This is a genomic window from Cytophagales bacterium, from assembly GCA_033344775.1.
Lineage (GTDB): Bacteria > Bacteroidota > Bacteroidia > Cytophagales > Cyclobacteriaceae > JAWPMT01.
In genome coordinates this window covers 115343-173013 of sequence record JAWPMT010000007.1, presented here as the reverse complement: position 1 = coordinate 173013, position 57671 = coordinate 115343, and the positions used below count along the sequence as shown (strand labels likewise).

General features: G+C 44.1%; 53 protein-coding genes and 1 tRNA gene (1 of these 54 cut by a window edge). 24 read left to right on the top strand and 30 right to left on the bottom strand.

Annotated features, from left to right (window positions below; genetic code table 11):
* The 4 genes in view from R8G66_32760 to R8G66_32745 are tightly spaced (at most 22 nt apart) and all read left to right on the top strand, a layout consistent with a single transcriptional unit that may run on beyond the window.
* Window positions 1-69: the 3' end of a caspase family protein gene (locus R8G66_32760; GenBank protein ID MDW3197195.1), read on the top strand. Its footprint begins 1161 nt before the window's first position; 69 of the gene's 1230 nt are visible here — the last part of the coding sequence; its start codon lies off the left edge, out of view; it ends in the stop codon at window positions 67-69.
* Window positions 70-71: 2 nt separating this feature from the next.
* On the top strand, window positions 72-941 hold the full coding sequence (locus R8G66_32755) for a hypothetical protein (GenBank protein MDW3197194.1): 870 nt from the start codon (window positions 72-74) through the stop codon (window positions 939-941).
* Window positions 942-963: 22 nt separating this feature from the next.
* Window positions 964-3759, top strand: coding sequence for a carboxypeptidase regulatory-like domain-containing protein (locus R8G66_32750; GenBank protein ID MDW3197193.1), 2796 nt, complete (start codon window positions 964-966; stop codon window positions 3757-3759).
* Window positions 3759-5606: a hypothetical protein gene (locus R8G66_32745; GenBank protein ID MDW3197192.1), complete on the top strand. Its 1848-nt coding sequence runs from the start codon at window positions 3759-3761 to the stop codon at window positions 5604-5606. Before R8G66_32750 ends, R8G66_32745 begins: the two co-directional genes overlap by 1 nt.
* A 33-nt stretch (window positions 5607-5639) precedes the next feature.
* Here the strand turns inward: R8G66_32745 and R8G66_32740 are convergent, their stop codons facing one another.
* From R8G66_32740 to R8G66_32725, 4 genes are all read right to left on the bottom strand, one after another.
* Entirely contained in the window at window positions 5640-6257 is a 618-nt protein-coding gene (locus tag R8G66_32740) for a GDSL-type esterase/lipase family protein (GenBank protein ID MDW3197191.1), read from the bottom strand.
* 7 nt (window positions 6258-6264) lie between these two features.
* Entirely contained in the window at window positions 6265-7230 is a 966-nt protein-coding gene (locus tag R8G66_32735) for a 1-acyl-sn-glycerol-3-phosphate acyltransferase (protein MDW3197190.1), read from the bottom strand.
* An 18-nt stretch (window positions 7231-7248) separates the two neighbouring features.
* Window positions 7249-8223 (bottom strand): cyclic nucleotide-binding domain-containing protein, encoded by a 975-nt coding sequence (locus tag R8G66_32730; protein MDW3197189.1) that lies wholly within the window; start codon window positions 8221-8223, stop codon window positions 7249-7251.
* A 146-nt stretch (window positions 8224-8369) separates the two neighbouring features.
* Complete coding sequence (locus R8G66_32725) at window positions 8370-10592, bottom strand: patatin-like phospholipase family protein (GenBank protein MDW3197188.1); 2223 nt, start codon at window positions 10590-10592, stop codon at window positions 8370-8372.
* Between the two features lie 120 nt (window positions 10593-10712).
* On the opposite strand from R8G66_32725, the gene R8G66_32720 reads away from it, so the two are divergent.
* Entirely contained in the window at window positions 10713-11552 is an 840-nt protein-coding gene (locus R8G66_32720) for an alpha/beta hydrolase (GenBank protein ID MDW3197187.1), read from the top strand.
* A 237-nt stretch (window positions 11553-11789) separates the two neighbouring features.
* Here the strand turns inward: R8G66_32720 and R8G66_32715 are convergent, their stop codons facing one another.
* Window positions 11790-12221 carry a hypothetical protein gene (locus tag R8G66_32715; GenBank protein MDW3197186.1) on the bottom strand — a complete coding sequence of 144 codons (432 nt, stop codon included), beginning with the start codon at window positions 12219-12221 and terminating at the stop codon, window positions 11790-11792.
* 414 nt (window positions 12222-12635) lie between these two features.
* Here R8G66_32715 and R8G66_32710 point away from each other — a divergent pair, with 414 nt between their 5' ends.
* Window positions 12636-13646 carry a helix-turn-helix domain-containing protein gene (locus R8G66_32710; protein MDW3197185.1) on the top strand — a complete coding sequence of 337 codons (1011 nt, stop codon included), beginning with the start codon at window positions 12636-12638 and terminating at the stop codon, window positions 13644-13646.
* A 35-nt stretch (window positions 13647-13681) separates the two neighbouring features.
* Here R8G66_32710 and R8G66_32705 read toward each other — a convergent pair whose 3' ends face one another.
* Entirely contained in the window at window positions 13682-14497 is an 816-nt protein-coding gene (locus R8G66_32705; protein ID MDW3197184.1) for a hypothetical protein, read from the bottom strand.
* 92 nt (window positions 14498-14589) lie between these two features.
* On the opposite strand from R8G66_32705, the gene R8G66_32700 reads away from it, so the two are divergent.
* Window positions 14590-15495, top strand: coding sequence for an aldo/keto reductase (locus tag R8G66_32700; protein MDW3197183.1), 906 nt, complete (start codon window positions 14590-14592; stop codon window positions 15493-15495).
* 498 nt (window positions 15496-15993) lie between these two features.
* On the opposite strand, the gene R8G66_32695 is transcribed toward R8G66_32700, so the two are convergent.
* Together R8G66_32695 and R8G66_32690 are read right to left on the bottom strand one after the other, a co-directional pair.
* On the bottom strand, window positions 15994-16188 hold the full coding sequence (locus tag R8G66_32695) for a hypothetical protein (GenBank protein ID MDW3197182.1): 195 nt from the start codon (window positions 16186-16188) through the stop codon (window positions 15994-15996).
* A gap of 367 nt (window positions 16189-16555) precedes the next feature.
* On the bottom strand, window positions 16556-17857 hold the full coding sequence (locus R8G66_32690) for a hypothetical protein (GenBank protein ID MDW3197181.1): 1302 nt from the start codon (window positions 17855-17857) through the stop codon (window positions 16556-16558).
* Between the two features lie 355 nt (window positions 17858-18212).
* On the opposite strand from R8G66_32690, the gene R8G66_32685 reads away from it, so the two are divergent.
* The gene (locus tag R8G66_32685) at window positions 18213-19094 is read left to right on the top strand and encodes a helix-turn-helix transcriptional regulator (protein MDW3197180.1); all 882 of its coding nucleotides are present in this window, start codon (window positions 18213-18215) and stop codon (window positions 19092-19094) included.
* A 111-nt stretch (window positions 19095-19205) separates the two neighbouring features.
* Here R8G66_32685 and R8G66_32680 read toward each other — a convergent pair.
* The 3 genes from R8G66_32680 to R8G66_32670 all read right to left on the bottom strand — a co-directional run bounded on the left by R8G66_32680 (window position 19206) and on the right by R8G66_32670 (window position 22417).
* Window positions 19206-19281: transfer RNA gene (locus R8G66_32680), tRNA-His, on the bottom strand.
* 60 nt (window positions 19282-19341) lie between these two features.
* The gene (locus R8G66_32675) at window positions 19342-20688 is read right to left on the bottom strand and encodes a dihydroorotase (GenBank protein ID MDW3197179.1); all 1347 of its coding nucleotides are present in this window, start codon (window positions 20686-20688) and stop codon (window positions 19342-19344) included.
* A gap of 265 nt (window positions 20689-20953) precedes the next feature.
* Window positions 20954-22417 (bottom strand): M28 family peptidase, encoded by a 1464-nt coding sequence (locus tag R8G66_32670; protein ID MDW3197178.1) that lies wholly within the window; start codon window positions 22415-22417, stop codon window positions 20954-20956.
* Between the two features lie 153 nt (window positions 22418-22570).
* On the opposite strand from R8G66_32670, the gene gcvP reads away from it, so the two are divergent.
* A complete protein-coding gene (gene gcvP, locus R8G66_32665; GenBank protein ID MDW3197177.1) occupies window positions 22571-25438 on the top strand; it encodes an aminomethyl-transferring glycine dehydrogenase in 2868 nt (955 codons plus the stop codon).
* Window positions 25439-25819: 381 nt separating this feature from the next.
* Here gcvP and R8G66_32660 read toward each other — a convergent pair whose 3' ends face one another.
* The gene (locus tag R8G66_32660; GenBank protein MDW3197176.1) at window positions 25820-26278 is read right to left on the bottom strand and encodes a hypothetical protein; all 459 of its coding nucleotides are present in this window, start codon (window positions 26276-26278) and stop codon (window positions 25820-25822) included.
* Window positions 26275-27042 (bottom strand): NRDE family protein, encoded by a 768-nt coding sequence (locus tag R8G66_32655; GenBank protein MDW3197175.1) that lies wholly within the window; start codon window positions 27040-27042, stop codon window positions 26275-26277. The genes R8G66_32660 and R8G66_32655 overlap by 4 nt, the downstream gene beginning before the upstream one ends.
* Before the next feature lie 150 nt (window positions 27043-27192).
* Between R8G66_32655 and rmuC the strand changes: the two genes are divergently transcribed.
* Window positions 27193-28587 carry a DNA recombination protein RmuC gene (gene rmuC, locus R8G66_32650; GenBank protein ID MDW3197174.1) on the top strand — a complete coding sequence of 465 codons (1395 nt, stop codon included), beginning with the start codon at window positions 27193-27195 and terminating at the stop codon, window positions 28585-28587.
* Between the two features lie 42 nt (window positions 28588-28629).
* Window positions 28630-29007: a co-chaperone GroES family protein gene (locus R8G66_32645; protein ID MDW3197173.1), complete on the top strand. Its 378-nt coding sequence runs from the start codon at window positions 28630-28632 to the stop codon at window positions 29005-29007.
* Window positions 29008-29083: 76 nt separating this feature from the next.
* Here the strand turns inward: R8G66_32645 and R8G66_32640 are convergent, their stop codons facing one another.
* Both R8G66_32640 and R8G66_32635 read right to left on the bottom strand, forming a co-directional pair.
* Window positions 29084-30082: a 2-hydroxyacid dehydrogenase gene (locus tag R8G66_32640; GenBank protein MDW3197172.1), complete on the bottom strand. Its 999-nt coding sequence runs from the start codon at window positions 30080-30082 to the stop codon at window positions 29084-29086.
* A gap of 122 nt (window positions 30083-30204) precedes the next feature.
* The gene (locus tag R8G66_32635; GenBank protein ID MDW3197171.1) at window positions 30205-31494 is read right to left on the bottom strand and encodes a hypothetical protein; all 1290 of its coding nucleotides are present in this window, start codon (window positions 31492-31494) and stop codon (window positions 30205-30207) included.
* Window positions 31495-31515: 21 nt separating this feature from the next.
* Here R8G66_32635 and R8G66_32630 point away from each other — a divergent pair, with 21 nt between their 5' ends.
* From R8G66_32630 to chrA, 7 genes are all read left to right on the top strand, one after another.
* Window positions 31516-31836, top strand: coding sequence for a 2Fe-2S iron-sulfur cluster-binding protein (locus R8G66_32630; protein ID MDW3197170.1), 321 nt, complete (start codon window positions 31516-31518; stop codon window positions 31834-31836).
* Entirely contained in the window at window positions 31836-32423 is a 588-nt protein-coding gene (locus tag R8G66_32625; protein ID MDW3197169.1) for a thymidine kinase, read from the top strand. The genes R8G66_32630 and R8G66_32625 overlap by 1 nt, the downstream gene beginning before the upstream one ends.
* Complete coding sequence (locus tag R8G66_32620) at window positions 32416-34548, top strand: hypothetical protein (protein ID MDW3197168.1); 2133 nt, start codon at window positions 32416-32418, stop codon at window positions 34546-34548. The genes R8G66_32625 and R8G66_32620 overlap by 8 nt, the downstream gene beginning before the upstream one ends.
* Before the next feature lie 14 nt (window positions 34549-34562).
* Entirely contained in the window at window positions 34563-35237 is a 675-nt protein-coding gene (gene recO, locus R8G66_32615) for a DNA repair protein RecO (GenBank protein MDW3197167.1), read from the top strand.
* 47 nt (window positions 35238-35284) lie between these two features.
* The gene (gene tmk / locus R8G66_32610; protein ID MDW3197166.1) at window positions 35285-35926 is read left to right on the top strand and encodes a dTMP kinase; all 642 of its coding nucleotides are present in this window, start codon (window positions 35285-35287) and stop codon (window positions 35924-35926) included.
* Between the two features lie 83 nt (window positions 35927-36009).
* Window positions 36010-36972 (top strand): 2-oxoglutarate and iron-dependent oxygenase domain-containing protein, encoded by a 963-nt coding sequence (locus R8G66_32605; protein MDW3197165.1) that lies wholly within the window; start codon window positions 36010-36012, stop codon window positions 36970-36972.
* 1 nt (window position 36973) lies between these two features.
* Window positions 36974-38155 (top strand): chromate efflux transporter, encoded by a 1182-nt coding sequence (chrA, locus tag R8G66_32600; GenBank protein MDW3197164.1) that lies wholly within the window; start codon window positions 36974-36976, stop codon window positions 38153-38155.
* Between the two features lie 56 nt (window positions 38156-38211).
* On the opposite strand, the gene R8G66_32595 is transcribed toward chrA, so the two are convergent.
* The 11 genes from R8G66_32595 to R8G66_32545 all read right to left on the bottom strand — a co-directional run bounded on the left by R8G66_32595 (window position 38212) and on the right by R8G66_32545 (window position 47985).
* Complete coding sequence (locus R8G66_32595) at window positions 38212-38748, bottom strand: OmpH family outer membrane protein (GenBank protein MDW3197163.1); 537 nt, start codon at window positions 38746-38748, stop codon at window positions 38212-38214.
* Window positions 38749-38768: 20 nt separating this feature from the next.
* Window positions 38769-39299 (bottom strand): OmpH family outer membrane protein, encoded by a 531-nt coding sequence (locus R8G66_32590; GenBank protein MDW3197162.1) that lies wholly within the window; start codon window positions 39297-39299, stop codon window positions 38769-38771.
* Window positions 39299-41932 (bottom strand): POTRA domain-containing protein, encoded by a 2634-nt coding sequence (locus R8G66_32585; protein ID MDW3197161.1) that lies wholly within the window; start codon window positions 41930-41932, stop codon window positions 39299-39301. Before R8G66_32585 ends, R8G66_32590 begins: the two co-directional genes overlap by 1 nt.
* A complete protein-coding gene (locus R8G66_32580) occupies window positions 41929-42669 on the bottom strand; it encodes an isoprenyl transferase (GenBank protein ID MDW3197160.1) in 741 nt (246 codons plus the stop codon). The genes R8G66_32585 and R8G66_32580 overlap by 4 nt, the downstream gene beginning before the upstream one ends.
* A gap of 83 nt (window positions 42670-42752) precedes the next feature.
* Window positions 42753-43457, bottom strand: coding sequence for a DUF6089 family protein (locus R8G66_32575; protein ID MDW3197159.1), 705 nt, complete (start codon window positions 43455-43457; stop codon window positions 42753-42755).
* Window positions 43458-43460: 3 nt separating this feature from the next.
* Window positions 43461-44573: a DUF6089 family protein gene (locus tag R8G66_32570; protein MDW3197158.1), complete on the bottom strand. Its 1113-nt coding sequence runs from the start codon at window positions 44571-44573 to the stop codon at window positions 43461-43463.
* A 106-nt stretch (window positions 44574-44679) separates the two neighbouring features.
* On the bottom strand, window positions 44680-45552 hold the full coding sequence (locus R8G66_32565) for an NAD kinase (protein MDW3197157.1): 873 nt from the start codon (window positions 45550-45552) through the stop codon (window positions 44680-44682).
* 7 nt (window positions 45553-45559) lie between these two features.
* Window positions 45560-46225, bottom strand: a complete 666-nt coding sequence (locus tag R8G66_32560; protein MDW3197156.1) for a CBS domain-containing protein — start codon at window positions 46223-46225, stop codon at window positions 45560-45562.
* A gap of 8 nt (window positions 46226-46233) precedes the next feature.
* Window positions 46234-46980: an alpha/beta hydrolase gene (locus tag R8G66_32555; GenBank protein ID MDW3197155.1), complete on the bottom strand. Its 747-nt coding sequence runs from the start codon at window positions 46978-46980 to the stop codon at window positions 46234-46236.
* A gap of 21 nt (window positions 46981-47001) precedes the next feature.
* Entirely contained in the window at window positions 47002-47532 is a 531-nt protein-coding gene (locus R8G66_32550; protein ID MDW3197154.1) for a CvpA family protein, read from the bottom strand.
* Window positions 47533-47985 carry a GatB/YqeY domain-containing protein gene (locus R8G66_32545; GenBank protein ID MDW3197153.1) on the bottom strand — a complete coding sequence of 151 codons (453 nt, stop codon included), beginning with the start codon at window positions 47983-47985 and terminating at the stop codon, window positions 47533-47535.
* 44 nt (window positions 47986-48029) lie between these two features.
* On the opposite strand from R8G66_32545, the gene R8G66_32540 reads away from it, so the two are divergent.
* The 6 genes from R8G66_32540 (at window position 48030) to R8G66_32515 (ending at window position 53295) form a co-directional block, all read left to right on the top strand.
* Window positions 48030-48743, top strand: a complete 714-nt coding sequence (locus R8G66_32540) for a pyridoxine 5'-phosphate synthase (protein ID MDW3197152.1) — start codon at window positions 48030-48032, stop codon at window positions 48741-48743.
* Window positions 48740-49501: an alpha/beta fold hydrolase gene (locus R8G66_32535; GenBank protein MDW3197151.1), complete on the top strand. Its 762-nt coding sequence runs from the start codon at window positions 48740-48742 to the stop codon at window positions 49499-49501. The genes R8G66_32540 and R8G66_32535 overlap by 4 nt, the downstream gene beginning before the upstream one ends.
* A gap of 6 nt (window positions 49502-49507) precedes the next feature.
* Window positions 49508-50218, top strand: a complete 711-nt coding sequence (locus R8G66_32530; protein ID MDW3197150.1) for an SAM-dependent methyltransferase — start codon at window positions 49508-49510, stop codon at window positions 50216-50218.
* Between the two features lie 110 nt (window positions 50219-50328).
* Complete coding sequence (gene metK / locus R8G66_32525; GenBank protein ID MDW3197149.1) at window positions 50329-51582, top strand: methionine adenosyltransferase; 1254 nt, start codon at window positions 50329-50331, stop codon at window positions 51580-51582.
* Window positions 51566-52306 carry a DJ-1/PfpI family protein gene (locus R8G66_32520; GenBank protein MDW3197148.1) on the top strand — a complete coding sequence of 247 codons (741 nt, stop codon included), beginning with the start codon at window positions 51566-51568 and terminating at the stop codon, window positions 52304-52306. Before metK ends, R8G66_32520 begins: the two co-directional genes overlap by 17 nt.
* A gap of 110 nt (window positions 52307-52416) precedes the next feature.
* On the top strand, window positions 52417-53295 hold the full coding sequence (locus R8G66_32515) for a hypothetical protein (protein ID MDW3197147.1): 879 nt from the start codon (window positions 52417-52419) through the stop codon (window positions 53293-53295).
* Between the two features lie 3 nt (window positions 53296-53298).
* On the opposite strand, the gene R8G66_32510 is transcribed toward R8G66_32515, so the two are convergent.
* The 4 genes from R8G66_32510 to R8G66_32495 form a co-directional block, all read right to left on the bottom strand.
* Window positions 53299-54462 carry a sodium ion-translocating decarboxylase subunit beta gene (locus tag R8G66_32510; GenBank protein MDW3197146.1) on the bottom strand — a complete coding sequence of 388 codons (1164 nt, stop codon included), beginning with the start codon at window positions 54460-54462 and terminating at the stop codon, window positions 53299-53301.
* A gap of 33 nt (window positions 54463-54495) precedes the next feature.
* Entirely contained in the window at window positions 54496-56370 is a 1875-nt protein-coding gene (locus R8G66_32505) for a biotin/lipoyl-containing protein (protein ID MDW3197145.1), read from the bottom strand.
* Window positions 56371-56386: 16 nt separating this feature from the next.
* A complete protein-coding gene (locus tag R8G66_32500) occupies window positions 56387-56632 on the bottom strand; it encodes an OadG family transporter subunit (GenBank protein MDW3197144.1) in 246 nt (81 codons plus the stop codon).
* Between the two features lie 157 nt (window positions 56633-56789).
* Window positions 56790-57407 carry an energy transducer TonB gene (locus tag R8G66_32495; GenBank protein MDW3197143.1) on the bottom strand — a complete coding sequence of 206 codons (618 nt, stop codon included), beginning with the start codon at window positions 57405-57407 and terminating at the stop codon, window positions 56790-56792.
* Between the last annotated feature and the right edge of the window lie 264 nt (window positions 57408-57671).

Below are 57671 nucleotides of genomic sequence, written 5' to 3'. Positions count from 1 at the left end.
CAGACTCCAGTCATCACTGGTCAGTACTCCCATCAGCAACCTTTGGCAATCGTCCGAAAAAGAAGTTAATCATGAAATCAAAATACCCTTTGATCATTGTTTTTGTTGGCCTACTTATTGGCTTATTTGGTCCATTTTATACCCAGGCCCAGCGCATAGATCTGGATGAAAAACCCTGGTTACGTGGACAGTTTCCCAAAGTACCTTCAGATCAGATCTATCAATATCAGATTGGTAGAGGGGAGGGAGATACCTATACAGATGCTCAGGGACAGGCGATTATGGACTTCCTTACCAGTTTGCCGAGTTTCAAGGAAATCAATTCTACCTGCAGAAATTATTTATTGGATGAATTTCAAAATGGGGAAACCACCGGTGCCTCAAAATTCGAATGTGACGATGAGGTGACTCAGAAAATCAGGAGCCTGAGCTCCCGGATTGATGAAAATTATTCCCGATCGGCAACTGGCAAACATCAGGTACAGATCCTATTTGCTTTTCAGGATCCAGACCTTAACGGCTACAAGAAATTCGATCCGATTACCCCCCACTATACCAATACATATGGTTGGTCAGCCGGGTGGCGATCATTATTAGTGCCGGGCTGGGGCCAATTCCATAAGAAGACCAACACGAAAGGCGTCATTTTCATGGGAGGAGTAATAGCGGCCGGAGGAGCTTCTATTTTTTTTGAATCCCGTCGCTCAGACAACTCCCGCAAATCCCAGGAAACAAATAACATTGACCTGATCCGGGCTTATAGAGATAATGCCGATAACGCAGCCCTGTATCGAAACATAGGCCTATCCGCAGCTGGAGGGATGTGGATCTGGGCAGTGATCGACGCCATGAACACCAAAGGAGCCAAGAAGTACGACTACAGTAAAACAGCAAGATTGTACGCCAGCAGAGATGGACTCACACTTGGATTCAGATTTTAAGGACTCTCACATCTAATTAGCCATGAACACGAAAAAGAAATACATCAAACCATTGATTGTCCTGTTGGGCCTGATAAGCCTGGCCATATTGGACGCCTGCGAGGAAACACCGCTCCTCACCGAAGGAACCATCTCGGGTATCGTGACCAATAGTCAGTTCAACAACGAACCTATCGCCGGGGCGACGGTAACTATTTCGGGCACCAACGAAGAAAAGGTTACCGGGAGTGACGGTCGTTTTGCTTTTGTCGTGGAGTCCAATACCAATGGCTACACTTTACAATACAGCCATCCTGAATTCCAAACAGACGAAAATTCCAATGTCAGGGTGGAGCCAGGTGGTGAAACGGACGCAGACGTTGCCCTCGATCCTATTGTACCTCTGGAGTTGAGTTTGATCGATCTGGACTTTGGTAGCTCTTCTTCTCAGGAGAGTTTCAATGTCACCAATCTCAGGAATGGTGAGTTGGATTTCACCGTGACTACCAGCGCCGACTTTGTCACAGCCTCTCCAAATACAGGTCGTATTGGTGCACAAAACACCTCAGTTATCAGGGTAACTATTGATCGGTCCGGCTTGACAGTTGGTGAATTGACAGAGCAGATCATCATCAATGTACCCAATCGGGGATCTGCCGTGGTGAATGTACTGATAACAGTCCTGGATGCATCTGCGGCAGTATTGTCTGTCGATCAAACAACTTTGGGTTATGGTACCGAAACCACTTCTCGAAGTTTAGAGATCAGTAACACGGGAGAAAAAACACTGGAATGGACTGCTTCGGTCAGCGATTCGTGGATCACCCTGTCTGATGTCAGTGGTAGCCTGAACCCAACAGAAGATCAATCGATTACGGTAAACGTTAACCGTACGGATCTAGAAGCAGGATCTTATACAGGAACAGTGAATTTTGCTGGAAATGGCGGCGCTGCTGCGATCAGCCTAAGCATGGAAGTAGTTGCCGGGAATGCACAGCCAGTCCTTGAGGTTTCTGAGACCAACTTCAATTTCGGACTAGAGACGAACAGCTTTGATGTATCCATTAACAATACTGGAAATGCAGACCTTGAATGGACTGCAACATCATCAGATAGTTGGTTAACGCTATCCAGAAGTTCAGGCTCAGTGAGTCCAACAGGAAGTCAAGGCCTTACATTGAATGTCAGTAGAGCAGCACTAAATGAAGGCAATTTTACGGCGACTGTTACCATTTCCAGCAATGGTGGTGAGGCTACCCTGAATGTAAGCATGGATGTACCAAGCCAATCCCCAGTGCTTACCTTGAGCACAACCTTTCTTGCCTTTGGAGAAACCGATGACCTTCGGTCTGTAACCATTGAAAATACTGGTCTTCAAGATCTTAATTGGTCTGCAGCTACCGACGAGTCCTGGCTAAGTATTTCCTCTTCTTCCGGTACTGTGAGCTCAGCAAGCAGTTCTGATATCAACGTCAATATAGATCGAACAGGATTGGCAGATGGAGACTATTCCGGAAAGGTTTCTTTTACCAGTGACGGAGGTGATGCCACCTTAGATGTGGCCATGACTGTAGTAGGGAATGGCGCTGGTAATGATGCAGATAATGATGGTATCCCCGATGCTGTAGATGCTGATGATGATGGTGATGGACTGATAGAAATTTTCACCATCAATGACCTTAATAATATTCGGAATGACCTCAGTGCAGATGGAAGTACGCTTTCCGGAGGTCCAATCACAGGTTTTACCGGATATGAATTGACACAAGACCTGGATTTTGAAAATGATGATCATTATTCCGACATCAGTCTGAAATCAGAAGTCACCACAGGATTTGGCTGGAAGCCGATCGGACTGGACGATGGAAATTTTGACGCCACTTTGGAGGGGAATGGTTTTACCATTTCCAATCTCTTGATCAATCGAACTACAAATTACACGGCCTTGATTGCAGCTACTACTGAATTTGCTGAAGTACAGAACCTGACAGTGGAAATCAAGTTCCTCTCCGGAAGTCAGTATTCGGCAGGGTTGATAGGTTGGAACAATGGAGATGTATCGAATTGCGTAGTTACCGGAGATATCACGACAAGCTCACATTATTGTGGCCTATTGATTGGTGTCCACCCGAAAGGGACTATTGAAAACTCTTATGCAACAGGAATCATTAATGCAAGTGACGCTGACAATGTCGGAGGGTTGATTGGATTATTAGGGTCCACTAATTTCACGAGTGGCGAGATTGTATTGAGACAGAGTTATGCCAATGTGACGGTCATCGGCCGACAATGGGTCGGAGGTCTGTTTGGTATATTAACTGGCCGATTTTCCGGGACTGCTACGATCTCATCTTGTTATGCACGGGGAACCGTTCAAGGGGAGCCTTACAGCAGCTTTGGCTCAGGTATCGGTGGAATAACATCCTTCCTGGGAGGTGCTGGAAAAATAGATAATTGTTATTCTCTGGCGGAAGTGACAGCCGAAGGGACCATTTCCACTTTTTACTCCGGTAGTTTTTTAGGGAATAACAGCGGAGATATATCTAATTCTTTTGCCGCTGGACCATTCACCACCAACTCAAGTGCTGGTTATTTTGGTGGATTTTCAGGGGCTAATAATGGGAGCATATCTTCTTCTAATTACTGGGATACAGAGGTGACTGGACAAAGTACCTCTACGGGCGATGCTCTGGGGCAGACCACAACGCAATTACAAGCACTCACAACCAATGCTGGAATCTATGCTACCTGGAGTACCGAGGTTTGGGATTTTGGATCGGCAAGCCAATATCCGGCTTTGAAAAATATGCCCGGAGGATTAAATGCACAACGTGATTGATGATGAGAATTCTTGTACTAACGTGCGTTTCCCTCCTGTTACTCTTTGTTATAAGTTGTACCGAAGAAGAGGAACCAAGGTTCATTGCTGTGACAATCAGTGTGGTAAACCAGGCATCCGGAACTGCTATTGAGGGAGCTTCAATGACCATTACCACAAGCAATGACTTTTCTTTTCAAGGTCGATCGGATAGCGAAGGACTTGTTGAAGTTAGCTTTGAAGCAACAGGGGACGTCTCCTTAAGCGTATCGGCTTCTCATCCAAGCTTCGGTGAAGCTTCTGCCAATGAGATTACGATTGCTGGCACACAAGTCTTGCTGCGCAGGACATTGGAACTGAGTCCAAACTTTGATGTAACTGTAACACCTGCTTTACTGGATTTTGGTATTTCTTTGGAACAAGCTGAATTAGTCATTGAAAATACCGGAACCATAGGCGTAAGCTATCGGGCCATTGCTGCTGATGAACGGATTTCACTGAATGTACCAACCGGAAGTATCGGTGCAGGAGCTAGCCAAACAATTCAAGTGAACCTGGATAGATCGAATCTTGAACCTGGGACCAGTTCTGGTAATCTCATCATTGCCATCGATGAATTGGGCCGGGACCTGAATGCTTCTTACATGTATCGTGCACTTGCTCCGGAAGAAACCAATTGGGTGGATGAGGACAAAGATGGCCTGGTGGATATAAGAACCATCGATGACTTGTATCGACTAAGTCTTGAACACCATCGGGATACTTTTTCAAATACCGACGGTTTTGAATTGGTCAATGAATTGAATTTTGATGATCCCGCAGACTACCGATCCAGTGCTCTACAAAGGTTATTGACAGAAGGTGAGGGCTGGTTGCCTATTGGACTCAATGCTACCACCGATTTTAATTTTGTATTCGAAGGAAATGGCTTATCGATCAAGAACCTCTATATCAACCGAGCGACCAATTTTTCTGCTCTCATAGCTTATACCACAACCACATCGGAAGTGCGCAATCTGAACATTGAGATCAAAGATGTTTCCGGGAACGAGTTTACCGCAGGGCTCATTGGGTGGAGCCGGGGGAAGGTTTCCGACTGTTCGGTTCAGGGCAATATCAGCGAAAGTAAGAGCTACTGCGGCTTATTGATCGGGATCTGTCCTACCGGGATCGTGGAAGATTCTTATGCCACGGGGATCATTGTCGCTCGAGATGGGAATAACGTTGGAGGATTGATCGGCATGTTAGGATCCACAAATTTTACAGGTGGAGAAATCGAGATTTCCAGGTGTTATGCAGATGCCACAGTCATTGGTAATCAGTGGGTTGGTGGATTTACTGGATTGTTGACGGGTAGATTTTCCGGTACCGCCAATATCTCTTCATGCTATTCACGTGGAAGTGTCCAGTCTCGTCCCAATAGAAGCTTCGGTTCGGGTACTGGAGGGTTCATGGCATTTCTGGCCGGTTCAGGGAACATTACGAATTGTTATACCACTTCAGAAGTCATTGCCGAAGGTACCGTTTCAACATTTTATTCCGGTGGTTTTTTAGGCAGCAATAGCGGCAATATTGTCTCGACATTCGCCGCTGCTTCCTTTGAGTCTAATTCTGCTAGTACCTATGTGGGAGGTTTCTCCGGATCCAATAATGGCAGTATTCCGGCTTCTAATTATTGGGATGGAGAACTGGCGGAGGTTTCCAGATCAGTTGGTGGAACGCGACTTGGAACGGTGCAACTACAAGGTCAAACTACTGCCAATGGCATCTACATTACCTGGGATCCCCTGGTCTGGGATTTTGGGACAGCATCACAATACCCTGCTTTGAAAGGCATGCCCAATGGATTAGAAGCTCAGCGGAAGTAAGTAGAAGATGAGGATGTCAGTAAAAGGAAATGTCTATTCCGAATCCAAGCCGAAATGCTCCCTGACGATCCGTTTCCAGACCTGATAGCCTCTGCGGTTGAGATGAAGCAGATCGGATAGATAATACGTCGTATCCGGATTGTGGCCATCGAGCATGCCATCAAAAACATTGATGTAGCGCATATTACCATCCGCCTCTATATCTTCTTTGATGGTCTTATTGACTGCTTTGATCGTAGGTATCAGGTAATCCCTAAAAGGACTGGGTTTCACGCTGATGTAGTGGATCAGCATGCCGGGATAGCGCTGCCGGACTTTCGCCTTCATGAGATGGTATCCTTCGATCACCTCGTCATAAGTAGCACCGTGCCCCAGGTCATTGTCGCCGATGTAGAGTACAATCTCTTTTGGATGGAAGTCTTCATGGAAAACACGATTGAAATGATGCAAACACCAGGGGTAGGAAGATCCGCCAAATCCCAGATTGACCAAAGGCATCGGGTCCAGATCACGCGCCATGTTCAGCCACAGTCGAATGGACGAACTTCCATAGAAAGCAACTACCGGTTTGTCTTTCGGTAGTGCTTGTATCTTCTCTTCAAGTAAATTGATCTCTTCGTCGTAAAAATGTATGTCCTCCGGAGCGTTCATTCATCCTTCAGGCCGAAACGGCCATGGCCCGGCGCGAATCTACTTCCAGAGCTGCGGCTTCCCTTACTTTTTGTGTGAATTCTTGTTGATAGTTGGTTAAAAAGGCACGCATGCCCTCCTTATCGCATTTACTTTCAACCTTATCACTCATCTTGAATGGAGGATAGATCTTGCATTTCAGGGTATTATATCGCAATCGCTTGTCGAAATTGGCCACAGCAACCGGTACAATGAGTGGTTCATTTTCCAACTCTAACGCCAACTTGAAGGCGCCGGGTCGAAATGGTCCGGGAGATTCTTCAGTCAAGAGGGAAGTCCCTTCCGGGCTGATCATGAGATTTCGCCCAGAGGCAAGTTCTTCTGTGGCCTTATGAAAAAACTCTCGTTTAGCTTGCTCCTTAAGGTAGGCTTTGTCTGCGGCTAGCTCTGATTCCGGTGTGTACACATTGATATGTGAAAGTCGGTCATAGTAGTTCTGATGTCCATACTCACTGGTACGTCCTACCCTAACAATGCGTGTTCCCGGATCTCCATACTGTTCAAACAAGACCATGGAGCTAATGAAGTGAGAGTCCAGTGTGATCTGAAACTGGTTGGGCAAGGTATTGTAAGGATGATTCTTCAAGTGATTGTAAATGAAGATATGACCACCAGTTTTGGGTAAATTTTCCCACCCTTCGATGACATAGCTCACTTCAGAAAACACTTTTTTCATCGCACAGGCACTGACCTTTCGTACTTCCAGACCCGGAATCTGTTCCGGCTGTTTGATCACCGTGTCATAGACTTTTACCAGTCCATCATAGAATTTCTGCTCTTTCCTGGTCTCACGCAGGATATCCAGACAGATGGTACTCAAGTAGCGCTCGGTCGCATCACCGTTTGTGCCAATGCGATCGAGCATCGCAAATGCATCATTCAGCGTGATCGGGTTTTTGAGCAAATAGGGAACTTTATGCAAGTCACTGGTCAAATCGATTCGATTGGCATTTTACTGTAATAGAGCCTGGATGCTCAACCACTCCTGATCATATTTCTTGGCGATCAATCGGGCCCTTAGCGTTTGAAGCTGCACGGTGATCAGCCACAATACACGTTTATAAAAAGTGATGGCCAACTTAGGTTCCTCCTGGATCAGCGTATTGAACGCTTCCTGTGGCATCATGTACAGGTGTGATGGTGTATTGACTTTTGCTGAAAGCAAATTCTGTTCTCCGGGAAGGGCCAGCCAACCAAGGAGATAACCACTACCGGTCACTTGTCGAATCGGTACCTGACTACCATCTCTAGTGGTGAAGTAGATGCTCACATCCCCTCTATCCAGTAAAAAGATGCCGGAACAAGGTTCCCCCTGCCGACAGACGAATTGCTCTTGTTCGTATTGTTTTCGGATGATGACCTTGCTGAAACGTTCCAGTTCCGCTTCTTCAAAGACTTCAAAGAAAGGAGACTTCCTCAGCATGCTAAGTGCCTTTTCCTGTGAAGGTCCGAGGGTTACTCCCCCTTCTGCAGGTAATGGCTCGCAAGGTTCGTGATTTGGTGCAGGCGTATTGTCCAGAAACCTGCTGGTATGCACCACGAGCTTTTTGGAATGCTCATGTACCACTTGCAAAAATTCAAGCTGGATCAGCGGATTGGCGTTGAGGTAATCCAGCAATTCTTTTAGTTTCCATCGCACCAACTTCGCCTGCGGTGATGCAACGATGATGGTAGTGGCATGGCGTGAAGGCGCATTTATGGCACTCCATCCAAGTGGCGCATTTTTTGTGGAACAACTACCTACTAATATCCTTTTCCCAATTTCCTCTAAAGTGATATACAGATTCACTTTACCCTCCTGCAGTAGATAAAAATAGTCTGCCTTGGCAAACTGATCTGATAGTACGGTACCCCGAACTGTGGTCAACTCTTCACGTTGATCCCAGAATCGCCCGGAAAGCACCGAATCAAGTCCTCTTTTTATCATTGAGAAATTTTTTACAAAATCAATGAATTATTATAATAATATCAACAGTAGAGATGAATAAATACAATAGTCGAATAAAATGAGTGATAAATTGTAAAAACGTCAAATTCCCATGAGATATGGTAGCGTTTTTTACGATGTGCTAATTATCGAGCAGAATCAGTGAACAATTCTCCCAGTTTTTGGAGGGCTCGCTGGTTATTTTCGTTGTAGATCGCTTGTTGGATGGACTCCTTTTCTTTGGAGGTCAGGTGCCAGCTCAACGAGGCTCTTCCAATTTTTTCAGTATCACCGTATTCCAGCTCCACCATGTCGAAAGGAGCATCCAGCCAGTCGTCCACATGTTGAAGATGTCGGTCGTTGTTCAAATCCTGTATGCCCGCAAGGTTATTGTAGACGCTGGAGATAGGTGCGGTGAACCGGCCGATGATCCCTGGGTTGGGCCGGGGCTTAGGGTCCCGAATCTTAGGTGTATCACGGATCACTAATAGCACGACACCACTGGTATTGGCTGATATCCAATCCTGAAAGGTTTGAAGGAAGATCAACGCATCAGAGATGCCAAAATTGTCAGAAATACCCGCGTCCATGATTTCCAGACGAGGTTCGCTGGGCAAGCTCAAAGTCGGGGTGATGTAAGGGAAGGAGGCGGACATCCTGAGTCCGGTAAGCAAAGAAAGGTTTTCGGCGCCATGAGATCCGAAATACTGCCGAAAATCGACACCTCTGATTTTGCCAGGACGATCCGGGTTGGTATTCATATAGGATACTGGCAGTGGAGAGATGTACAATTTCCGTCCATCGTTGGCGATAGTAGGCGACAACAAGAGCATCGGAAGCTGAGCACTGCTTTCTAAATCGCTGTATGCTTTCAGACTTTTGTTGAAGGCCATATTCAGGTTGCGATTCAGGCTATTTTCGAACATGTAGCCCCGGTTCTTTTTGTACAATTGGTTGCCGTATTCGAAGTAGCGAAGTTTGAAAAAGGTATCATTGACCACCAGCGAGAAGATGATCGGGTTGAGATTGTCTTTGCCAATATTTTGAGGCCAGACCGGTGAATTTAGTTGTAGCGTCGGATTATCCAGTGATTGACTGTAGAGCTCCCGGAAGTAGGCAGCCCCTACCATACCACCTGAGGCTCCAGTGATCATGAACATGTGCTCCATCAAGTTTCCGCGTAGGATACTATCTGATTTCTGCATTGCCATTACGGACCAAAGCGCGGCCCTTTGCCCTCCCCCACTCACGCATTGGATCAGCAACTTCGGTTGCTCCGAATGCCCATTACGTGCTTTCCAATTCTCAAGTACCTGGATCGTTTCGAGCTTGTCCTGTTCGTACTTTTCCGCCGTATTATGGGCTACCAATGACGCAGCAGAATATTCCAATGTGGACTTATAGGTCATACCTGGCGTACGATTGATGCCTTTGGTGATCCCTTGTTCTACAAAAAAATTGGCGATAATAAGCAAGGCTGCCACAAACGCCACACCCCACCCTTTGAACCAGTAGGTAATAGCCCCGACCAGCATAATGATGATAGAAAACAGCAATAAGGCACTTGCCGCTGCCGGGATCTGAAAGACCGGATTATCCATAAAGGTACCGAGGATCAAAACCGTAAGAATGATCAGGATCTCGAAGAGTACGGAATTGAAGTGATTTTGATCAAAAACCTTTAGGATGGCCTGTCGATCATGAAAATTATGCAAATGCAGACAGTTTTTTTGTCTGAGTCTCAGATCAAGATAAGACTCTACGTAATAGTTATTCTCTGTGGATTCTTTCCATTTTTTCATCATCCGGTCACGGCTGAGTTTACTCTTTCTCATTCGCTTGTCCAGGTTTCCCTGGAAATACCGGAAAATGTCTTTGTTGGTGAACCAGAAATAGAGAAAAGCCAGGACGATCATCATGAACACGCCCGCCAGAAAACCAATCACAAAAATCAGTATCTCTTTGGTTGTAGTATACTCATTGTTCAATTGAAACAAAATGACTTTAACCAGGTAGGTCACCAATACCAGCACCGGAATTGTGCTGTTGTTGACCGAAAATTTCAAGAAGGGTTTCTTCAGCAGGGCAACAAAAGAAAAGTAATGGCTGTCGAGGATGTAGCTCGTGATGAAGAACGCAAGCGCGAAGTTGGCGAAGCCCAATCCCACGAAAAAGAAACTCCAGAATCCTACTTTACCCAAATACTCGGGATCCAGAAAGAGATAATGAATGCCATAGACCTTTCCAACGCTACCGAATACAGCGCCCAAAAAGATGAACCAAAAAAGCAGCAAGGGTAAATTCCTTTTCACATGGTGAAACAAGAGTTGCACCGGTAACATGTATCTTATGTTGAGCAATCGGGTCATATAAGAAATGCTGTTTACTGTTGCCCCTTCAATTTTTCATGGGTTATCTCTTGTTTAATAAACGGGCCTAAACAATAAACGATTGTATTGTGAACAATTTATATAACTTGACCTTTTTCTATGGAAAAAATGTCATCTGAAAAAACAAGTATACTGGCCCATGACGGGACAGAGCTCGTGATCTCACAGTGGGAACTTGAAAACCCGGTGGGGAGCTTTTGCATCGTTCCTGGTTTTGGCGAACATGCCGGCCGATATCTTCGAATGGCGAGAATCTTGAATGCTGCTAATTGGAATGTGTATGCGCTCGATAACCGTGGACATGGGGAATCTGGTGGTAAGCGTGGACATACACCCACTTATGAGATGTTGCTTTCGGATGTAGAAGAGCTATTGAAGTCAGTAAGAGCGGCATTTACAGATCTGCCAATTGTTCTTTTTGGCCATAGTATGGGCGGCAACATTGTCGGGAATTATATGCTACGGATGAACTCCAATGAGATTTCGGCCTTTATCCTATCCGCGCCCTGGTTCCGCATGAAAGTACCTCCTCCCGCCTGGCAGGTGAAAATGGGTAAATTTCTTTTGAAAATCGCTCCGTCTCTGCAGCAGACCCAACCGGTTCGCACACATGTGTTGACTAAAGTCAAAGAAGAACAAGAGGCTTATGCCAATGACCCTTTGGTACATGGGAAAATTACGGCGAAACTATTCTTCGGTGTGGTTGAAGCTGGTGAATGGGCCATTGAGCATACTGCTAAGCTCAAGAAACAGGGATTGGTTTATCATGGGACGGATGATCCATTGATCGATTTTGACGCTTCAAAAGAATTTGCTGCTCGCGCCAGTGAGAAAAGTGTTGATTGGTGGGCAGTAGAGGGAGCCTTGCATGAACCACACAATGATGAGGAGATGGATTCAGTCCATGAAAAGATCATCGATTATCTGCGTAAGATTTGATTTATTGATGCTTGTTAAAGGACCAATCTAAAAGCGTCATTGCGGAATTTTTCGTCCTAAATTTTAAGGATCGAAAAATTCCAGCCTGCCGGCAAGGCAGGTCCCTGCAATCTCTTTGAACTCTTTTTGGTAGTATTTTAAAATGTTTGGTGGAGCAGATTCCCGCGTGACGTGTCGAGCACGGTACGAGTTGCTTAGAAGTCAATCTAATTGAATTGTGGAATAGGCGTAGCCTTATTAGACAGTAGTCAACTGTGAAAGCACGACTTCCTGTTTTGATTCCACATTACGACGATAAGTCTTACCAAGGAAGTACATGTCTTTATCTTCGTGATCGAAATATGATTGGCCCACATGGAAATAAAAGCCATTGAGCTGGTTGATGAACCCTCCGTGAATATTTGGCTTGCCATATAAAAATCCACTTACACCCTTAAGGAGGTGATCTCCGGAAATTTTTTCCTGGATACGGAATAATATGCCCTCTTTTTGTCGGGAAAGCATGGCCCGGAAACTGACCACTTGGTTTTGGTATTTAAATTGAATCAATACAATCAGGCTATTAATGCGCTTTACGTCAATTACAAAATTGGCCTGGTCGTTGTTATCAGAAGTAACCAGGTCACCGATATATGTTTTGCTAATCAATAATGCCAGATCCTCTTCCATGAACTATGTTGTATCCTTCAAAGATGCACAACTGTCTTTTATTCAGCAGATTGGGATTGATCAACGGGAATATTTAAGGTTGGAGGCATTAATTTACCAGTATACATCTTCAACTTCATCCATAAAAAAAGCTCCAGCCCTGAAGAATGTAGAGACCGGATACTTTAGTATGGGAGCGAATATTAAGAGGTAGTGTGCCCAGATAAGGGACTTTTTAGTTGTTGGGAATCAAAACTAGCGCGAGTTTTGACTTTACACAAAGCTAATTTCGCCACTTACATTTAACGCTTTTGCATATTTTGCAAAAAACTAGGAGTTGTCCCTCTTTTTTATCATTTTGTGGTTGATTCAGGACAACTACTACCACAAGACACGACTCCTGAACTTACGACTAGAGAATAACTAAAGACTGTGATGAATTTACAGAAGACTTTTTTTGAACGCATTCAGGAAGACCGACACGCGGAAGATGAAAACTTTGCGCAGGAGTTGGCGCGGTTCCTCAACATCAGTGAAACCAGTGCTTACCGCAGAATTAATGGGTCCACACCACTCACCTTTAATGAGTTGCAACGCGTGGCAAAATACTATGAAGTCACACTGGACGAACACTTTGAACTGGATGGAGAACGGATCGACCCTGAAGTCAATTTCTCCTGGAAATATGGCAAAGACGCAGAGCAGGCCTATCTCGGTTTTCTCAAATGGTTATTAAATGACCTGGAACAAACAGATGCAGAACACAGCCGGGTAATCTTTCATGCCAAGGATTTTCCAGTATTTTTCAATTTCATTTATCCTGAGATAGGTGAGTTCAAGAGTTTTTTCTGGCAAAAGACTTTCATCCGTATCGAGCGTTTTAGGTCGATAAAATTTTCCTGCAAAAAACTCTCAGGGGAGTCGTCCAAGCTGGGCAAACGGATATTTTCAAAATATGCGGAGCTGGCCTCTATGGAACTGTGGAACAATGAAGTGCTGACCAGTATCCTGAAGCAGATCAAGTATGCACATGAAGCGGACTTTCTGATGTCCAAACAAGATACCATCGTGCTTATGCGTCGATTGCGGCAGATGGTGTTACACATCCAGGAAATGGCGGAGGAAGGAAGGAAATTCCTGCCCGGCAATCCGAAAGTGGGTGGAGGGAGCTTTGAATTGTATCACAATGACGTGATTTTAGGGGACAACTCGATTATTTTGGAAGGCCGAGGCCAAAGACGCATGTATATCAGTCAGAACATCATTCAGGGGTTGATCACAAACGATCAGCATTTCGTCGACAACTCGTACATGATGAAGGCCAACCTCTTCAAAAACTCACTGCTATTGAGTAATTCCGCAGAAAAGGAAAGGGTGAAGTTTTTCGGTACGTTATTGAATAAAATTGCGTGTGTCGCTGATGAACTTGAGATCAAGTTGAATTGATGCGAGAATCGGATAAGATGATCTCCAAATAGACCTCACTTCAACTTCGCCGCATACTCCCTGACACGCTTCCAATCACTGGCATAACGTTGGTCAATTTCATCCAGTTTTTCCTTAGAGATCAAGGGTGCTTGGGAAATCCATTGATCAGGTATCAAAATAGCCGCATACATCACTAGATGAAACAACGCCCACCAGGGGCGGTAGAGCAACCAGTGCAATACTTTGTTGTGATATGCCCTGGGTAATTGCTTCTTGAATCGGCGACAAAACGCTTGTACAACCTTCAGCTGTTTTTCAGAATATGAGGTATGCACCTTATCTAAAGAAACTTCCTGCTGATCAAAGGAAGTGCCAGTAAAATCCGCGATTTGTTGAAGGAAAGCCCAGGATTCTTTTTTCAGATCATCGTGAAAAAGGACAAGTGGCTTTTGCGTAGAGCATCTTTCAATTAATTCCAACTTAGGGTAAAATAGCAGATCCTTCTGCTTCCAGTGACCTTGATCATTTTCAAAGTCCATGAACTTCTCAAAGCCCCAGTGAAAACCATTCTTGGCATAGCGCCGATATTGTGAAGCGATCCAGCTACTGTGTTTTCTGAAGATCACGATGATTTTCGCATCGGGGTAAGTCGCACAAAACCTGGTTACTTCCTTCTCTAACTGCCGGTCAAATTCACGTGATACCAGGTATTTTCCAGGTCCACTGTCCGAAAGAATTTGTTGGACTTTCCGATAACGATTGGTAGGAATGTACGCTATAGACTGGAGTTTCGGGAAAAACTCATGTTGTAAATAGGTAGAAGCAACTTTTCCTAATCCTACGTGGAAGTATATGTCCTTTTCAGGCATGCCGACAAATAAAGCTTCTTTTTCCGAACTCGTATAAAAATAGATCCGCCTTTGACTGGCTTCATTTAATTTGGCGCGAAATTAAAGTTCGTATGGTCTCAAAAGTATCGCTAACCGAAGATTTATCCCTATCACAACTTGTTTATGGTTTTTGGAGGGCTGCTGAGTGGGGTTATTCTACCAAGGAATCTACAGAGCTCGTTAGATATTGCCTGGATTTGGGGATCACCACCTTCGATCATGCCGATATTTACGGAGATTATACATGTGAAGGAATTTTTGGAAAAGTGCTGAAAGCAGCACCTTCATTGAGAGATCAGATGGAGATTGTAACGAAGTGTGGGATCAAACTCATATCTTCCAATCGGCCTGAACATCAAGTGAAGTCGTACGATACGAGTTTTGAGCACATTATCAAGTCTGCCGAAAACTCACTAAAGGAGCTATCTACAGACTATATCGATCTTTTATTGATCCACCGTCCTGACCCTTTCATTAATCCTGCGGAAGTTGCCCGGGCATTTGACCAACTCAAAGCACAGGGAAAAGTATTAAACTTTGGGGTCTCCAATTTTACAGTACAGCAATTCAAGACTTTATCTTCTTATCTGGCTATGCCGTTAGCAACTAATCAGATCGAGATCTCTGCCAGCTGTACCGATGCTTTTGCTGATGGAAACATTGATTTCTGTCAGGAGCAGCGCATCTACCCAATGGCCTGGTCACCGCTAGGTGGCGGAAGCATCTTTACGTCTGATGAACCAAAAGAAAAACGCCTGCGAGCCAAATTGGAAGAGGTAGCCAACGCTATCAGTGCCGAGACTATTGACCAGGTGATCCTTGCATGGTTACTGGCACATCCTGTTGGAATTCTTCCCGTTCTGGGTACCGGAAAAACCGATCGAATTGCCAGATCCGTAGCTGCTACGGATCTGAAAATCACACGTGATCAGTGGTTCGAAATCCTTCAAACATCTTGGGGACATGATGTTCCCTAATGGCCGTGGAAAATCCGTTGAAAACTTATTTTAGCCGCACTTAATGTTTTCTTAACTTTCATTTAATATTGAGTTCGAATTAGTTTAATCGCCCATAAGCGTAATTGTTTTGGATTCAACTAGTGCTCAAAAGGTGCAAAAGCGCAAATTCAATTGGAACAAGGTCTTGTTTGTTGTCGAGATCGCCACGTTTCTAGGGTTCCTGCTGTTTTTGGTGCTCAATCATTTCTTCCAATTCATTGAGGCCTGAGCAGAACCAATTGATCTAACAGTTTTTCAATAATTTTTTATTACCCTATTAAACCTTCGGGTTTTCCCTTTGTCTAACACCCACACGGCATCTAGTTGTGTTTTGGTTGGTAGAGTAATAGAAAGCCCTGATGCCGTTCGCGAGCAATTGGGGCTTTTTGTATGTTTCCATCGCAAAATATCTACAATAAAAAAAGCAACCCCTCTCGAGGCTGCTTTTGGCGGTGGAGATGGGTCGATTCTGACCCGCTATCCTCTCCCGGTAAAATTTTGACTCAAACTTTTGTTACTCATGATCACCATGAGTAGGATCGCCTTCACTGTCAATACCCCAAATACAACATTGGTGGCATTAACAGTAATGAGTATGAACATGGCAAGGACTCCAATGATCAAAGTAAGCGTGACTAATAATCCGGCGGTCTTAGGGCTTGTCTTTTCCATGGGTTGGCGTTTTGCGATGTTAGAAGGCTTTTGCATAAACAAATTCTGAACTGTGTCAAACGAAGTAACCTTCTGTAAATCAAGCTTTTCGATATGTTTGTTGAAGGTCATGATCAGTAGTTGTCACGACAAACCCTACCTTTCTGTTAGTTCAAATAGACCGTTGAACGTTGAGCATCGACGAATGGCAGGATTAAGGGGATGATTCGGGAACTATTTGTTTAATCTTTTCAAAGACCTTCCTAAGCATGATTGAAAACCTGTTCATCAAATGCCTACAGACGGACTTTCCCAACAATTGCCGATGTTAGAAAGAGACAAGCACAACTTCACATTAAAAGCTAAACCGCAACCGAATTAACCAAAATTATTCTGGTCTTCTCATCAATTTCACCGACTCGTTGATCCAGCACCCGACCTCATAGATTTGACCTTCCTGATATTCATCATTGAAAATATCCTGCATAGAAGGGAAGTATTGCATGACATTCATGGCATTTTCAACATCTCCGGCAAGCTCAAACATTTTATGAGCAGCGATGAATATGGCATAGTCGTGGGTCCTCTTCTCTCCTTTCTTACAGTCTTCAAAACTCTGCATGTACAAATTGCCAATTAGTGTGTAAGCCTCCTTACTGGAAGGATCAAAAGCCAGGGACTTTCGGGCATTCTTTCTGGCAGCTACTCTTCGACCATCCTGAGCATCCATTCTGGCAAGATTCATATAAATATCGGCCTTCTTCAGGTTATCTTCTGTAAGTGATATGGCTTGAGTATAAAAAGTCAATGCAGCTTCTTGGTCTCCTTGTTGCACAGCACTATTTCCCAAAAACTTAGCAATACCAAAGGAAGGATCTTCCTCATGGATGACCTTTGCTACCTCAAACGCCAATGGTCGATCGGTGCACTTACCTTTTAACATGAGCTGAAATATTTTCTTAGACAACTTGACGTCTCTAGTTTCGTGGAATTTTGTCCCGAATATGTGCTCAACCAAATCACAATTCAATTCCCCAATCGTACCAGCAAATACCCGATCTACCTGATCCGCTATCCGATCCAGTTTAGCCGGGTCATTAACCTGCCCTCTTTTATGATCAAGGACTGAGATGATAGCCGTATAGATTTCGATTGCTTTTTCATCTGAGACTTCTCCTCCGGTCAGTTTGTAGCGTCTCACCACATCCATGAATGCCACCAGGCTATTGTCGAAGAAATCATTTTGATTCAACTCGAAAGCCTTGTTGAACAAATCATATAGTTCAGCATATCTGGTTTTCTCTTTTCGGTAAAACTTATAAGCAGGAATCACCTTTCTGTTCAAGACATAGGCCTCTTCACCAAAGTACTTAATTCGTAGATCGTACATTTCCAGCGCCTTTACCTGGTAAGCTGCTTTTTGTACCTCATCTGCTTCTTTGTCCACCAGACCTTCATAGATCCTGGCGCCGTATTGGTACAAGGAAGCACTTAGATCCGGCGTATTCTCCAGAAGCCAGTCGTGGGGTGCTACTGCCTCGTGATATTGTCCTGACTTCACCAAATCTACGAAAAGCGCATACTTTTCCCTGGCAACTTTGGCTTGTTCACCCCAGTTAATTGGAGTTTGTGCATGTGCGAACCCAGATACCAGCAAGGCGCACAAAAGAATCTTTGATACTCTACTCATGATAAATTTTTTAACTGTGTTGTAGAGTTTTTCTGGAAGGTTAATTTTAAAGATACCGTTTTTTATTTATTAATATTTGGTATTTATTCATTAATGCGATATTTAAACCTGTTTTGAGCTGATTCTGTAAAGTAAAAATGAGGTCTGAGCAGCAAAAGAGAAATTCTTACAATAGAATTGACGAACAAACATGAAAATGCACTCGGCTGCCCTCTTTATTGATTAACGGGTAACTTGGCAGCAGAACCCAGGGCGAAAAATGAGATACATACGTGAACGACCTTTTAAAAAATGGCCAAAAGAATTCCCTTTCAATAAATTGGTGATAGAGGATCTAAGAGACGGTTCACGGAACATGAAAGCCGTTTTGGTTGGTGCAGCAGATGGAGAAAGAGACGTGAACGCCCCATTTAGAGAGGCGTTTCTACATTGTGTTGAGGCTGCAGGTGAAAATCTGGACATAAAATCATTAGAAAAACTTAATACAAAGTCTGAAAAGTATATTCATAAAGCAGGTAAAGAGATTGCTGACTACTGGAAAAATCGTGTAGACTTATCCTCACTGGCACTGGATGAATATTCATATGAGGATTATACCCGCTATCGACCATACACCACGGAAGAGCTTCAACGGATGATCCCTCGTGGTGTCGCTAAAAATGATTTGCCTTGTTTCCTTATTTATGGCCTCTTGGAGAAAGGCCACATCTTGCTCACCATACAGGAAGGAATGACCCTAAAAGAGGCTTTTGATACACTTTTAAGCACATTTTTGTTCGTTCAAGGAAGGATTAATGATGAATTCTCAGTACTGAGAAAGTCGGTCGAATCAGAACTAAAAATGGCCGGCCAGGTACTTGAAGAAGAATTCAATAAGGAATTAGACAAAATTTTAAATACCAAAGGAGTCGAGCTTTTGAGTTTTGATTACTTCAAGGAATTTTTTCTAGAAGTTTATCCAATTTTTTCAGAAAGACCTTCCGGAAGCCTTACCAATACTGGTGAAAATACTCAAGCAAGTGAGCGACTTTTTCCTCTCATTCAGCATTTGACAATTAAGGAAAAAGAAGTCATCAAATTCATAGTTCAAGGGTTGTCCCTACGAGAAATTGCAGAGCAGCTTATGTTAGTCCCCCGGTCGGTAGATACTATCTATAATAATTTACGTCTTAAGCTGAGATTGAACCGCAAAAGAGAGATCATAAATTTTGCCTTAAGAGTAGGGTTAGTAGATTGATTTGCACTGAGCAACGAGTAGCTGGATTCACTGATTTTCAGCCAATGAACCAAATAGTTATGATGTAACAAAAAAGCACTTACGAAATCGTAAGTGCTTCTCTTTTTCAGCGGGTGAAAGACCGGATTCGAACCGGCGACCTCCTGAACCACAATCAGGCGTTCTAACCAACTGAACTACAATCACCATGTGCCGTTTTTCTCAAACGGATCGCAAATTTAAGTGAATCAAATGCATTCACCCAAGTTTATCGAACAAAAGTTAATCGCTCTCCTTTGATAGATTCGTCAAATTTACCTTCGTCCCATGCCAAATGACCGGAAATAAATGTTTTGGCTACGCTTGACTGGAATTGATGGCCTTCAAACGGTGACCATCCACATTTTGCCAGGATATTTGATTTTTCTACGGTCCAGGGATCATTTTCCTTCACCATCACCAAGTCAGCCCAATATCCTTCCCGAACATATCCTCTTTCTTCCATCTGAAAGCAGATCGCCGGTGCGTGGGCCATTTTCTCTACAATGCGCTCTAGAGAGATCTTTCCTTGTTTGTAAAAATCCATCATTGCTACCAGCGTATGCTGGATCAATGGCCCGCCACTAGGTGCCTTTAAATACGAATTGCCTTTTTCTTCTAACGTATGTGGTGCGTGATCCGTCGCAATAACATCTATCCGATCATCAAGCAGGGCTTCCCAGATCTGAGCACGGTCATTCGCTGACTTTACCGCAGGATTCCACTTGATGAAGGCGCCTTTCTTTTCGTAATCTTCATCAGAAAACCACAAGTGATGGATACAAGCTTCTGAAGTGATCTTCTTCTGTGCCAATGGCAGGTCATTGCCAAATAAATGGGTTTCCTTACCTGTAGAAATGTGTAAAATATGAAGTCGTGTATCGTGTTTTTTGGCCAGCTCAACTGCTTTGGACGAAGATAGATAACAAGCCGTTTCGTCCCTGATGATCGGATGTTGCGTAAACGGAATGTTCTCACCGAATTCAGCAATGGCACGCTCGGTATTCGCTCTCACGGTCCCTTCGTCTTCACAATGTGTCGCAATCAACATATTGACCTTTGAAAAGATATTGTTCAAAGTTTGTTCACTGTCCACCAACATATTGCCAGTAGAGGAACCCATGAAGATCTTCAGGCCACACACATTGGACACATCCGTTTTTAGCACCTCTTCTATGTTGTCATTGGACGCACCCATATAAAAGGAGTAATTGGCCAGGGAATTCTTACGCCCGATTTCATACTTCTCAGCCAACAATTCCTGCGTAAGGGTTTGTGGCACCACGTTAGGCATTTCCATATAAGAAGTTACTCCACCAGCTACAGCCGCTTTGGCTTCAGTGTAAATCTCCGCCTTGTGTGTTAAACCCGGCTCCCGAAAGTGCACCTGATCATCGATCACACCCGGCATCGTGAGCAGAGATTCACCATCAATTTCAATTACATTACCAATGACATTAATCGTGCTGTCAATTTGTTCAATCCTCCCTTGTTTGATCAACAGATCCGCTCGTTGCTGTTTTCCTTCGTTAACAATGTTGGTATTTCGAATGACGTAAGTCTTTTTCGTATTCATGTATTGATGGTTTTCTAATTGAATTTAATGGAAATGAAGATGCTTAACCACGAAGTTATTTGATATGACAAATGATAACCAATTGATCAATAGTTCTTTAGCAGAAACTTGCAAATAGTGTTCTCTTCATTGAAAAAGAAAAAAATTCCTTTTGACAACCAGCGAAATGTCGTATCATTGTGATAGAAAGATGGATAATGGTCTTTCTTTCCATAGCTGGTTGAAAAGATCTTGTGGGGTTAGGTTTTGCCTTTCCCCACACAGATCAACCTCCTTCGACCTTGATCCGCTCCTCATCAAGCACAATTCTTTTCTCTCTGTTGGCAATCTCCCACCCGGTATAAAACACTAATCGAGCCCGTTTTTCCATTTGCTCAAAATTGATCTTTTCGATGGTATCTGTTGGCCGGTGATAGTCCGCATGGGTGCCGTTGAAATAGAAGATCACGGGAATGTCATTTTTAGCGAAATTGTAGTGGTCTGATCTATAGTAAAACCGATTTGGATCATTCTCATCGTTGTATTTGTAATCGAGGTTGATCCCTACAAAGGCATTATTTACCTTTTCTGAGAGGTTATGAAGTTCTGAAGACAGCTTATCGGAACCAATCACATAAATGTAATCCGGGTTATCGGTATGTGCGTCATCTACACGGCCCACCATGTCAATATTGAGATTGGCTACCGTATTTTCCAGAGGGAAAATGGGATTTACATCCGTATAGTATCTGGATCCTAGTAGACCTTTTTCTTCTCCCGCAACCGTCATAAACAAGATGCTCCGCTTGGGTCGTTTACCTTTTTTAGCCGCTGTTGTAAAAGCTTCTGCAATTTCCAATACACTGGAAGTTCCTGAACCATCGTCATCCGCACCATTATTGATCTGATCTCCAATGATCCCGATGTGATCATAGTGCGCCGTAATAACCAACACTTCCTCTGGTTTCTCACTGCCTTCCAGAAAGCCAAGCACATTCATACTTTCTTTCGGAACGATCACTTTGTCAGCATTAAGAATAAAACTCGCTTTATCTCCAATAGCCAATTCGGAAGCACTTTTTCCGAATAACCACCTGGCTTTCTCACTATTCATAATGAGCAGCATATCAGAATTATTATCAAAATCGAACCTTAGCCTCGGACGGAAAAACCTACCAGCACGACCTCTAAGACTATTGAACTGACTCTCATCTTCCATGATGGAGATCACCCCTTTGGCACCAAGCTCCTTCGCCTCTTCCATCGTTTGTTCGGTTAAAACATCATTAACCGAAGCAACGAACTTACCATCTACGTTTAGGTCCTTCACGTTACTCCCGTCCCCAATGAAAATGGCCTCAATGTATTCCTCGCCCATGGTTTCTGCCTGAGAGAAATAAACAAAGCCATCAAGGTTTTCTACTTTTTCTTCGTCTTTTCGCACATACAAATTGGCCCAGGTTGATTGCTTCAAGGGAAGCATTTGGAAATAAGACATTTCATCGCCCATGGGGACTGGGGGTTGAAGACCATAAGATTTAAATTTATCAGCGATGTACTGCGCAGCGATTATTTGTCCTCTTTCTCCGGTTTCCCGCCCTTCGAGGCTATCATGAGCAAGCACCGACAACTTTGCCCGTAAATCAGCTGCCGTAATTGTCTTTCCATATCTCAATGATCTTTTGTCTTGAGCGACCGTTTCTACGGCCAGAAACAAAATCACGATCCAAACTAGGTTAATCAACTTCATGTGATTCAAAATTTCCCTAAAACTAAGGTTTTTCAGAACTTCAAAATACCCACCTTAGTTCTACGGTGAATAGTGCGGGGTATTCGGTAATTCCAACTCTCTCATGTAGATTTGCGGTTCGTTTTTACCCCCTTGTTTTCGAGAGAATAAATTATGCTTGTAAACCTGAACAAAAGAGCACCATTTGAGCACCGACACAATGGTCCTGACCGGAACGAACAAGAGGAGATGTTGAAAGCCATCGGGGCTGAAAGTATCGATGACCTCATTCAAAAAACTATTCCGGTTAACATCCGATTGAAGCAGGATTTGAACCTTCCTGAAGCACTGGATGAGTACCAGTACCTGACAAAAATGAAACAGGTAGCTCAAAAGAATGAAGTTAGAAATTCATTCATAGGGCAAGGCTATTACAATTGCGAAGTACCCACGGTTATTTTAAGGAACGTACTTGAAAATCCAGCATGGTACACGGCTTACACTCCTTACCAGGCAGAAATTGCACAAGGCAGACTGGAAGCTTTGATCAATTTCCAAACGCTGGTGATTGACCTGACGCAAATGGAGATCGCTAACGCTTCTCTATTAGACGAAGGTACCGCAGCCGCGGAAGCCATGACCATGTTCTTTGGGCTAAGAAAAGGAGCGAAGAAGAAATCAGCCACCAAATATCTGGTGGATCACAGGGTATTCCCACAAACCCTGGAGGTCTTGAAAACACGAGCCTTACCCATGGGGATTGAGGTTGAAATTGTCGACATTGATAAAGCTGACCTTACTTCTGAAGAAGTTTTTGGTGTTTATTTCCAGTATCCTGACAATGATGGCGAGGTGATAGACCGCTCCTCATTGACTGCAGCGGCCAACGAAAATCAGGTTTTCGTAGGCGTAGGTACTGACTTACTGGCGCTTTGCTTATTTGAAGGACCTGGGAAATGGGGAGTTGATGCCGTTGTAGGAACTTCACAAAGATTTGGCGTACCGCTAGGATTCGGTGGACCACACGCAGCTTTCTTTGCCACCAAAGAACAATACAAACGAGCCGTGCCTGGTCGAATGATCGGGGCGTCAAAAGATGCCGAAGGAAATGATGCCTTCCGCATGGCACTTCAAACACGTGAGCAACACATCAAGCGCGAAAGAGCCACTTCGAATATTTGTACGGCTCAGGTACTGTTGGCTGTCATGTCATCCATGTATGCCGTTTATCATGGCCCTGCTGGTTTGAGAGACATTGCGCTTCGCGTGAAAGGTTTGGCACAAACTGTCGCGGATCGACTTGGTCAGGCCAATGTTCAGGTAGTCAACAATCGCTTCTTCGATACAGTAAAGTTCATATCAAACGACCTGGACGGCTTGAAAGCACGTGCAGCAGCCAAACAAGTAAATGTTCGGTACCTGGAAGATAACTTCGTAAGCATTTCCTTCGATGAAACCCATCGATTGGCAGATGCTGAATTGATCCTGGAAGTCATTCTGGGTGAAGCAACCACTATTTCTTCTGAGGTAAACCTGGGTGATGATTTCAGACCACAAGATTACCTGCAACATTCAGTGTTCAATTCTTACCAGTCGGAGCACGAAATGCTTCGATACATGAAAAAGCTGGAAAGCAAAGATCTTTCTCTGGTTCATTCCATGATCTCTTTGGGTTCATGTACCATGAAATTGAACGCAACCACAGAAATGATCCCTGTTACCTGGTCAGAATTTGGAGATATTCATCCTTATGCACCCAAAGAACAAACTCAGGGCTATCAGGAACTGATCGGTGAATTAGGCACCTGGCTTTGTGAGATCACCGGTTTCCACAGTGTTTCATTCCAGCCGAATTCCGGAGCACAAGGTGAATACACGGGGTTAATGGTGATTAGAGCTTATCACCTACACAGAGGCGACACCCACAGAAACATTGCTTTGATCCCTTCTTCTGCACATGGCACCAACCCTGCAAGTGCGGTAATGGCGGGTATGAAAGTCGTCATCGTCAAATGTGATGACGAAGGCAACATCGATGTAGAAGATCTGCGGGCAAAAGCCACCGAGCATTCGGCAAACCTGGCTGCCTTGATGGTCACTTATCCTTCGACTCACGGCGTATTCGAAGCATCGATTATCGAAATTTGCGACATCATTCACCAAAATGGTGGACAGGTATACATGGACGGAGCCAACATGAATGCTCAGGTTGGTTTGACGTCTCCTGCCAATATTGGAGCGGATGTTTGTCACCTGAACTTGCATAAAACATTCTGTATCCCTCACGGGGGTGGAGGACCAGGTATGGGCCCTATCGGCGTAGTAGAGCACCTGGCACCGTATCTACCAAAACGCCCTACTGATGAAGGACTTTCTTCCAAGATAACGGCGGTTTCTTCGGCTGAATATGGTAGTGCGAGCATTTTACCAATCAGTCATGCTTACATAGCGATGATGGGCGGTTCAGGGTTAACCAACGCCACTAAGATTGCCATTTTGAATGCGAACTACATCAAATCTCAGATCAGCGAGGCATATCCGGTATTGTATTCTGGCGAGAACGATACCAATGCACATGAATTGATCATCGACTGTCGTCATTTCAAAGCGGCAGGAATAGAGGTAGAAGACATTGCAAAGCGGTTGATGGATTATGGCTATCACGCACCTACGGTATCTTTCCCAGTCCCTGGCACCATGATGATCGAGCCCACCGAAAGCGAAACCAAGGCTGAATTGGATCGATTCTGCTCCGTGATGCTAGCAATTCGCGCCGAGATTGAAGAAGTACTAATAGGAGTAGCGGACAAGGACAATAATGTGCTCAAAAACGCTCCACATACACAACGTGTCGTACTAGCTGAGCAATGGGATAAACCATATGCTCGAGAGAAAGCGGCCTTCCCACTACCTGAGTTGAGATTCAATAAGTTCTGGCCAGCAGTTAGCAGAATCGACAGTGCTTACGGAGACCGAAATCTGATTTGTAGCTGTCTACCCATCAGCTCTTACGAAGAAGTGGAAGAAGAAGTAATGGCTTAATGAAGTCAAGTTCGGTGGTCATTAGGATCACCACGTCAACTATATAAAAGAAGCGCTCTGATGGGCGCTTTTTTAGTTTTAAAAATATCTGGTAGCTATGTTGGCGATCGAGGTTTTCCCCAGGCTTATCGTCTATTATACTTTAGAAAAGGACAGAATAAAATAAAACAGGACTACCGTGGCAGTCCTGTTCATAACAGTTGGTTGAAAAGACTTGGGTCAAAGACCTACAGAACTTTATCGTAAATCGTGCTGAGGACCTTAGTTTATATCCCATGTCACATGGTAATACGAATGTAAGTGCACGAATTAAACTAATAAATTGAGCGAAACTCAAGGGGAAAAATCAGCACGTGAACGAGTACGGAATTATAGATTCCGTCAATTACAAATATCAAATTGAAAGCGTCCTTCTACTGTATTGGCATCATCAAAAGTGGCCTGCAAATAACCGATTCCCCGGAGCCCCGTGAGTTGAGTGATCTCAATGAACCCTGAAGCTGCTTGAACGGCAGCATTGCTCCCTGCTTGTTGAAAGACGAGTGATTCACCATTTTGAGGTAAATTATAATTACCGAGGCTTGATGGGATCGTAATCGTCAGATGCGTATTATTGGAATTCCCGATGGCACAAGGGTCGTCTCCAAATTCTTGTTCTGAATAAAAGGAGATACTGAACTCTTCACCAAATGGGTCTCGAATGGCTTTTCCCAGCTTAAAAGTCCAGGTTTGTCCACCAACCTGCCCATTGAGCAGAGGTAAGTCTTCTCCTAATTCATTATCACAGGCACTAAGTACCACTAAGGACAACAGCGCTATGGCAAGGCAAATACGATTCATTGATCCGCTATTTTGATATTGAACGATGAAGACTGGGCGTCTCTTGCGCCAACCGGGAATGATTTTTCAGTAAATGACAGGTTCCCTGATTTGTCGACCAGAATCACGGTACTACAACAAGTTCCATAGGTCGGTGTAGCAATGCATATAGAAGAAAGCGCCTTTTCCCACTCGTAGGGCACGCCGGTTTCCGGTAGCGCCTCATCGGACGCTTTTTGGTCATCAGTCAGCAATTCCAACAAGGAATCGACATCAATATTGGATTGAATGGACTGGCTGAAATTTTCTTTCAATTTTTCGAGCTTTGGCCAAGGCGTATCCAATAAGGCATTGCTCAACCCAAAGACTCCTTTGTCCAGGGTTCGAATTTTGTCGCCATAATTAGAAAAATAATACCCTTTGCCAGCTTCAAAAAGCAAGAGATTGAAACCATTATACAAAGCAGCTTCTTTCTCGACTTGTTCTAAATAGGGCAAAGCTGGTGTATCAGATATTAAATAATCTTTGGTTAAATCGCCACGGGTCTTTGCCGTAGCACTGATGTTTTGGGGATCCCGGTAGTTGGTAACCGCCGTAATTCTTCCTGCCCTGGTCACGCCCATCCAGGTCCCACCTCCTTTTAAGTCTCTGCCACCAAGCACATTTGGGTGATCTTCCCAAAAATCAGCATAGGAGGTAGGGCGTTCGTAAAACTCATCGCGATTAGCCACCAGGATCAATGGGTAATCAGGGTGTTCATTCAGGGCAAATGCTATCAAACACATATTCGATGCAAAAGTGCTTAATATTCCCGATTTGAAATAAGAAACCAGATTGTACACGAGACCTTTATATGGAATGCCGCCAAAAGTCAATCGGAAAAATATGATCTGCTATCATTCCGCGCTCTCCCCTGCCTTTCGTAAATTTGAAGGATGGATTTAACAATGTTGGGTTTATTGGCGATGGGTTTGGCTGCAGGTGCTTCCATCGGTTATCTCCTGTTCAAACTAAAGGCTCCACAAAAAGAAATCACGGAAGAATTGCAGCAAGCAAAGCTTGAACTCAAACTTGAAAAAGAAAGATCCGAGCGACAATCCGAAGACATTGGTAGCCTCAACTCTCAGTTGAAGGAAGAGCGTGAACAATTGCTACGTATAAACAGTGAACGTGCGACGTTAGAAGCCAATTACGAAAACATGGCCAAACGACTGACAGAGCAGAAAGAAGAATTGACCGCTCTTCAGGATCGATTTACAGCACAATTCAAAAACCTGGCCAATGAAATTTTTGAGGAAAAAAGCCTGAAGTTCACCAATCAAAACAAAACCAATCTTGACGAGCTGCTCAAACCTCTCGGCCAAAAACTAACAGAATTTGAGCGGAAAGTAGAACTCACTCATAAAGACCATGTTGAGCGAAATGTGGCTTTGCGGGAACAGATCAGTGGCCTCCGGGAACTTAATAAAAAAATGAGCCAGGAGGCTGAGAACCTCACCAGAGCACTAAAAGGAGATTCCCGGGTGCAAGGAAACTGGGGTGAATTGGTATTAGAGCGCATTTTGGAACAATCTGGTCTTCAGAAGGACCGGGAATATTTCACCCAGGAATCCATTACCACGGAAGCAGGGAAAAGATTACGTCCTGACGTGATCATCCGCCTACCAGACAACAAAAATCTGGTCATTGATGCCAAAGCTTCTTTGATCTCCTACGATCGGTACATCAATGCGGAAAATGACGAGGATCGGGATCGGTTCTTAAAGGAACACATGCTTTCGGTAAAGACCCACATCAGAAGCCTGGCCAACAAAAGTTATCACCAGCTCTTCGAAACCGGATCTCTGGATTACGTACTGATGTTCGTTCCCATCGAAGCGGCCTTTGCACTCATCATCGAACGAGGTGGTGAACTCTACAATGAAGCACATAGTCAAAATATTGTGATCGTAAGCCCAGCTACGCTGATCGCAACATTACGAACAGTCGCTTCTATCTGGAAGCATGAATATCAAAACCGTAATGCCCTGGAAATTGCCAGACAGGGAGGTCTCCTATACGATAAATTCAAGTCCTTCGTCGATGATCTCGTGAAAGTGGGACAGACCCTTAGTACGACTAAAAATACGTACGACGAGGCCATGAAAAAACTGGTAACTGGTAAGGACAATCTGGTGAGAAAGACAGAACGGCTCAAAGAGCTAGGTGCTCAGGCCAGCAAATCCATCGATGATAAAGTGCTGACCAGGGCTCAGGCCAAAACGCAATTGGAAACGCCACCAGAAGAACAATCAGAACCCGAAACTCAAGCGAACCTTTTTGGTGGCTAAATGTTGAATCTGTTAGATTTGCGCGATTTTAAGAGGAAATAGATGGAATTGACTGCTGACAATAAACTTCAAAAGTTGATCATTGTAGGTGATCGGGTACTGATCAAACCTAAAGCCGATGAGGAAAAGACCAATAGCGGGATTTACCTCCCTCCCGGCGTACAGGAGAAAGAAAAAGTACAAAGTGGTTACATCGTAAAAGCGGGGCCAGGCTTCCCTATTCCCTTACCCATGGACGATGACGATGCCTGGAAAGGTGAAGAAGATCAAGTTAAGTACGTGCCTCTCCAGGCGAAAGAAGGAGATCTGGCAATTTTTCTGCAAAAAAGTGCCTTCGAAGTGCAATACAAAGGTGAAAAGTATTTCATCGTTCCTCAGAGTTCTATCCTGATGTTAGAAAGGGAAGAAGATCTTTTTTGATTAAACAACGTCTAAATAAGTCACTCTGCTAAGGAGTATCCCGGCATGTTAGCCGGGGTATGCGTATATAACGACTTTAGTAAACAGAATTCTGAAGTTCACCTTGTTCGAAAGCATGGATATTCTCCAAAGTAGTTCTGGCGATTTCAGATAGCGCTTCCTGTGTAAGGAAAGCCTGATGTGCCGTGATTAGTACATTTGGAAAACTGATCAATCGCATGATCAAGTCATCCTGAATGATGTGCGCTGACAAATCTTTGAAAAACAAGCTTTCCTCCTGTTCATAAACATCGATGCCCAGGTAGCCGATATGTCGACTTTTCAATCCGGCAATAACATCTTTTGTATTGATCAGCCCTCCACGACTGGTATTGATCAACATAACACCCGGCTTCATCATTGAGATGGTCTGTTCATTGATCAAATGACTGGAGTCAGGAGTCAATGGGCAATGCATCGAAACAACATCACTGTTCTTGAACAGATCTTCCAGACTTACATATTCCACTCCATCTTCGGCTAACGCTTCAGAAGGATAAAGGTCATATGCCAACACCCTGGTCCCAAAACCTTTCATGATCCGGCAAAAAGCCTGACCAATCTTACCCGTTCCGATAACGCCCACGGTCTTTTTATACAAATCAAATCCCACTAATCCGTGCAAGGAAAAATTACCTTCCCGGACCCGATTGTAGGCTTTGTTCGTTTTTCGGTTCAAGGAGAGCATCAATGCCACGGCATGTTCCGCCACGGCTTCAGGGGAGTAAGATGGAACCCGAACAACCTTGATCCCCAGTTCCTTGGCTACATCAAGATTAACGTTATTAAAGCCTGCGCATCGTAACGCAATGAGTTTGATCCCGTAAGCATGAAGCCTGTCCAAAACAGCATTATCTAACTTGTCATTGACAAATGCACAAACGACCTCATATCCTTCACACAAATTGACGGTCTGCTCGTCTAATGATGCTTCAAAATAGGTGATGGATAAGTCTTGATTCGCCTGATCAAAATACTCCTGATCATAAGACTTGGTGCTAAAAAATGCGACTTTCACTGGATTCTTGCTATTCATTTTGAGGCAGCAAAAAAACCAGTTGCTGCTAAGGTGTTAGCTGACTTTTGTCAGGTCAGGAGGTGAAATGTCTGTTGTAAATAAGTCCGTCAAATGAGATCCCCCGACACTTTTAATGTAAATCAACGAAACCTTCTAAAAATTACTTTCAGTAGTTCCTTGACCTCATCGGAATTCATATCCCAATCAAATTGTCGGGCATAATTGGTCACCAGGTGTTCGACCGCATCATCAAAAGAGCCTGAATATTCAATTTCAGCCAGCGCCTTTTGAAAGGTATTCGCATCTCCATCAAAAAGCTCCTGAACAAACATGTACTTCTGATTCACAGAGACACTGCTCAGGATTGTTCCCGGTTGCTCTTCTTTTTCCAGTTTCTCCGCCAATGATTCTTCCTTGGCTTCACTGAATTGGTCATTGAGCGTAGCCGTTTCAGTCACTTCCGGTTCAGGATCGGACTCTGGCGTAGGCTCCGGAGTTAATTCCGGTTCAGGAGTCGGCTCCGGCTCTGGATCGGGTTCTATTTCATCCAAAACATCTTCCGGATCACTTGAATCTTCTTCAGGCTCATCAACAGGCTCTGGATCAGGTTCGGGTTCTTCCTCGGGCACTTCCTCGTCAACAGGGGCCTCCTCTTCCGGTTCATTAACTTCTTCTTCTGCAGCTATTGGCTCGTCTTCAACTTCAAGTGTGGCCTCTTCCTTGGGCTCCTCCGCAGCAGGTGCTTCCACTACCTCAGGCTCCAGCTCTTCCTCTTCAAGATCTTCATCGAACTGTGTGATGTCTGCAAATTCCTCTTCATCCAATAATTCCTCCAGTGTAATAGGAGCTACCTCAGACAAATTGGTAAATAGTCGTTCCTGACTTTCCGAAAGGTCTACATCGGCGAAATAATCATCGGCGATCTCGAAAACTTCCGCGTAAGAACCTGTGGCCTGTGCATTAAAAAAGTCATCGAACTCCTCGGTCAATAATTTCAAATATTTAAGAATAGGTTTTGCGTGCTTGGCTTGAAAAGTCTGCTGATCACGCCCTGCAAATTCTTGCCTCACAAAGGCCGCCGGGTCGGTTACAAGCACAAAACCTTCATCTAAAGCTTTGGAGATCAAATCTTTCAAAGTCGCGGCACTCACTTCGATGTGCTGAGAAAGCACATTCATGAACTGAACCAAGGCCTTCTTGACATCAGGATGCTTGTAGTCGAAATAAGGACTTTCCAGTCGCTTCATTTCGTCCTGCCATTCCTGAAACAGCGCCTTCATGATGAGAAAGTTCAGCTGCTTGGAAGGCGTAAGTGTCACCAGTTCTTTTCCGGATAAAGCGTCTTTCGCCTGGAAAGATTGATGAATTATTTGTTCAGTGAAGGTCTTTTTAAAACCTTTTACAAACTCAATATTAAAAAGTCTTCTCATCCAATTCTAAATTGCGACGAAATGTTGCGGATTACAGTTCGAAACCTATTAAGTAAATCTATCGATTGCAGCGATAAAAATACGAAACTGCTTCATATTTTGCTGCAACACACCGATGTGATGCATGCATGCGGGGCCAAAGGCCGATGCACCACATGCAAGGTAAACGTAATAGCCGGTCAAGAAGGTTTGCCAGAAGATTCGGAAGCTGAAAGAAAATTCCGACAATTGGGAAAACTTCTCGATCAGGAACGTCTTTCCTGTCAATTTATTCCAGTCAAAGACCTGGAAATAGAAATCCCCGATGTTTGTAAACTTCCTCACCTGAATTATATCTACTGATGTTTATAGAACCTTCTAATAGCTCTGCAATCAACCGCCGAAGTGGCTGGGTGGAAGTCATTTGTGGCTCCATGTTCTCCGGTAAAACGGAAGAACTGATCCGTAGACTGAATCGCGCATTGCTGGCCAAACAGAAAGTTGAAATATTCAAGCCCAAGGTAGACAAACGGTACTCCAAGAACGATATCGTTTCTCATAATGAAACGACAATAAAGTCTACGCCAGTGCATTTCGCCAGGGATATATTGTTGCAGTGTGACGACAGTGAGGTAATTGGGATCGATGAAGCACAATTTTTTGACCCGGATATAGTTCTAGTCACAAACGAATTAGCCAATCGCGGTAAACGTGTGATCCTGGCCGGACTAGACATGGATTTTCAAGGCATCCCATTTGAACCAATGGATAAGCTCATGTGCATCGCTGAATACATCACCAAAGTGCATGCCATCTGCATGGACTGTGGCAATGTGGCTTCCTATTCTTACCGGAGAGGGCGATCCACCAAAAAAGTAGTGTTGGGGGAAAAAGATATTTATGAAGCACTTTGTCGGACCTGTTTCCAACAAAAAATGAGCAATGGCTAGATCTCTCCTTTTTTTATACCTGTCTTTTACATGTCTGTTGAGCTATTCACAGGACATCCCGGTGGGGACCTGGCGAAATCACTTCAGTTTCAATAGCATCCAATTTGTTGCCAGTGATGGTGAACGAACTTTTGCCGCCAGTGAGTTTGCGCTTTTTCTTTTCGAGGATGAAGAAATCACCAGACTCTCAAAGATCGACGGCCTCAACGGAGGCGCAATTACCGGGCTGGCTTATGCAGCAGAAAATGACGTCTTGTTGATTGGATATGAGGATGGAGGCGTTGATTTGATTCAGGAAGGCGAGTTGATCAACCTTTCCGAGCTGACGGCTCTCAACTTCGGAACAAGTCGAGCGGTCAATGATTTCGTTATTACCGCGGACAGGGCTTATGCGGCAACAAACTTCGGTATTGCAACCATCAATCTGAATTCAAAGGAAATCACAGAAATCTTTCGTGAGATTGGCACGGATGGTGACATCCTACGAATCAGTGAGATTCTTTTCCAGGACGGAATCTTATACGCTGCCAGTAACCAGGGTGTACAAAGTGGAAATCTTGCTTCCAACTTGTTGGACTTCAACAATTGGACATTGGCAGCCAATACGATGGGATTTCAAAATATCATCGCTTATGAAAACGAAATTCTCGCCAGTCGGGACAGTGTGATTTATTCCTTGAATTCACCAATGAATACCTGGGACACCCTGAGACAAGTTTCTTTTGAAATTAATGATCTGGACGCCCTCAATAACCAACTTTTCGTTTTGGGAACTCAGGACCTTCTATTATTTGAAGGTGAAATCATTAACGACATTGCTGTTACCAGTCTTGCTGATGGTAGTGAAGTCAACTTCAACCAGGGGCAACTTTGGATAGCTGATCAAGAGAATGGCCTGATCAATATCATTGAAGGAACCGAGCGGGTGATCAGGCCAAGTGGCCCTGCTTCTGATGATATTGCTAACCTGGAGTTCGCCGATAACCTCTACGTTTTTTATGTGTCGGGACAAAATATCAATGAGCAAGATTCAACAGGTTTCGCGGTTTTTAGCAATGGGCAATGGGAGAATCAAGCAATCATCGGCCTGTACAACGTCTCAGATGTGGCCATCTACGAAGGAACGACGTACTTGAGTACACTTACGCAAGGTATTTATGACTTCACTAACTCACAGTTTGTGAATACACTCTTTACAGGGACGAATATTGCTATTCCTGCACTTGCTTCGACTTCTGACGGCCTTTACGCCATCCGACACAATGATACCAATGCGCTTTACCGGCTTAATGAAGACGCATGGGAATCCTGGACCGCCAATGAAGTCGGATCTGCTACGCTGGTAGACATGCTGCCTTCACAAGGAAATGTGCTTTGGTTGGAAGATCAAAGTAGAGGGCTGATTGCTTTCGATCCAGACAGTGAACAATTAAGGGTGATCAACGAAAGTGACGGGTTAGCCTCCCGAAATATTCAATCCCTGGTGATCGACCTGGACGATCAGGCCTGGATTGGCACTTCATCTGGCATTTCTTTTTTTGTGGAAGCGACCTTCATCTTTGACAATTTTAATGCATTCACACCCTTTTTCGAAAATCGGGTATTGTTCGATCAAGAAGCTGTAACTGCCATGGCGATTGATGGAGGTAATCAAAAATGGATGGCCACCAAAGACGGCATTTGGGTTTTTGACGAGAATGTCATCACCCTGGAAACCAGGTTCACTGCCGAAAACAGCCCATTACCCTCCAATACCATCCTGGACTTTGCCTACGATCCCAACTCAGGGGAAATGTTTATACTCACTGATCGGGGGCTGGTTTCTTACCGAACGGGATCTTCAGCTGGGAGCATAAGACACAGCAATGTACAGATATTCCCAAATCCTATCCGACCACAAGACACAGGACCCGTAACCTTACGAGGATTGGCACAGAATGCCAATATCAAGATCACAGATGTACAGGGAAATCTGATCCGGGAAATTGATGCGCTCGGTGGTACAGCCGCCTGGGATTTGCGGGATACTTCAGGTAGTCCGACGGTCAGCGGCATCTACCTTTTCTTTAGCAGTGTTGGAGGTCGTGAAGAAACCTTTGTCGGAAAGATCGCCGTAATCCGATAACTTGGCGGTTGCCCATGATCTCGAAAACCGAAGGAATTTCCATTAATTACATCAAATACAAGGACACATCCATCATCGCCAGGGTGTTCACGAGAGATTACGGGCTCCAATCGCTGATCATCAACGGTATTCGCAGCAAAAAATCCAGGAAAAACCCTGGGTATTTCGAACCATTTTCTGTCTTGGAATTAGTCTTGTATTGGAGCAAAGACAAAGACCTGCATCGATTAAGTGAGTTCCGCCCCAAACACATGCTATCCAACATCCGATCCGACATGAAAAAGAGTGCCATTACGCTCTTCTTATCAGAAGTACTGGCGAAGGTCCTGCAAGCAGAAAAGCACGAAAACATTGCCTTATTTGAATTCCTCGAAGCATCTGTAGTGGCATTTGATCATGCCCCTGAAAATGATGAGAACTTCCATCTCCAATTCCTGATCAAACTGACCACTTTTCTTGGATTCGGATTTGAACCCAGTTTGATCCAGGAGCAATTTGTCACGGGTCATGCCACGCAGATTGATGATTTTACGGAATCACTATCTAATGAGGATTTTTTCGCACCTATTGCTGCCTCTGGAAAAATGCGCAGTGAAACACTGGATATGATCCTGAAATATTATCAATATCACCTGGGTCATGCGTTGGAAATACGATCATTGGAAGTCTTGAAAAGCGTATTTCGCTAAGCGCTTTTCCGACAAGTCCTTCTTCGGTAATTTTGAGGGCCGAGACCATGGAGAAAAAATCACATTTTATTGTCATTGAGGGGCTGGACGGTTCCGGAAAGTCAACCGCCACTAAACGGTTGGCGCATCTATTGGAAACACAATATGGCAAAAAAGTCAAACAGACTTTCGAGCCTCATGATGATTCAGTAGGTGGTCAATATATCCGACAGGTCCTGACAAAAAAAATCACTGATTTTCATCCAAGGGTGCTCCCTTTATCATTCGCTGCCAATCGCTTAGACCATTGCTCCAGGGTCATCAACCCGTGGCTAGCTACGTCTGAAGATCATGTGGTGCTTTGCGACCGGTATTATCTTTCATCGTTAGTTTATCAAAGTTCTGATGATTTCGATATGGAATCGGTTTATCAATTGAATGAAAAAGCGATCCGACCTGACCTCATCTTGTTTTTTGATGTGTCCGATGAGATCTGCTACCAGCGAATGGCGCACCGAAATGAGGATCGGGAATTGTTTGAAGAGAACCTGGCAGTTACACGTACCAAATTTGAAGCTGCAAAATCTTTTCTCATAAATAAAGGAGAAAATATCATCGATATTGATGCCAGTGGCACTCCGGAAGAGGTTGTCAACCTATTGATCAAAGCGATTGCTGGACATTTCACAGCATTACAGCCAATCAATTGACATCCTTTCAAACAGAAAATATGAATGCTGAATAAGCTTTTTTTCAGGCTTTAGCATATTTTTAAATATCTAATCACTTCGAGATGAAACCTATCTTATATCAGGAAATACCTTCGCTTGACCTGGCGGACTTCAAAGAAGGAAATGAGGAATCAAGAAACAAGTTCGTAAAGGCACTGGGCGATGCCTATCAAAATATTGGATTTGTTGCCATCAAAAATCATGGACTGTCCGATGAATTAACGGCTAAACTCTATGAGTCCATTCAAAAGTTTTTTGGCTTGGGTGAGGAAACAAAAACACGATATGAATTTCCTGAGCTCTTCGGCCAACGAGGCTACATCAGCAAGGGGAAAGAAAAAGCCAAAGGACGCAATACGGGCGATCTGAAAGAGTTTTTCCATGTCGGACAACCTGACGATCAGAAATTGCCCGAATACCCGGATAACATCTGGCCAGAGGAAGTGGCTGAAATGGAAGCTTTGACCACCAAGGCCTACCGGATCCTGGAAGAAGCTGGTCTGTCCATGCTTCGTGCCATTGCGATCCATCTCGGACTGGAGGAAAATTATTTCGATGACAAGGTTCGATCTGGCAACAGCATTTTAAGGGCAATTCATTATTTCCCGATCGAGAATCCGGATGAGATCCCTGCAGATGCCGTGAGGGCAGCAGAGCATGGAGATATCAACCTGATCACTTTACTGATGGGTGCCAGTGCCGACGGCCTTCAGGTTTTGAGAAGAGACGGAGAGTGGATCCCAATTACGGCGCTTCCCGATCAGATTGTGGTCAATGTAGGCGATATGCTTTCGAGGCTCACCAACAACAGGTTGAAATCGACGATCCATCGGGTAGTCAATCCTCCCAAGGAATTGATGAAAACCAGTCGTTTTTCCATTCCATTCTTCATGCACCCCAAAGCATCTATGGACCTCACTTGTCTGGAGAGCTGTGTTTCGGAAGAAGAACCAAAATTGTATGAAGACATGAGTGCTGGAGAATTCCTGGATGAACGACTAAGAGAAATCGGTTTGAAAAAATAGTATGGCCATCCGGCGAGTCAGGAACATAATCTTTCTTAGAGATGTCCTCATCCTCTCCGTAACCGCCTTCGGAGGTCCACAAGGTCATTTAGCCATGGTCATTGACATGATGGTCAAGAAGCGTGGCTACATTGACGAACAAGGTCTGATTGAATTATATGCTTTGTGTCAGATATTGCCCGGACCCACTTCTACTCAAACGATCACTTCGTTGGGCTTCCGCATTGGAGGTCCTGCATTGGCCTATATGACTTTGTTGGTTTGGATGTTTCCTGCCTTCTGTATCATGACCAGTGCCGCACTCGCTGTGGACTTCATGCAGGAAATGAACATTTCCCTGGAGTTCCTGAGGTTTATACAACCCATGGCTGTAGGGATTGTGGCTTATTCAGCCTACCGCATTTCCAGTAGCGTGATCTCCTCCAGGGTCGGATACTTCCTGATGATCCTATCGGCCTTTATCTCTTACTTCCTGAAAAACCCATTTATCTTCCCTTTCCTTTTGCTAGCTGGGGGAGCGGTGACAGCTTCCAGATACAAGAAGCAACCGATCGAAGAGAAAAGCGGATTCAAAATCAAATGGACCAGCATGTTCGTCTGGATTGGCGTGATGTTCGGCGCATTTGTGCTGTGGCAACTGACTGAATGGGCACCTATCCGAATTTTTGACAATTTCTATCGAAATGGCAGTCTCATCTTTGGTGGGGGCCAGGTCTTGGTCCCGCTACTGTTCACTGAGTTCGTAGAATTCAAAAAGTACCTGACTTCCGAGGAATTTATTTCGGGATATGCCTTTGTTCAGGCCATCCCAGGCCCAGTGTTTTCTTTCAGTTCCTATGTAGGTGCATTAAGCCTTAGAGAATTGGGCATTGGCGGACAAATCCTTGGTGCTTTCCTCGCCACGGCCGGCATATTTTTGCCTGGCACCTTTTTTATCTTCTTCGCCATCAGGTTTTGGGATAGCCTGAAAAAATACCGTGTAGTAAAAGCTTCTTTGGAAGGCATCAATGCCGTGAGTTCAGGAATGGTGATGGCCGCCACTTTCTTGTTGTTTGAAAGTATTGAAGCCTCAGCAGTCAATTACATCCTTATGCTAAGTACTGCATGTATCATCTTCTTCACTAAAATCCCAACTCCATTTATTATCCTTGGTGGATTGCTCGTCGGGATTTTATTGCAATAAAAAAACCCAGGCGATCAGGCCTGGGCGGTGATAAACATTTTTTTGTAGGTCGGCTATTAGTTTCCTGTCTCTGCAGGTGGGTCAATGCCCAACTTCGCCAGGATAAGTTCAGTAACATTGTATTGCTCATCCGCATAAAGCAATACGTCAAGGCCCGCAGCTCCTGAACTAAATACGTGGGTGTACTGATTTTCTTCCGCCACTTCTTTGATCGCATTACCTACTTTTTCTACTAGTGGAGCGAGCAATTGATTTCGCTTCTGAAGCAAAGAAGTCTCAGCATCAGCCTGGAATTTTTGGATGTTTTCCTGTAAACCTTGCAACTCACGCTCTCTATCTGCTCGCACTGCTTCGATCATTGAAGCTGCGTTTTGCTGGTAGTCAGCGGCTTTTGCCTGAAACTCCTGATATTTTGCCTGAAGCTGATTTTGTAGTTGTGTTTCGTATGCCTTGAGATCTGCTTCGACCTGCTTCGCCTCAGGCAATAATGATAGTACATACTCCGCGTTCGTGTACCCAATCTTCAATCCCTGGGCATGCAAGCTTCCAACCGCCATCAGGGCGAAAAAGCCAATGAAAAATTTCAGTTTCATAATTAATTATTGTTCGTCTATTAATTCGTCGTTTGATTCTCACCTAATCCCAATTCTTCCAACACAAAGTCAGTATAATCATGGATCGGGTCGGTGTAGATCATTACCAGATCTCCGGATTTGTCAAAAACAATTTGGAGTCGGTTATTTTTAGCCACTCTTTCTACAGCTTCAAACACCTTGTCCTGAACCGGTTTGATCAGTTCTTTTTTCTTCAAAAAGTACAGTCCTTCAAAGCCAAAGACTTGCTTTTGGTAGTCTTTGATCTCCTTCCACTGCCTTTCAATTTCAGCTTGTCGATCCGCACGCATATCCACTGTCAACAAGACCTCTTCGGCCTGAAAAGCAGCTTCCATGCTTTCCGCTTCTTTATACATTTCCTGGATTTCGCCTTCCCATCCCTGGGCCAGTTTCTCTATCTCAGCCTGAGCCTCCTTGTATTCCGGAAGCCTGCCCAAAATGTAATTCGTATCGACGTATCCGAATTTTTGCGCAAAACTAACAGGAATTAGTAAAAAAGAGAGGGCCGAGAAAAAGATGAAACGTTTCATTATCTGATTTGCTGTCCTATACTAAAGTGAAATTGAGGGCCAGCTGGTCCTGTTTGTCCAGGTTCGTTATCAAACCCATATCCCCAGTCCAGACCCAGCAAACCAAATGCTGGCATAAAGATCCTCGCACCAAATCCTGCTGACCGCTTCATGTCGTATGGATTGTACTGGTCAAAATCGTTCCAGTTGTTTCCTCCTTCCACGAAGGCCAGCGCATATATAGTAGCACTTGGATTCAAAGACAGTGGATATCGGATTTCCGTCACAAACTTGGTAAAGAACAATCCGCCCCGTATACCATTTTCAACGGGCGTTATACTGTTATTCGTATATCCGCGAAGACCTATTACATCAGTCCCCAATAAAAAGTTTTGACCGGTAAGTCCGTCTCCACCTAAGGTAAAGCGCTCAAATGGACCAGGATCTACGTCTTTGTTATACGTTCCAATGAAACCAAAATGCGCTCTCGTGGCCAGGACCAACTTGTCTGCCAACTGTAGATAATATTTGGTATCCAGGTTCCATTTGTGGTATTCCAACCATTTAAATAGCTCCTGGTTAGAAGCATTGTCATAGTCAATGTCTCTCCATAGGGAATGCGGAGGTGTAGCCGCAACATTCAATGAAATACTTGAACCACCTCTTGGATACATCGGATTACTCACCGAGTTCCTTGCTATCGTGGTATTGAACGTCACACTGTTGGCATTACCCGTAGAGAATCCAAGTGAGTTACCAAAGTTCTGCAAGGAGTATTGTAGGAATCCAACAGAATTACTTAATGTAAAGAAGTCATCCGGCCAGGTCAATCTTCTTCCAAGTGAAAGCGTAACACCAGTCACCTTCAAGGCTCCAAATACTCGATCCGTAAAAGGATCCACACTTCGTTGTACCGAATGGCTCAGGTTAATCCCAAAGGAATTAGGTCGCTTGCCTCCCAACCATGGCTCAGTAAATCCTAAGGAATAGCTCTGGAATCGGCGGCCATTGGCTTGTAATCGAAGAGAAAGTCTTTGTCCATCTCCGGCCGGAGGAAAGCTGCTCAAGGCCAGTGCCTCCCGCATGGAGAAGTTGTTGAACGTCAGTCCCAGGGTTCCAATGAAACCAAAGGCTCCACCCCAACCACCGGACATTTCGATCTGATCCGAATGTCGTTCTACTAGTGACCATTCTATGTCTACCGTTTCATTAACCGGATTTGGCTTAGGAATCGGATTGACCTGTTCAGGGTCAAAATAACCCAATTGTGAAAGTTCTTGCTGGGTTCTGATCAATTCTGCCCGGCTAAATTTCTGCCCCGGCAAAGTTCTGATCTCACGAAGGATCACATGATCATTGGTCTTGTCATTTCCTGTAATGTAAACCTGATCTATGGTGGCCTGCGCTCCTTCGTAAATCCGCATTTCTACATCAATGGAATCACCTTCGATACCAATTTCTACTGGATTCACACTGAAAAACAGGTACCCATTGTCCATGTAAAGGGAGCTGATATCTGCTCCGGCAGGGTTGAAGTTCAACTTTTGATTGATCAGATCAAGGTCGTAAACGTCTCCTTTTTCAACTGCCAGGATCTTTTTCAGGATTTCATCATCATGGACGAAGTTTCCTTCCCAGGATATGTTTCGGAAATAATATTTCTGACCTTCTTCAACAGCAATCCTGACTTCAAGCGATCGACCATCCGTACCGACTAATGTGTCGTTGAGAATTCTTGCATCTCGATAACCTTTAGAATTATAAAATGCGAGTAATCCATCCTTGTCATCCTTGAAATCAGACTCAATGTATTTCGCAGTTTTGAAAACATTGACCTTGGCCTGCTGGGCCAGGTATTCGGATATTTCGTAAGTGCTATCCTTATGGGTCATGAAGTTGTAGAGGTTGACCGGGTTCACCAACTTCAAAGTCTTACCTAACAAATTAGTCCCCAAACGTAGCTCTGGTCGAACTCCGGTATTTTTTAGTTTTTTACGCAACTTGGCGGAGGTAAAGGCCTCATTTCCTTCAAAAGCGATGTTCTCAACGCGTACTTTCTTACCTCGATCTACATCAATGCTAAGGATAGCACTGTTTCTCAATAAAGTATCTGGCTGCTGTGATACTCTGATATCGGCATTGCGGAATCCTTTGCCTTCGAGGTATTTTCTAACGGTCAGCTCTGCGTTTTTGATGACCACATCCGTAAGTACCTTTCCTCTTACCAACTCCAGATCGTCTTCAACTTCACTCTCCTGAGTTTTATTTAGACCTTTAAAAAGATATCTGGTCAGTCTGGGTCGTTCTGTCAGCTCGATAACAAGGTAGATCTGGCTGCCTTCGATTTTAGAAGCTTTGATATTGATGTCGCCAATGATTCCCTGTTTCCAAAGCTTGGTAATGGCAGAAGAAACCTCATCACCTGGGATCTTGATCTTATCTCCTACCTTCAGCCCCGATAGAGAAATGAGTGCATTGTTGTCTAAAAATTCGACTCCCTGCACTTCGATACCGGCTATTTCATATTCCTTGGGACTTGAATAGTTAATAGAAGGGCCACTAGAGGTATTGCGCCTGTTTTGGCCGTAAAGCAACTGCCCCTGTACAACCAGTGAAATCTGAATAAATAATAGTAATAATCCTAATCTTCTCATGAGACAGTTATTTGCTCGCTGGTTTTTCCAAACCTTCTTTCTCGCTTCTTATACACATTAATGGCCTCTTTCAGATGTTCTTTCCTGAAGTCTGGCCATAAAACGTCGGTAAAATACAATTCAGTGTAAGCCATTTGCCACAGCAGGAAATTGCTAATCCTCATCTCGCCACTGGTTCTTACCATCAGCTCAGGATCCGGAATACCATTTGTAGACAAATAGGTGCTGATCAAATCCTGATCGATTTTGTCGACACTAACTTTACCTTCTCTCTGATCTTTCACTAGTTTTTGCACGGCTTGCTCCAGATCCCACTTACCACTATAATTCAGTGCCAATATTAAATTGAGACCCGTATGACCCGCTGTTTCCTTTTTTGCAGCTGCCAGATTCTCCTGTGCTTCTTTGGGAAGTTTGGAAAGATCTCCGATTGAACTAAGCCGAACATTGTTCTTTTTCAATGTAGGCAACTCGTCTTTTATCGTAGACACCAATAGGGTCATCAATCCATCTACTTCGTATTTTGGTCTGGCCCAATTTTCTGTGGAAAAAGCATATAAGGTCAAATGCTCAATGTCGTTCTCCGCACAAAACTCCGTGGTATCACGGACTGCTTTGATGGCATTTCTGTGTCCGAATATCCTCGAGGCACCGCGACTTTTTGCCCATCGACCATTGCCATCCATGATGACAGCAATATGCTTGGGCACCGGGCCCTCTTCATTCAACTCTTTCATGCCAACTCAGCCAAAATAGAAAGGCTACAAAAATGATACTTTTTTATAAGATTGTTTGATGATAATCAGGGTTTTAACCTGATTTAACGCTTGAACATGTATCGATTGGGAATATAAGGGAAGGGACAGGGGATCTTGTAGAGTACATAAGTGAAGGATATCCCCGTAAAAAAATACCAATCATCGGTGTTTGGATGCCCAAACTCGAACCCATCTTTTCTTGTTTGATTACTATCAGAAACCCCATCGAGGTAATCGGTAAAGGTCTTTCGGACACCAATATCTGCAGTTATTGCGAATTTTCTTCCTATCAATTGTTTGAACCCCAGGCCAAATGGAATGTTGGCATGCAGTCTGCCAAAATCGTCAGGTGCTCCGTTGACTTCTCCTAAACGCATGAATCCAATCCCTGCAAAAAAATAAGGTGTCCAGTGCACCGGAGATTTTTCATGACGGAAGTCCAGAAAGTGATATTCCAGTATACCACTAAATTCCCAAAGGTCGGTATTGAAAGAATGACCTCTAACTTCTCCGAGTGGATCTATGGGCGTGCTATCATCTCCGGCAACAGAGCCATAAGCCAGCGCAGTGCGAAAACTGATGAAGTCCGAGAAGTTCATCCGGAATACACCAAATCCGGCTAATTTGGAGTCAAGTGGTTTGTAGCCTCGAGAAAGGTCTCCTGCATAGCTCATAGCACCAATGCCACCACCGAATTCGAGAAATTGTGCTTTTGCTGAAAGCGAAAGCCCGAGAAAAAGAATAAGAAATACTTTAGCGAATCTCAAATACTACCTGAATTTAGCTGTACTTCGTCGACGTGGCGAGAGGACATATGTCACTCTGATCTGCGTCACAAAATACATGTCATTATCGTCTGGGTTCCCTCTAATGGAACCATCTATCCCAGATCCGATAAATCCATTGATGTTGTACACTGTCCCGTCAAAGCCTTGTTGAACAACCGATGCAGATCGGGTTTCACCTGTAGTTACAGCTATAGGCTCAGCTCCTCGGTCAGAGAATATACGCGCTATTGGATCATTGAATCTATCTAAACCAACGTAATTTCCGCTTACATCGTCTAAATAATCTGTAAAAAGATAGCGATAGCCAAATTCTACACCGAATGACAGTGGCCCAGGAGGGTTGAATACTCCTCCAATTCCCAATGGTACAGCCAGTTGAAACAGACTATAATCTGCATCAGCAGAAACACCAGACTGATCAGCCAGATTTTGACCTTCGGTACCGAGTGGCTTCAGGTTCACCCAATCTCCAGGACTCAGTCCTGAAGGCAGTGACGCGTCTAATCCTGATTGATAGTCAAATAAAGGTGCCTGACCTTGTGGCTGATGATGAAAAGCTGTGATCCCCAAAAAGATGTAGCCGTTGATCGGAGGCCGATTGCTTGACCCACGGTTATTGGGAAGGATATAAAATTCCATGCCTACAGACGCTTCCTTTACAAAGTTCCTGAAGGATAAATTTCTCTGATATCTGGCAGCGCTGGCCGTTCCATTCGGATCAGAGCTATTATCGTCTCCTCTCAAAATCCCCCAATTGAACGAGGCTCTCGCTGCCATAGCAGGATGAAAGCGATATCCATACATGATACCAAAACCCGGTCTAGTAAAGTTAATATCTGTACTTGCCGCCTTATTCACTGGTGCCAGATCGCCAAAGTAATTGAGCGCATTGATGCCAAAGCCAACATATTGGTAAGGACGGAAACGTGATGCTCCTCCTCTGGTTCTACCACTACGGTATTTTCCGATCGCCTTACTTTTTCCCCGACGCTTTTGAAAAGAGTTTCTTCTTCGTCTTTGAGAAAAAGCATCATCGGGGATCAAAAACAGGACCGTGATGATCAGTAAGCAGGCGGCTTTGAGTTTGAAACGCATGATATTCTTTGCTAATTCACATTCAATCTAGGAAATCCACAACTGGATCACAACAAAATTAGCCTAACGGAGGCCTTTTTACGATGATTGAGATAAAAATATTATGTTAATTCCTTCTATCCAGACCCCAATTGAGCTTATTTCTCAAGGTGCCTATGAAACTAACTCCTTCAATACTGAGAAGTTTAGCTTTAAATTTTGCCTTGGTGATTTTCAAGCTGATGTCATCACTCACTGTCGTAGACCGTGAATCTAATGAGATCAGAAAATTAGTACTCCTACTATCTACCTCGAATCTGATTTCATTCTCATCGGATAAAACCAGCGGACGAACATTTAGATTATGAGGACTGACAGGTGTAAGAATGAAGTTCCCTGAATGTGGCATAATGATGGGTCCTCCACAACTCAATGAATATCCAGTAGATCCCGTAGGAGTCGATACCATAAGGCCATCTGCCCAATAGGTAGCCAGGTATTGTTCATTGATGTAACATTTGATTGCAATCATCGAACTTGTATCCTTTCGGATCATCGCAAATTCATTGATCGCATAATGATCACCACCGAAAGGACTGCCCGAAGCCTCCAAAGACACCAGTGAACGGTTGTCTATTTCGTATCTGCCTTTCAACAGTTTGGTCAATGCCTCTTTGATCATTTCCCGGGAAATGGGCGCCAAAAACCCTAATCTTCCGGTATTAATGCCCAGGATCGGGATTTCCGTAGGGCCTACAAGCGTCAAAGTTTCCAGAAAAGTGCCATCACCCCCGAGACTGAGCACAAAATCGAATTGATCGATTTGTTCAACCCGGGAAAATCTATTGAAGCCTTCGAAATAGGGAGCATACCTGGAGGTGGAAAATGCTTCTGAAACAGAAATTTCTACTTGATAAGCACGTAAGGTATCAATCACCTCCTTCACATAAGCTTCGACAGATTCGGAAACTTCTCTTCCGTGAATCGCTACCTTAAACATGAAGAAATCAGATTTTCAAGAAATTCAGGAGCTGATCGAGGCGGTCTTTCTCCATCATTGACCCCTGGCTTTGACTAAAGGACTCCACGACCTTGTAACCATTGGCATCCAACATGGAAATCACGTGCGAGGTATCCTCTTTATTGATCTTGATGGTGAGTTCAATTTTAGTAGGATCATCCTCTCTGGAGACGATGTAACTGCTCAGAATTTTAAGATCGACAGATTCTACGATTCTGCTGATTTCCGAGAGGTAATAGTCCCGATTGTTGGTTTCAATGACCAAAATGGCCCCAGGATGTTGGATCGTTGAGGTTTTGGCAAAAGCTTCTACGACATCTTCTACAGAAATGGCACCAATATATCGGTCGTACTCATCCAATACAGCTACGACTTTGCGGTTGGTGGAATAGGCCACCCTCAACACCTCATAAAAATGCCGGGTGTCACGGATAAGGGTCTCCTGACCAACCAGCTGCAAATCTGATATTTGAGCTTCGACTGCCGGTAAGGCCATCAGCATTTCCTCGCTTACCACACCCAAAAACTCCTCATTATCGGCAACAGGTAGTTCAGAGAGACGAAACTCTTCCATCCACTGGAGTGCCTGATCGATGGTATCTTCAGGTTTCAGCGGTGGTATTAAATAATTTATTAGTTCCTTGGCCCTCATCTTGAATTTTATGCCGCTAAAAAGCGCTCAAGCAATATATTGAATTTCTCGGGTGCTTCCATCATTGGAGCATGACAACATTTATCAATAAAATGAAGTTCAGAGTTTGGCAGTAATCTATTGAATTCATGCCCCACCATCGGTGGCGTGATGGTATCGTTCAACCCCCATATCAATAACGTTCTTGCCTTGATGTCGGGTATTAGGTCCGCCATATTGTTCCTTTGTGCGGACTTAGCCATGGCCACAATCCTCATGCACTTAGGAATACTCTTAGTAGTTTCAAATACTTCATCGACTAACTCATCAGTTGCAGTAGTTGGATCATAAAAGGTATAAGCTACTCTTTCTTTTACATAATCATAGCTTCCTCTTTTAGGAAATGATCCACCCATGGTATTCTCAAACAGGCCGGAGCTGCCGGTAAGGATCAGGCTTTTGATGTTTTCCGGCTTACGGAGCGCGTAGATCAAAGCGACATGCCCTCCCAGGGAATTACCCATCAGGTTCAATTCTTTCAACTGCTTTACCTCGAGGAATTCCTCAAGAAAATCCGTTAAGCCTTCCAATCCCGCTTCTTTCAAAGGCATGGTATAAATGGGCAGCAGTGGAATAATTACCCGGTAATTTTTAGAGAAATGATTAACCACACTGTCCCAATTGCTCAATGCACCGAAGAGTCCGTGCAAGAGCAAAACAACTTCTCCTTCTCCCTCGTCGACGTATGTAAATCCCTTTTCTTCTTTGAGTTCCATATTAACCGCAAATATATTTCTTCAAACAAAGTGTTTGTTCTTTTCCTCGTCGATCGAGTCGATAAAGTTCTCGAAGAAAGGAAAAATTGTTTCAAGCGCATTGAAGGCATTGGGGCCTATATCCTCAATATACGGATATATCCGGGATTTGGCCAGATCTTTTTCTGGGAGCAGTAATCCTCCCCCTTTAAGCATGAGCACCAGCATACTGACCAAAAAACCCCATTTTAAGATACCCAGAATACCACCTAAAAGGTTGTCAAACCATCCCAAAAAGATCAGATCAACACCTTTCTTGATCAGTTTTGCAATTAAATTGATAACCACACTCAAGGCAATGAATAGTACAATGAACACTCCGACCAATCCGATGAGGTAAAAATCAGAGTCTCCAAAAAATATTGCAGCTATGGGCCCTGAAAACTTGATGGCTCCAAACAATCCAAAGAAAAAAGCAATCAAAGAAAATAACTCGATGATCAATCCCTTGGAGTAACCCCGGATGGCGCCAAGTACTAATATTACCAGGAGAAAAATGTCTACATAGTTCATTTAAGAAGTCAGCAATTTTCTTGCTATCGCTGATATAAGTTTTCCATCTGCTCTACCAGACAATTTTTTAGTTGCAGCACCCATGACCTTGCCCATGTCGCCCGGACCAGCGGCACCCACCTGTGCAATGGTTTCCTTCACCGCGGCTTCCACTTCTTCTTCAGAAAGCTGTTGCGGCAGAAATTCTTCTATTACTGCTAATTCTTGCTGTTCTACTTCAGCCAGGTCTTCTCTGCCCTGCTGTTTGTACACATCAAGCGAGTCTTTTCTCTGTTTGGCGGCTTTTTGCAACAGTTTAAGCTCTACCTCTTCAGAAAGATCGCTCTCCGCTCCTTTTTCTGTCTCTGCCAACAAGATCGCTGACTTGATCGCACGCAATGCTCTCAGTCGATCTTTTTGCTTTTGCAACATGGCTTGTTTGATTTCCTGCTCAATCTTTGATTTAAGGCTCATTACTAAAAACTATTTTTGCTTTCTATCGGTTAGTGACTCCTATGATGACCAAACTTAGCGTAAACGTCAACAAATTTGCAACTCTCAGAAATGCCCGAGGTGGAAATAACCCGAATCTGGTAAAAACAGTGAAAGACTGTGAAAAGTTTGGGGCTGAAGGCATCACCGTTCACCCGCGGCCTGACGAAAGACATATTACTTATCAGGATGTTTTTGACATCAAAGAGGTCGTAAGGACCGAATTCAATATCGAGGGGTATCCCGATGAGCGATACATGCAGATCATTGAAAAAGCACGACCCACACAAGCAACACTTGTTCCGGACGGACCCGATGTTCTCACCTCAAATGCAGGATGGAATACCGTCGCTCATGCTGACTTACTGAAACCACTGGTAGCGCAACTCCAATCTTATGGCGCCAGGGTATCGATTTTCGTTGATCCTGACGATGCCATGGTAGCAGGAGCTCATGCGATCGGAGCGGACCGCATCGAATTATACACCGAACCCTATGCAGCTGGGTTTGAGGCCAATAAGAAGGCAGCGGTAAAAAGCTATGTTGCTGCAGCTCAGAAGGCCAAAGAGTTGGGAATGGGCATTAATGCCGGACATGATTTGAGCCTTGAGAACCTAAAATTCTTAAAGTCTTCTCTCATCGAACTGGATGAAGTTTCTATCGGCCATGCCCTGGTCTGTGACGCATTGTACTACGGCCTGGAAAATATTATTCCCATGTACAAAAGACAATTGGCATGATCCTCAATTTTAGAACCCTGGGGAAAGGGGAGCCTCTGATCATTTTACACGGGGTGTTTGGCTCTTCTGACAATTGGCAATCACAAGCCAAAGCATTTGCAGAAAAGTACAAGGTATATCTGGTCGACCTGAGAAATCACGGCAATTCTTTTCACAGTGATGCATTTGATTACCAGGTGATGAGTGAAGATGTGGTGGCATTGATGACTTCCGAAAGCATCGAAAAAGCTTACGTTCTGGGGCACTCCATGGGAGGAAAAGCAGCCATGTTTCTGGCCAGTAAGTATCCTGATCTTGTCGCTCAGCTAATTGTCGTTGATATCGCGCCTAAGCACTATTTGCCACATCATCAACAAATTTTTGAGGGATTTCATAGCGTGAATTTATCGACGCTGCAAAGTCGAAAGGATGCTGATACGCAGATGAGTCAAATGATCAAGGATTTTGGTGTCCGTCAGTTCATTCTGAAAAATCTCCATAGAGATAAAGAAGGAAAGTTTTCCTGGAAAATCAATTTGGAAGCGATTGAAGCCAACATTGAAAACGTAGGTGTCGGCTTGCCAAAAGGATATGGTTATGGTGGTCCGGTTTTGTTTGTCGGAGGTTCAAAATCCTCCTATATCCAACCAGAAGATGAAGCAGATATTAAGGCACGTTTTCCGGACTCCAATGTAGTTACCGTAGAGGGCGCCGGGCACTGGGTCCATGCCGAAAAGCCTGCAGCATTGATCGCTCATGTCCTCGACTTTTTACCTTAAGTAGCTATGAGTAAAGGTGTATTGTACATGATCCCAACGTACCTCGATGAGCAAAATGACGGAGCGTATATCGCCCCTTTAGTCAAAAGCATCGTACAAAACACACAATACTACCTCGTAGAGAATATTCGTACGGCCAGAAGGTACATTTCCTCGTTGAAGTTGGGCGTCGACATCAGCCAACTCCATTTTGAACAACTGGACAAAAACACAACCATTGAATCAATTGGGAAATTAGCCTACCCTTTGCTTGAGGGCCATGATATGGGTGTGATCTCTGAAGCAGGTTTACCAGGCATTGCAGACCCGGGAAAAGTTGCCGTAAGTTTTGCTCATCGAAAAAGTATAAAAGTGGTTCCACTCCCCGGACCCTCATCCATCATACAGGCCTTGATCGCTTCAGGGTTCAATGGACAATCTTTCGTTTTTCACGGATACCTGCCGATTGAACCTAAAAAACGTCAAGAAAGTATCAGGAAGATGCAACAGTCCCATGAAAGAAATGGGGTCACCCAAATCTTTATGGAAACACCCTATCGGAACGACAAGCTAATGACGGATCTTCTAAAAATTCTGCCCGGAAGTGCATATCTGTCTGTAGCTGCTGGCATTTCTTCGGATTCCGAAATGATCAAGAGTCAACGGGTAGAATCGTGGAAGACCAATCTACCCAACCTACATAAAATTCCGACAATATTTTGTCTGGGCAATCCTTAATCTGTGCAAGTACCGATGCCTAATGTGTAGGTCGCGACCCAAGACAAAAAATTGAGTTCAAATACTGAGATATTATTTTAAATTTACGCCTCTAAATTTATTAAGAACGCATGCCCTATCTTTTTACGTCCGAGTCAGTTTCTGAAGGACACCCCGACAAAGTAGCAGATCAAATTTCAGATGCACTTATTGACCATTTCCTTGCATTTGATGCTAATTCTAAGGTAGCATGTGAAACACTGGTAACTACCGGGCTTGTAACCCTGGCGGGTGAAGTTAAATCAGACAGCTACCTGGATGTACAGCAGATCGCACGAGATGTAATCGAGCGGATCGGATACACCAAAAGTGAATACCAGTTTGATTCTAAATCATGCGCAGTTATCTCTGCAATCCATGAGCAATCTGCCGATATCAACCGAGGTGTGGATCGATCTAACCCGGAAGAGCAGGGCGCAGGTGATCAGGGAATGATGTTCGGGTATGCAACCAAGGAAACAGAGAACTATATGCCACTGGCATTGGACCTTTCACATAAAATCCTGATCGAGTTAGCTGCCCTGAGAAGGGAAAATGACGCAATCAAATATCTAAGACCTGATGCCAAGTCTCAGGTGACGATCGAATATGATGACAACAATCAGCCTGTTCGCATTGATGCGATTGTTGTGTCTACTCAACACGATGATTTTGCAGAGGATCAGGAAATGTTGGACAAGATCAAATCTGATATCATCGATATATTGATCCCACGTGTAAAAGCTCAGCAAAAACAGGAGATCCAGGCACTCTTCAACGATGAGATCAAATACCACATCAATCCTACCGGAAAATTTGTGATTGGTGGGCCTCATGGTGATACCGGATTGACTGGCAGAAAAATCATTGTCGATACTTACGGAGGTAAAGGCGCTCACGGCGGCGGTGCATTTTCTGGTAAAGACCCTTCTAAAGTGGACCGGTCCGCTGCTTATGCAACCCGACACATTGCGAAGAATCTGGTGGCTGCAGGCGTAGCAGATGAAGTACTTGTTCAGGTATCTTATGCTATCGGAGTGGTTGAACCAATGGGGATATTCATCGAAACTTACGGAACGTCGAATGTTGAAGGCATGAACGATGGTGAGATCGCGAAAAAGGTTTCGGAGATATTTGATATGAGACCTGTTGCGATCGAGCGTCGATTGAAATTAAGAGAACCGATTTACTCAGAAACAGCTGCTTATGGTCATATGGGCCGAACTTCTGAGATGAAATCCCTCACTTTCAAATCCGCAGGAAGAGAAGTAACCAAAGAAGTGGAGACGTTTACCTGGGAAAAGCTGGATTACGTAGATCAGGTAAAAAATGCGTTTAACCTTTAACTATAAAGCAGGACTGCTTGTCGTACTGATGCTTTGCTTTCAGGCTTGTCAAAGTCCTGAGAGTGAAGAATCATCGCTCATTGAATTAGATCCGGTAGCTACTGGAAAATCCTTCAATGCTGCATTCCTTATCATTGATGGCGTCTACAATTCCGAATTGATGGCGCCATATGACATTTTTCAACATACCATTTTCCATACAGAAGGAGGTATCAAAGTCTTCACCATCGCTCCTGAAAAGGATACAGTGGTCACCTTCGAAGGACTGAAACTGATCCCTGATTACTCCTTTGATGAAGCGTATCCTGAAATTGACATTCTTGTAGTGCCCAGCGCCGAACACAACATGGACACAGATCTGGATAATAAAACGCTGATTGATTTCGTATCATCCACAGGAGCAAAAGCGGATTATACCATGTCTCTTTGCGATGGTGCGTTTGTACTGGCCAAAGCCGGTCTGGTTGATGGTAAGATTTCCACGACTTTCCCATCTGACATAGGTCGATACCGTGAAACGTTTCCAAGTCTGGATGTGAAAGAAGGACTCACTTTCGTTCATGATGGCAACTTACTTACCTCTGCCGGCGGAGCAAAGTCTTATGATGTGGCCCTCTATTTAGTGCATCACCTCTACGGGGATCAAATCGCTAAAAATGTAGGAAAAGGCCTCGTCATTGATTGGAATTTGACTGATTATCAGTTCTTTCGGGTCGAGAAATAGTTAGAAATTCTCATTTTCTTCCCCTGCCTACCATTTGTCCACGGCAAATACTTGAGTTCAAGCAGGTATTCTCACTATTTTCGAAGCATACTTTTCTCACCAACTGGACGATGATGCTAAAATACCGTGTGACCTTACTTACCGCTTGTCTACTTTTTACTATTTCACTGATAGCTCAAGACGAAATAGAAACCATTCAGGATTATGTCGACAAGCCCGATGAAGTCTTCTTCGGACATGTAGACGTTTACTCAGGCCTGGCCAAAACACTGAAAAAAGAAATCAGAGATGGTCTGGTCACAGAGGATAATTTGAAACCGAAAAAAATCGGGCTGATCACCACCTATTTATTTGAAGAAAAATTCACATTCCGAAAGGCACATTTTCTCTATGTTCATTCCAATGAAGGGGAGAAAAACTACTTCTTCAATAAAATGGCCACACCACTGGTCGAAGGGGTAAAGGCCGCTTTTGCAGGGTCCGAGATCGAATTGATGTCTCCATCTGATTTTCTGGAAGCCCCGCATGAGGAAGATGAATATGAGCAACTCGCTAAAAAATTAAGAACAGCTGATCCTTTTTCTAAGACCATCCGGGATTATAAAATGGATGCCAGTGGCGGCGAATTTGAATTCATTTATACCTTAAGTAAAGATGGAGAGTCCGGAAAGATCATGGATGGTCTTGCCGAATACGCTTTAGAACAAGGTTTTGATGCCATCCTAAGCATTGAGATCAATACGAAATACATGACCAAGGCAGTGACGTTCAATGGTATTCATTTTACCATGCACAGCATTAATCCTGATACGAAGAAAGGCATCTTATTCAACAGATATTCCCTCTATTCCGATATGTATTACCCGGTAGCCTTCATTAAAAATGGCAAACTGGACTGGCAAAGTTTCCAGGGATTTGAAGCTTTGGGCGAACGCGTTGCCAAAGACTACCTTACCTACATAGACGAAACCGTCGAAGAAACAATGTAAGTTTTAACCTAAAAACGAGATCAGCACCCCGGCTGCGACGGCTGATCCGATCACTCCGGAGATATTACTGGCCATGGCATATTGCAACAGGTGATTGTTAGGATCATGCTTCAAAGCAATGTCATTGGCCACCCGGGAAGCCATAGGCACAGCACTCAGTCCTGTTGCGCCGATCAATGGGTTGATCTTTTTCTTCGCAAATAGGTTGTACGCTTTAACTGCCAGAATTCCTCCTGCAATGGAGATAGCAAAAGCCACGAATCCACCCGCAATGATCAATAAGGTCTCCATGTTCAAAAAAGCTTTGACGGTCATGGTCGCGCCAACAGATAAGCCCAGGAAAATCGTTGCCGCATTCAAAATGGTCTGTGAAGCTGCCTGATGTAAGCGACTTACCATAGGGCCAATTTCTTTTATCAGGTTACCAAACATCAGTAAACCAATTAAGGGAACGGAAGAGGGCACAAGTAATGCCACCAAAGTGCCAACTGCAATCGGAAAAATGATTTTCAGGGTTTGTAGGTTTTTGATCGGTGTATTGCTCGGATACAGCTTATCCTGCTCCTTCATATTGATTTTCAATTCTTTTTCCGTAACCGTAAAGCGGACTACAAAAGGAATGATCACCGGTACGAGGGCCATGTAAGAATAGGCAGCAATGGCAATGGGTCCCAATAAATGTGGAGCCAGTTTGATGGTCGTGTAAATGGCCGTCGGTCCGTCAGCTCCGCCAATGATTCCCAGAGAGGCGGCTTCCTTCAGTGTGAATCCAAGCGCCACTGCTGATATCAACACGGTAAATATGCCTATCTGTGCAGCCGCACCAAAAAAAGCCAGGCGAAGGTTTCTTAGCATGGGACCAAAGTCTGTCAATGCACCAACGCCAAGGAATATGATCGGAGGCAAAAACCCGGTCTTGATTAGCGCATAATACAGATAATTCATGATCCCATGCTCCTTTGCAATCTGGTAAAGCGTGAGGTTTTCATCAATCTTTACCACGCCCATTTGCCCTCCAGGGAAATTGGCAAGTAACATCCCGAAAGCTATTGGGACCAATAACAAGGGCTCATATTGCTTTTTGATCCCCAGATACAAGAGACCTGCAGCAATGAGGATCATCAGTAAGATCTGAGGTTGATCGGCTATGTCTTGCAGAGCCGTCATTTCGTACAAGCGTTGTAGTAGCTCCAAAGTGCGTTAGCTTAAAATGAACAATGTGTCATCATCCAGTACTTCGTCACCATCTTTGACCAATACTTCGGTGACTGTACCTGAAAATTCAGATTTGATGGCATTTACAACCTTCATCGCTTCTATGTAGCAAACCACATCACCTTTCTTCACCTGACTGCCCACTTTTACCTCCGTATCAGAAGGGTCTTTGGTCAGGTAGATCTTTCCTTCGAGTGGTGCTTCGATCTTTCGAGTGCCTTGCTGTGCAGGTGTCGCAGCTTTGGCTTCTTGAGGAGCAGTGGGTTGAGCCACCTCAGTACCATCGTAAGAAACAGCAACCGTATACTGCTCACCATTTACATCTACATTCAAAGTTTTCGGCTGGAAATCAGGGGCAGCTACCGGAGAACTAGCAGGAGAAGCAGTTTGTGGCTGATTGGCTTTTCCTTTTTTCTCAGCCAGGTCTTTTTCAAAGGCAGCTTTTGCTTTACCAGACTTATAATCTTCGTATTGCTCGGGATGCATAGCGTATTCGAAGAGTTCCTCATCATCAGGGCCGGTCTCCCATCCCTTATCCTGCATTTTGGCTCTGTACTCATCCAATGCATCTGGCTGAAGGTCTTGAGGATCTCCCTCAAAAAATTCGCGCCCTTGTGATGCTGCCAGGTCTTTGATCTCATGAGATACTGCTCCGGGTACCTGTCCTGATTTTCCAAGGATCATCGACCAGGTACTATCATCCAGCAGCGACCAACGCTCCTTACCCTTCATCATTTGCGTCACATTACTTAGTGCTGCATTTTTTACATATTGGCTATAGGGTGTCACCAATGGTGGATAACCAATCATCGGCCAGATGGTCTTTACTTCATCGAACAGAGCAATCATCAACTGATCCTGAGTGACTTCTGGCTTGTTGTTTTTCGCCATCCATTTATTGAGGCTCCTTAGGTTACTCTCCAGGTCCGACATCAGACTACCCATCATACCACCAGGCAGACCTGGTCCTATCAGCAGGGCATTCATCTGACGGTTTTTCTCATTGATGTAATATTTCAGGAAATCATCCATGAATTCCTGTGTAAGCGAACGCGCTTGCATGTAGGCTTTCATGTTGATATCAGGAACACTAAACCCTGCATCTCTCAACACTTCATGAACAGTCAATAGATCTGCGTGACCTGTACCAAATGAAAGCGGTTCCATTCCGACATCAATAAAATCAGCCCCTGCTCGAGCCGCTTCCAGCGAAGACGTCACGGAAAAGCCAGGACCAGAGTGGCCATGATAGGTTACTTTGATATCTGCCAGTGCTTTGATCTCTTTGACAAGCTTCCCCATTGAAGCAGGTCGTCCGATGCCAGCCATGTCCTTGATGCAAATTTCCTGAGCTCCCATACCGATGAGCTCTTCAGCCATTTTCACGTAATAATTGACGGTATGCAGCTCCGAATGAGTGATACAGAGGGCTGCCTGAGCGATCATGCCTCCTTCCTTTGCATACTCTATTGAAAGCTTAAGGTTTCTGGTATCATTCAGTCCATCAAAAGATCGTGAGATGTCTGTTCCCTGGATCTTTTTCAATTTGAACATCAATCGGCGTACATCTTTCGGAACGGGATACATTCGCAATGCATTGAGGCCTCTTTCCAACATGTGCGTTTCAATTCCAGCATCGTTGAAAGCTTGTGTCCACTGCCTTACGGAATGATTGGGGTTTTCTCCATAAAGCAGATTGATCTGTTCAAATCCTCCACCGTTTGTCTCTACACGTCGAAAGCATCCCATATCTACAATGGGTTCTGCAACACGCACTAATTGATCAACACGTGGCATATACTTTCCAGATGATTGCCACATGTCTCTATATACGAGACTTAATCCGATTTCTCTTGACATGGATATTGGGTTGTTGTTATTTCTTCTCGATTTTGGTAATGCGTCCTTTACCTGCAGTGAACATCTCTACTGCTGCGGTAATGGCTGCAATTTTTGCATTGGAAATTTCCGGTTTTTTCTCAGGACTTATTGGGACAGGTGCAAATCGGTTGACGATTTGGATCAAAAGGTTTCCTATCACTACAACCAGTGACAGCACAACAAACACAGTAATCATGCCTATACCCATAAGGGTGAGTGCCTGCGAAATTTCGTTTTCCATGGGGTGAATTAAGCCCTGAAATTAAGCAATAAGCAGTAGGATATTAAATCAGATTGTGTGGTATGGTTGAATTCTTCAACCAAATGCAAAATTTACCTTATGGACATAAAAAAAGCCGATCTCAAATGAGACCGGCTTCTATTAATTTCTTGGAAGATTAATTGTTCAATTTGAAGATGATCGGCATCATCATTCTCACTTTCACAGGTCTTCCTCTTTGTCTTCCAGGCTTGAATTTTTGTGATTGACGAAGTACTCTTTCAGCTTCCTCATCACAACCAGCTCCAATACCTTTCACAGCACGTACATCGGTAACGCTTCCGTCTTTGTCTACTACGAACTGAACGTATACTTTACCCTCGATACCCATTCTTCGCGCTTGCTTAGGGTACTTCATGTTTTTACTCACGTACTTGTAGAATGCCGCGATACCTCCGGGATATTCTGGCTGATCTTCTACAATATCGAAAATCTCGTCCACTTCCTCTTCTTCAGGAGCTTCTTCGAATACGATATCCTCAACAACCGTTTCCTCAGTTACCTCAACATCAAGCTCAACTTCGATCTCTTCTTCGATTTCCTCTTCATCAGGAACCTCAATAATCTCAGGAAGCTGCACCTTTGGTGGAGGGGGCGGTGGTTGCTCGGTTGGAGGAATATCCATGATATCCTCAAAATCGTCCTCTACCTGACCCAGATCTAACAGACCTGTATCGTCGTAAGTTTTGTGTTCAAATGCCCAAAGCACAAATGCCAGCGTGAACATAAGGCCCATCGTTGCAAATGCACGAGCCCATCGGTTCAAATCTGCATGCGCAAATTTCTTCAAGAGCACATTCTCGTTTGATGACGCACTCTTCTCGAACAAGCTTTTCTGATTAGAGTCCAGAGCGAACTTCGTCAGAAACACAAGTCCTATGATGGCCACTATGAAAATGATAAGTATAGCAATCATATTTACTTCAATTAAACAATTAGTAAGCATCAAATATATCACTTAATCGATGCTAAACCACCCGAAGTTTTCAATTTTTTGTAA

Excerpts from the sequence above, each read along its gene's own strand:
- R8G66_32535 (MDW3197151.1), top strand. The coding sequence starts at position 48,740 with ATGATCCTCAATTTTAGAACCCTGGGGAAAGGGGAGCCTCTGATCATT.
- R8G66_32695 (MDW3197182.1), bottom strand. The coding sequence starts at position 16,188 with ATGGAAAAGACAAGCCCTAAGACCGCCGGATTATTAGTCACGCTTACT.
- R8G66_32710 (MDW3197185.1), top strand. The coding sequence starts at position 12,636 with ATGAATTTACAGAAGACTTTTTTTGAACGCATTCAGGAAGACCGACAC.
- R8G66_32750 (MDW3197193.1), top strand. The coding sequence starts at position 964 with ATGAACACGAAAAAGAAATACATCAAACCATTGATTGTCCTGTTGGGC.
- R8G66_32755 (MDW3197194.1), top strand. The coding sequence starts at position 72 with ATGAAATCAAAATACCCTTTGATCATTGTTTTTGTTGGCCTACTTATT.
- R8G66_32580 (MDW3197160.1), bottom strand. The coding sequence starts at position 42,669 with ATGAAAGAGTTGAATGAAGAGGGCCCGGTGCCCAAGCATATTGCTGTC.
- R8G66_32565 (MDW3197157.1), bottom strand. The coding sequence starts at position 45,552 with ATGTTTAAGGTAGCGATTCACGGAAGAGAAGTTTCCGAATCTGTCGAA.
- R8G66_32715 (MDW3197186.1), bottom strand. The coding sequence starts at position 12,221 with ATGGAAGAGGATCTGGCATTATTGATTAGCAAAACATATATCGGTGAC.
- R8G66_32740 (MDW3197191.1), bottom strand. The coding sequence starts at position 6,257 with ATGAACGCTCCGGAGGACATACATTTTTACGACGAAGAGATCAATTTA.
- R8G66_32670 (MDW3197178.1), bottom strand. The coding sequence starts at position 22,417 with ATGAAGTTGATTAACCTAGTTTGGATCGTGATTTTGTTTCTGGCCGTA.
- R8G66_32745 (MDW3197192.1), top strand. The coding sequence starts at position 3,759 with ATGATGAGAATTCTTGTACTAACGTGCGTTTCCCTCCTGTTACTCTTT.
- R8G66_32730 (MDW3197189.1), bottom strand. The coding sequence starts at position 8,223 with ATGATAAAAAGAGGACTTGATTCGGTGCTTTCCGGGCGATTCTGGGAT.
- R8G66_32675 (MDW3197179.1), bottom strand. The coding sequence starts at position 20,688 with ATGAATACGAAAAAGACTTACGTCATTCGAAATACCAACATTGTTAAC.
- R8G66_32625 (MDW3197169.1), top strand. The coding sequence starts at position 31,836 with ATGTTTATAGAACCTTCTAATAGCTCTGCAATCAACCGCCGAAGTGGC.
- R8G66_32530 (MDW3197150.1), top strand. The coding sequence starts at position 49,508 with ATGAGTAAAGGTGTATTGTACATGATCCCAACGTACCTCGATGAGCAA.
- R8G66_32510 (MDW3197146.1), bottom strand. The coding sequence starts at position 54,462 with ATGACGGCTCTGCAAGACATAGCCGATCAACCTCAGATCTTACTGATG.
- R8G66_32570 (MDW3197158.1), bottom strand. The coding sequence starts at position 44,573 with ATGCGTTTCAAACTCAAAGCCGCCTGCTTACTGATCATCACGGTCCTG.
- tmk (MDW3197166.1), top strand. The coding sequence starts at position 35,285 with ATGGAGAAAAAATCACATTTTATTGTCATTGAGGGGCTGGACGGTTCC.
- R8G66_32505 (MDW3197145.1), bottom strand. The coding sequence starts at position 56,370 with ATGTCAAGAGAAATCGGATTAAGTCTCGTATATAGAGACATGTGGCAA.
- R8G66_32550 (MDW3197154.1), bottom strand. The coding sequence starts at position 47,532 with ATGAACTATGTAGACATTTTTCTCCTGGTAATATTAGTACTTGGCGCC.
- R8G66_32605 (MDW3197165.1), top strand. The coding sequence starts at position 36,010 with ATGAAACCTATCTTATATCAGGAAATACCTTCGCTTGACCTGGCGGAC.
- R8G66_32620 (MDW3197168.1), top strand. The coding sequence starts at position 32,416 with ATGGCTAGATCTCTCCTTTTTTTATACCTGTCTTTTACATGTCTGTTG.
- R8G66_32660 (MDW3197176.1), bottom strand. The coding sequence starts at position 26,278 with ATGAATCGTATTTGCCTTGCCATAGCGCTGTTGTCCTTAGTGGTACTT.
- R8G66_32545 (MDW3197153.1), bottom strand. The coding sequence starts at position 47,985 with ATGAGCCTTAAATCAAAGATTGAGCAGGAAATCAAACAAGCCATGTTG.
- R8G66_32495 (MDW3197143.1), bottom strand. The coding sequence starts at position 57,407 with ATGGGCCTTATGTTCACGCTGGCATTTGTGCTTTGGGCATTTGAACAC.
- R8G66_32540 (MDW3197152.1), top strand. The coding sequence starts at position 48,030 with ATGACCAAACTTAGCGTAAACGTCAACAAATTTGCAACTCTCAGAAAT.
- R8G66_32560 (MDW3197156.1), bottom strand. The coding sequence starts at position 46,225 with ATGAGGGCCAAGGAACTAATAAATTATTTAATACCACCGCTGAAACCT.
- R8G66_32595 (MDW3197163.1), bottom strand. The coding sequence starts at position 38,748 with ATGAAACTGAAATTTTTCATTGGCTTTTTCGCCCTGATGGCGGTTGGA.
- R8G66_32640 (MDW3197172.1), bottom strand. The coding sequence starts at position 30,082 with ATGAATAGCAAGAATCCAGTGAAAGTCGCATTTTTTAGCACCAAGTCT.
- rmuC (MDW3197174.1), top strand. The coding sequence starts at position 27,193 with ATGGATTTAACAATGTTGGGTTTATTGGCGATGGGTTTGGCTGCAGGT.
- R8G66_32630 (MDW3197170.1), top strand. The coding sequence starts at position 31,516 with ATGTTGCGGATTACAGTTCGAAACCTATTAAGTAAATCTATCGATTGC.
- gcvP (MDW3197177.1), top strand. The coding sequence starts at position 22,571 with ATGCTTGTAAACCTGAACAAAAGAGCACCATTTGAGCACCGACACAAT.
- R8G66_32655 (MDW3197175.1), bottom strand. The coding sequence starts at position 27,042 with ATGTGTTTGATAGCATTTGCCCTGAATGAACACCCTGATTACCCATTG.
- R8G66_32555 (MDW3197155.1), bottom strand. The coding sequence starts at position 46,980 with ATGGAACTCAAAGAAGAAAAGGGATTTACATACGTCGACGAGGGAGAA.
- R8G66_32690 (MDW3197181.1), bottom strand. The coding sequence starts at position 17,857 with ATGAGTAGAGTATCAAAGATTCTTTTGTGCGCCTTGCTGGTATCTGGG.
- R8G66_32645 (MDW3197173.1), top strand. The coding sequence starts at position 28,630 with ATGGAATTGACTGCTGACAATAAACTTCAAAAGTTGATCATTGTAGGT.
- R8G66_32635 (MDW3197171.1), bottom strand. The coding sequence starts at position 31,494 with ATGAGAAGACTTTTTAATATTGAGTTTGTAAAAGGTTTTAAAAAGACC.
- recO (MDW3197167.1), top strand. The coding sequence starts at position 34,563 with ATGATCTCGAAAACCGAAGGAATTTCCATTAATTACATCAAATACAAG.
- R8G66_32520 (MDW3197148.1), top strand. The coding sequence starts at position 51,566 with ATGCGTTTAACCTTTAACTATAAAGCAGGACTGCTTGTCGTACTGATG.
- R8G66_32585 (MDW3197161.1), bottom strand. The coding sequence starts at position 41,932 with ATGAGAAGATTAGGATTATTACTATTATTTATTCAGATTTCACTGGTT.
- R8G66_32500 (MDW3197144.1), bottom strand. The coding sequence starts at position 56,632 with ATGGAAAACGAAATTTCGCAGGCACTCACCCTTATGGGTATAGGCATG.
- R8G66_32705 (MDW3197184.1), bottom strand. The coding sequence starts at position 14,497 with ATGCCTGAAAAGGACATATACTTCCACGTAGGATTAGGAAAAGTTGCT.
- chrA (MDW3197164.1), top strand. The coding sequence starts at position 36,974 with ATGGCCATCCGGCGAGTCAGGAACATAATCTTTCTTAGAGATGTCCTC.
- R8G66_32700 (MDW3197183.1), top strand. The coding sequence starts at position 14,590 with ATGGTCTCAAAAGTATCGCTAACCGAAGATTTATCCCTATCACAACTT.
- metK (MDW3197149.1), top strand. The coding sequence starts at position 50,329 with ATGCCCTATCTTTTTACGTCCGAGTCAGTTTCTGAAGGACACCCCGAC.
- R8G66_32590 (MDW3197162.1), bottom strand. The coding sequence starts at position 39,299 with ATGAAACGTTTCATCTTTTTCTCGGCCCTCTCTTTTTTACTAATTCCT.
- R8G66_32515 (MDW3197147.1), top strand. The coding sequence starts at position 52,417 with ATGATGCTAAAATACCGTGTGACCTTACTTACCGCTTGTCTACTTTTT.
- R8G66_32725 (MDW3197188.1), bottom strand. The coding sequence starts at position 10,592 with ATGACCCGATTGCTCAACATAAGATACATGTTACCGGTGCAACTCTTG.
- R8G66_32720 (MDW3197187.1), top strand. The coding sequence starts at position 10,713 with ATGGAAAAAATGTCATCTGAAAAAACAAGTATACTGGCCCATGACGGG.
- R8G66_32685 (MDW3197180.1), top strand. The coding sequence starts at position 18,213 with ATGAAAGCCGTTTTGGTTGGTGCAGCAGATGGAGAAAGAGACGTGAAC.